General features: G+C 68.9%; 57 protein-coding genes. 26 read left to right on the forward strand and 31 right to left on the reverse strand.

The features are described from left to right. A partial coding sequence (locus WU80_RS09380) for a peroxidase family protein (protein ID WP_304437993.1) occupies positions 1 to 488 on the forward strand: 488 nt, incomplete at its 5' end. A 61-nt stretch (positions 489 to 549) separates the two neighbouring features. Here the strand turns inward: WU80_RS09380 and WU80_RS09385 are convergent. From WU80_RS09385 to WU80_RS09395, 3 genes are all read right to left on the reverse strand, one after another. Beyond that, positions 550 to 1,287, reverse strand: a complete 738-nt coding sequence (locus tag WU80_RS09385; RefSeq protein ID WP_082459814.1) for a glycerophosphodiester phosphodiesterase family protein — start codon at positions 1,285 to 1,287, stop codon at positions 550 to 552. A gap of 69 nt (positions 1,288 to 1,356) precedes the next feature. Further along, positions 1,357 to 2,160 (reverse strand): DUF1906 domain-containing protein, encoded by an 804-nt coding sequence (locus WU80_RS09390; protein WP_055402235.1) that lies wholly within the window; start codon positions 2,158 to 2,160, stop codon positions 1,357 to 1,359. 21 nt (positions 2,161 to 2,181) lie between these two features. Next, positions 2,182 to 3,735 carry a GMC family oxidoreductase gene (locus WU80_RS09395; protein WP_055402237.1) on the reverse strand — a complete coding sequence of 518 codons (1,554 nt, stop codon included), beginning with the start codon at positions 3,733 to 3,735 and terminating at the stop codon, positions 2,182 to 2,184. 290 nt (positions 3,736 to 4,025) lie between these two features. Here WU80_RS09395 and WU80_RS09400 point away from each other — a divergent pair, with 290 nt between their 5' ends. The 4 genes from WU80_RS09400 to WU80_RS09415 are packed head-to-tail and all read left to right on the forward strand — an operon-like array spanning position 4,026 to position 7,474. Continuing rightward, complete coding sequence (locus WU80_RS09400; RefSeq protein WP_055402239.1) at positions 4,026 to 5,279, forward strand: glycosyltransferase family 4 protein; 1,254 nt, start codon at positions 4,026 to 4,028, stop codon at positions 5,277 to 5,279. Beyond that, positions 5,273 to 6,025 carry a class I SAM-dependent methyltransferase gene (locus tag WU80_RS09405; protein ID WP_055402241.1) on the forward strand — a complete coding sequence of 251 codons (753 nt, stop codon included), beginning with the start codon at positions 5,273 to 5,275 and terminating at the stop codon, positions 6,023 to 6,025. Before WU80_RS09400 ends, WU80_RS09405 begins: the two co-directional genes overlap by 7 nt. Then, entirely contained in the window at positions 6,012 to 7,088 is a 1,077-nt protein-coding gene (locus WU80_RS09410) for a prenyltransferase (RefSeq protein WP_055402243.1), read from the forward strand. The genes WU80_RS09405 and WU80_RS09410 overlap by 14 nt, the downstream gene beginning before the upstream one ends. Before the next feature lie 26 nt (positions 7,089 to 7,114). Further along, the gene (locus WU80_RS09415; RefSeq protein ID WP_197285986.1) at positions 7,115 to 7,474 is read left to right on the forward strand and encodes an ester cyclase; all 360 of its coding nucleotides are present in this window, start codon (positions 7,115 to 7,117) and stop codon (positions 7,472 to 7,474) included. Positions 7,475 to 7,509: 35 nt separating this feature from the next. Here the strand turns inward: WU80_RS09415 and WU80_RS09420 are convergent, their stop codons facing one another. Further along, positions 7,510 to 8,175, reverse strand: coding sequence for a class I SAM-dependent methyltransferase (locus WU80_RS09420; RefSeq protein WP_055402246.1), 666 nt, complete (start codon positions 8,173 to 8,175; stop codon positions 7,510 to 7,512). 120 nt (positions 8,176 to 8,295) lie between these two features. Here WU80_RS09420 and WU80_RS09425 point away from each other — a divergent pair, with 120 nt between their 5' ends. After that, positions 8,296 to 8,967, forward strand: a complete 672-nt coding sequence (locus WU80_RS09425; protein ID WP_197281192.1) for a cutinase family protein — start codon at positions 8,296 to 8,298, stop codon at positions 8,965 to 8,967. Positions 8,968 to 9,095: 128 nt separating this feature from the next. On the opposite strand, the gene WU80_RS25795 is transcribed toward WU80_RS09425, so the two are convergent. Beyond that, positions 9,096 to 9,302 carry a hypothetical protein gene (locus WU80_RS25795; protein ID WP_156349501.1) on the reverse strand — a complete coding sequence of 69 codons (207 nt, stop codon included), beginning with the start codon at positions 9,300 to 9,302 and terminating at the stop codon, positions 9,096 to 9,098. Between the two features lie 260 nt (positions 9,303 to 9,562). Here WU80_RS25795 and WU80_RS09430 point away from each other — a divergent pair, with 260 nt between their 5' ends. Then, on the forward strand, positions 9,563 to 10,399 hold the full coding sequence (locus tag WU80_RS09430; protein ID WP_055402249.1) for a family 16 glycosylhydrolase: 837 nt from the start codon (positions 9,563 to 9,565) through the stop codon (positions 10,397 to 10,399). A gap of 6 nt (positions 10,400 to 10,405) precedes the next feature. On the opposite strand, the gene WU80_RS09435 is transcribed toward WU80_RS09430, so the two are convergent. Both WU80_RS09435 and WU80_RS09440 read right to left on the reverse strand, forming a co-directional pair. Continuing rightward, a complete protein-coding gene (locus WU80_RS09435) occupies positions 10,406 to 11,251 on the reverse strand; it encodes an SAM-dependent methyltransferase (RefSeq protein ID WP_055402250.1) in 846 nt (281 codons plus the stop codon). 29 nt (positions 11,252 to 11,280) lie between these two features. Continuing rightward, on the reverse strand, positions 11,281 to 11,937 hold the full coding sequence (locus WU80_RS09440; RefSeq protein ID WP_231633787.1) for a hypothetical protein: 657 nt from the start codon (positions 11,935 to 11,937) through the stop codon (positions 11,281 to 11,283). Positions 11,938 to 11,999: 62 nt separating this feature from the next. Here WU80_RS09440 and WU80_RS09445 point away from each other — a divergent pair, with 62 nt between their 5' ends. After that, on the forward strand, positions 12,000 to 13,010 hold the full coding sequence (locus WU80_RS09445) for an NADP-dependent oxidoreductase (protein ID WP_055402256.1): 1,011 nt from the start codon (positions 12,000 to 12,002) through the stop codon (positions 13,008 to 13,010). Positions 13,011 to 13,012: 2 nt separating this feature from the next. On the opposite strand, the gene WU80_RS09450 is transcribed toward WU80_RS09445, so the two are convergent. Continuing rightward, a complete protein-coding gene (locus tag WU80_RS09450) occupies positions 13,013 to 13,846 on the reverse strand; it encodes a class I SAM-dependent methyltransferase (protein ID WP_055402258.1) in 834 nt (277 codons plus the stop codon). Between the two features lie 54 nt (positions 13,847 to 13,900). Then, positions 13,901 to 14,548 (reverse strand): heme-binding protein, encoded by a 648-nt coding sequence (locus tag WU80_RS09455; RefSeq protein ID WP_055402335.1) that lies wholly within the window; start codon positions 14,546 to 14,548, stop codon positions 13,901 to 13,903. A 225-nt stretch (positions 14,549 to 14,773) separates the two neighbouring features. On the opposite strand from WU80_RS09455, the gene WU80_RS09460 reads away from it, so the two are divergent. Then, the gene (locus WU80_RS09460) at positions 14,774 to 15,028 is read left to right on the forward strand and encodes a hypothetical protein (protein ID WP_055402337.1); all 255 of its coding nucleotides are present in this window, start codon (positions 14,774 to 14,776) and stop codon (positions 15,026 to 15,028) included. A gap of 92 nt (positions 15,029 to 15,120) precedes the next feature. On the opposite strand, the gene WU80_RS09465 is transcribed toward WU80_RS09460, so the two are convergent. Beyond that, the gene (locus WU80_RS09465) at positions 15,121 to 16,575 is read right to left on the reverse strand and encodes an aldehyde dehydrogenase (protein ID WP_055402260.1); all 1,455 of its coding nucleotides are present in this window, start codon (positions 16,573 to 16,575) and stop codon (positions 15,121 to 15,123) included. Positions 16,576 to 16,766: 191 nt separating this feature from the next. Between WU80_RS09465 and WU80_RS09470 the strand changes: the two genes are divergently transcribed. Beyond that, a complete protein-coding gene (locus tag WU80_RS09470) occupies positions 16,767 to 17,588 on the forward strand; it encodes an alpha/beta fold hydrolase (protein ID WP_055402261.1) in 822 nt (273 codons plus the stop codon). Positions 17,589 to 17,591: 3 nt separating this feature from the next. Here the strand turns inward: WU80_RS09470 and WU80_RS09475 are convergent, their stop codons facing one another. Then, positions 17,592 to 18,494, reverse strand: coding sequence for an NAD(P)-dependent oxidoreductase (locus WU80_RS09475; protein ID WP_055402339.1), 903 nt, complete (start codon positions 18,492 to 18,494; stop codon positions 17,592 to 17,594). Positions 18,495 to 18,638: 144 nt separating this feature from the next. On the opposite strand from WU80_RS09475, the gene WU80_RS26580 reads away from it, so the two are divergent. Beyond that, the gene (locus tag WU80_RS26580) at positions 18,639 to 19,313 is read left to right on the forward strand and encodes a PE family protein (protein ID WP_082459813.1); all 675 of its coding nucleotides are present in this window, start codon (positions 18,639 to 18,641) and stop codon (positions 19,311 to 19,313) included. A gap of 18 nt (positions 19,314 to 19,331) precedes the next feature. Here the strand turns inward: WU80_RS26580 and WU80_RS09485 are convergent, their stop codons facing one another. Then, entirely contained in the window at positions 19,332 to 20,516 is a 1,185-nt protein-coding gene (locus WU80_RS09485; protein ID WP_055402262.1) for an acyl-CoA dehydrogenase family protein, read from the reverse strand. Positions 20,517 to 20,634: 118 nt separating this feature from the next. Here WU80_RS09485 and WU80_RS09490 point away from each other — a divergent pair, with 118 nt between their 5' ends. Together WU80_RS09490 and WU80_RS09495 are read left to right on the forward strand one after the other, a co-directional pair. Continuing rightward, positions 20,635 to 21,015: an NYN domain-containing protein gene (locus WU80_RS09490; protein WP_055402263.1), complete on the forward strand. Its 381-nt coding sequence runs from the start codon at positions 20,635 to 20,637 to the stop codon at positions 21,013 to 21,015. Continuing rightward, positions 21,012 to 21,968, forward strand: a complete 957-nt coding sequence (locus WU80_RS09495; RefSeq protein WP_055402265.1) for a nitronate monooxygenase family protein — start codon at positions 21,012 to 21,014, stop codon at positions 21,966 to 21,968. The genes WU80_RS09490 and WU80_RS09495 overlap by 4 nt, the downstream gene beginning before the upstream one ends. Here the strand turns inward: WU80_RS09495 and WU80_RS09500 are convergent. Continuing rightward, positions 21,949 to 22,260: a DUF4333 domain-containing protein gene (locus tag WU80_RS09500; RefSeq protein WP_055402267.1), complete on the reverse strand. Its 312-nt coding sequence runs from the start codon at positions 22,258 to 22,260 to the stop codon at positions 21,949 to 21,951. The genes WU80_RS09495 and WU80_RS09500 overlap by 20 nt on opposite strands. Before the next feature lie 114 nt (positions 22,261 to 22,374). Beyond that, positions 22,375 to 22,869, reverse strand: coding sequence for a thiol peroxidase (gene tpx / locus WU80_RS09505; protein WP_055402269.1), 495 nt, complete (start codon positions 22,867 to 22,869; stop codon positions 22,375 to 22,377). 110 nt (positions 22,870 to 22,979) lie between these two features. Here tpx and WU80_RS09510 point away from each other — a divergent pair, with 110 nt between their 5' ends. After that, entirely contained in the window at positions 22,980 to 23,939 is a 960-nt protein-coding gene (locus WU80_RS09510; RefSeq protein WP_055402271.1) for a GlxA family transcriptional regulator, read from the forward strand. Positions 23,940 to 23,956: 17 nt separating this feature from the next. Then, entirely contained in the window at positions 23,957 to 24,694 is a 738-nt protein-coding gene (locus tag WU80_RS09515; RefSeq protein WP_055402273.1) for a DJ-1/PfpI family protein, read from the forward strand. 10 nt (positions 24,695 to 24,704) lie between these two features. Here the strand turns inward: WU80_RS09515 and WU80_RS09520 are convergent, their stop codons facing one another. Next, a complete protein-coding gene (locus tag WU80_RS09520; RefSeq protein WP_055402275.1) occupies positions 24,705 to 25,181 on the reverse strand; it encodes a nuclear transport factor 2 family protein in 477 nt (158 codons plus the stop codon). Between the two features lie 58 nt (positions 25,182 to 25,239). On the opposite strand from WU80_RS09520, the gene WU80_RS09525 reads away from it, so the two are divergent. Next, a complete protein-coding gene (locus WU80_RS09525; protein ID WP_055405750.1) occupies positions 25,240 to 26,010 on the forward strand; it encodes an SDR family oxidoreductase in 771 nt (256 codons plus the stop codon). Here the strand turns inward: WU80_RS09525 and WU80_RS09530 are convergent. The 5 genes from WU80_RS09530 to WU80_RS09550 form a co-directional block, all read right to left on the reverse strand. Continuing rightward, complete coding sequence (locus tag WU80_RS09530; protein WP_231633786.1) at positions 25,995 to 26,747, reverse strand: YqjF family protein; 753 nt, start codon at positions 26,745 to 26,747, stop codon at positions 25,995 to 25,997. The genes WU80_RS09525 and WU80_RS09530 overlap by 16 nt on opposite strands. Next, complete coding sequence (locus WU80_RS09535; RefSeq protein ID WP_055402280.1) at positions 26,744 to 27,403, reverse strand: hypothetical protein; 660 nt, start codon at positions 27,401 to 27,403, stop codon at positions 26,744 to 26,746. Before WU80_RS09535 ends, WU80_RS09530 begins: the two co-directional genes overlap by 4 nt. A gap of 46 nt (positions 27,404 to 27,449) precedes the next feature. Then, on the reverse strand, positions 27,450 to 28,682 hold the full coding sequence (locus WU80_RS09540) for a serine hydrolase domain-containing protein (protein WP_055402282.1): 1,233 nt from the start codon (positions 28,680 to 28,682) through the stop codon (positions 27,450 to 27,452). A gap of 64 nt (positions 28,683 to 28,746) precedes the next feature. Next, entirely contained in the window at positions 28,747 to 30,570 is a 1,824-nt protein-coding gene (locus WU80_RS09545; protein WP_055402342.1) for a fatty acyl-AMP ligase, read from the reverse strand. Positions 30,571 to 30,670: 100 nt separating this feature from the next. Continuing rightward, positions 30,671 to 31,738 carry a serine hydrolase gene (locus WU80_RS09550; RefSeq protein WP_156349503.1) on the reverse strand — a complete coding sequence of 356 codons (1,068 nt, stop codon included), beginning with the start codon at positions 31,736 to 31,738 and terminating at the stop codon, positions 30,671 to 30,673. Between the two features lie 134 nt (positions 31,739 to 31,872). Here WU80_RS09550 and WU80_RS09555 point away from each other — a divergent pair, with 134 nt between their 5' ends. Continuing rightward, complete coding sequence (locus WU80_RS09555) at positions 31,873 to 32,343, forward strand: SRPBCC family protein (RefSeq protein ID WP_055402287.1); 471 nt, start codon at positions 31,873 to 31,875, stop codon at positions 32,341 to 32,343. Positions 32,344 to 32,381: 38 nt separating this feature from the next. Here the strand turns inward: WU80_RS09555 and WU80_RS09560 are convergent, their stop codons facing one another. From WU80_RS09560 to aceA, 5 genes are all read right to left on the reverse strand, one after another. Next, positions 32,382 to 32,717: a hypothetical protein gene (locus tag WU80_RS09560; protein WP_055402289.1), complete on the reverse strand. Its 336-nt coding sequence runs from the start codon at positions 32,715 to 32,717 to the stop codon at positions 32,382 to 32,384. Positions 32,718 to 32,786: 69 nt separating this feature from the next. Continuing rightward, positions 32,787 to 33,950, reverse strand: coding sequence for an LLM class flavin-dependent oxidoreductase (locus WU80_RS09565; protein WP_055402291.1), 1,164 nt, complete (start codon positions 33,948 to 33,950; stop codon positions 32,787 to 32,789). A 179-nt stretch (positions 33,951 to 34,129) separates the two neighbouring features. Beyond that, positions 34,130 to 34,531: a hypothetical protein gene (locus WU80_RS25800; RefSeq protein WP_055402293.1), complete on the reverse strand. Its 402-nt coding sequence runs from the start codon at positions 34,529 to 34,531 to the stop codon at positions 34,130 to 34,132. A gap of 154 nt (positions 34,532 to 34,685) precedes the next feature. Beyond that, positions 34,686 to 34,895 carry a hypothetical protein gene (locus WU80_RS25805; protein WP_156349504.1) on the reverse strand — a complete coding sequence of 70 codons (210 nt, stop codon included), beginning with the start codon at positions 34,893 to 34,895 and terminating at the stop codon, positions 34,686 to 34,688. Between the two features lie 364 nt (positions 34,896 to 35,259). Beyond that, positions 35,260 to 37,548, reverse strand: coding sequence for an isocitrate lyase ICL2 (gene aceA, locus WU80_RS09580; protein ID WP_055402297.1), 2,289 nt, complete (start codon positions 37,546 to 37,548; stop codon positions 35,260 to 35,262). A 304-nt stretch (positions 37,549 to 37,852) separates the two neighbouring features. On the opposite strand from aceA, the gene WU80_RS09585 reads away from it, so the two are divergent. Further along, positions 37,853 to 38,227: a hypothetical protein gene (locus WU80_RS09585; RefSeq protein ID WP_055402299.1), complete on the forward strand. Its 375-nt coding sequence runs from the start codon at positions 37,853 to 37,855 to the stop codon at positions 38,225 to 38,227. Here the strand turns inward: WU80_RS09585 and WU80_RS09590 are convergent. Next, positions 38,224 to 38,940 (reverse strand): MBL fold metallo-hydrolase, encoded by a 717-nt coding sequence (locus WU80_RS09590; RefSeq protein WP_055402301.1) that lies wholly within the window; start codon positions 38,938 to 38,940, stop codon positions 38,224 to 38,226. The two genes, WU80_RS09585 and WU80_RS09590, sit on opposite strands and share 4 nt — an antisense overlap. A gap of 112 nt (positions 38,941 to 39,052) precedes the next feature. Here WU80_RS09590 and WU80_RS09595 point away from each other — a divergent pair, with 112 nt between their 5' ends. Genes WU80_RS09595 through WU80_RS09605 form a run of 3 tightly spaced genes read left to right on the forward strand, consistent with a single transcriptional unit; the run spans position 39,053 to position 41,188 of the window. Then, positions 39,053 to 40,057 carry a medium chain dehydrogenase/reductase family protein gene (locus WU80_RS09595; RefSeq protein ID WP_055402303.1) on the forward strand — a complete coding sequence of 335 codons (1,005 nt, stop codon included), beginning with the start codon at positions 39,053 to 39,055 and terminating at the stop codon, positions 40,055 to 40,057. Positions 40,058 to 40,102: 45 nt separating this feature from the next. After that, a complete protein-coding gene (locus WU80_RS09600) occupies positions 40,103 to 40,549 on the forward strand; it encodes an SRPBCC family protein (RefSeq protein WP_055402305.1) in 447 nt (148 codons plus the stop codon). A 45-nt stretch (positions 40,550 to 40,594) separates the two neighbouring features. Then, positions 40,595 to 41,188 (forward strand): YbhB/YbcL family Raf kinase inhibitor-like protein, encoded by a 594-nt coding sequence (locus WU80_RS09605; RefSeq protein WP_055402307.1) that lies wholly within the window; start codon positions 40,595 to 40,597, stop codon positions 41,186 to 41,188. Positions 41,189 to 41,193: 5 nt separating this feature from the next. Here WU80_RS09605 and WU80_RS09610 read toward each other — a convergent pair whose 3' ends face one another. Beyond that, complete coding sequence (locus tag WU80_RS09610) at positions 41,194 to 42,756, reverse strand: NAD(P)/FAD-dependent oxidoreductase (protein WP_055402308.1); 1,563 nt, start codon at positions 42,754 to 42,756, stop codon at positions 41,194 to 41,196. Positions 42,757 to 42,857: 101 nt separating this feature from the next. Here WU80_RS09610 and WU80_RS09615 point away from each other — a divergent pair, with 101 nt between their 5' ends. Then, positions 42,858 to 43,457 (forward strand): TetR/AcrR family transcriptional regulator, encoded by a 600-nt coding sequence (locus tag WU80_RS09615; protein WP_055402310.1) that lies wholly within the window; start codon positions 42,858 to 42,860, stop codon positions 43,455 to 43,457. Between the two features lie 31 nt (positions 43,458 to 43,488). Here WU80_RS09615 and WU80_RS09620 read toward each other — a convergent pair whose 3' ends face one another. Then, positions 43,489 to 44,358: a LysR family transcriptional regulator gene (locus WU80_RS09620; RefSeq protein WP_055402312.1), complete on the reverse strand. Its 870-nt coding sequence runs from the start codon at positions 44,356 to 44,358 to the stop codon at positions 43,489 to 43,491. Between the two features lie 93 nt (positions 44,359 to 44,451). On the opposite strand from WU80_RS09620, the gene WU80_RS09625 reads away from it, so the two are divergent. Together WU80_RS09625 and WU80_RS09630 are read left to right on the forward strand one after the other, a co-directional pair. Next, positions 44,452 to 44,844 carry a tautomerase family protein gene (locus WU80_RS09625; RefSeq protein ID WP_055402314.1) on the forward strand — a complete coding sequence of 131 codons (393 nt, stop codon included), beginning with the start codon at positions 44,452 to 44,454 and terminating at the stop codon, positions 44,842 to 44,844. Beyond that, positions 44,841 to 45,818: a nitronate monooxygenase family protein gene (locus WU80_RS09630; protein WP_055402316.1), complete on the forward strand. Its 978-nt coding sequence runs from the start codon at positions 44,841 to 44,843 to the stop codon at positions 45,816 to 45,818. The genes WU80_RS09625 and WU80_RS09630 overlap by 4 nt, the downstream gene beginning before the upstream one ends. Here WU80_RS09630 and WU80_RS09635 read toward each other — a convergent pair. The 3 genes from WU80_RS09635 to WU80_RS09645 are packed head-to-tail and all read right to left on the reverse strand — an operon-like array spanning position 45,804 to position 48,669. Then, positions 45,804 to 46,517, reverse strand: a complete 714-nt coding sequence (locus WU80_RS09635) for a hypothetical protein (RefSeq protein ID WP_055402318.1) — start codon at positions 46,515 to 46,517, stop codon at positions 45,804 to 45,806. The genes WU80_RS09630 and WU80_RS09635 overlap by 15 nt on opposite strands. Before the next feature lie 15 nt (positions 46,518 to 46,532). Then, positions 46,533 to 47,972 (reverse strand): class I adenylate-forming enzyme family protein, encoded by a 1,440-nt coding sequence (locus tag WU80_RS09640; protein ID WP_055402320.1) that lies wholly within the window; start codon positions 47,970 to 47,972, stop codon positions 46,533 to 46,535. 7 nt (positions 47,973 to 47,979) lie between these two features. After that, on the reverse strand, positions 47,980 to 48,669 hold the full coding sequence (locus WU80_RS09645; protein WP_231633789.1) for a hypothetical protein: 690 nt from the start codon (positions 48,667 to 48,669) through the stop codon (positions 47,980 to 47,982). 129 nt (positions 48,670 to 48,798) lie between these two features. On the opposite strand from WU80_RS09645, the gene WU80_RS09650 reads away from it, so the two are divergent. After that, positions 48,799 to 49,281: a carboxymuconolactone decarboxylase family protein gene (locus WU80_RS09650; protein WP_055402325.1), complete on the forward strand. Its 483-nt coding sequence runs from the start codon at positions 48,799 to 48,801 to the stop codon at positions 49,279 to 49,281. A 13-nt stretch (positions 49,282 to 49,294) separates the two neighbouring features. After that, the gene (locus WU80_RS09655; RefSeq protein WP_055402327.1) at positions 49,295 to 49,924 is read left to right on the forward strand and encodes a nitroreductase family protein; all 630 of its coding nucleotides are present in this window, start codon (positions 49,295 to 49,297) and stop codon (positions 49,922 to 49,924) included. Positions 49,925 to 49,938: the final 14 nt, after the last annotated feature.

A 49,938-nucleotide genomic window follows, 5' to 3' on the forward strand; every position in this document is an offset into this window, starting at 1 on the left:
ACGTGGAGTCGTTCGCGGTGCTCGAACCGCGGGCCGACGGCTTCCGCAACTACATCCGGCCGGGCGAGAAGGCGCCGCTGGAACACCTGCTGATGGAGCGGGCGTACCTGCTGGGCGTGACCGCCCCGGAGACGACGGTGTTGATCGGCGGGCTGCGCGCCCTGAACGCCAACCACGGCGGCGCCAAGCACGGCGTGTTCACCGACCGGCCGGGCGCGTTGACCAACGACTTCTTCGTCAACCTGCTCGACATGGGCACGGAGTGGAAGCCGTCGGAAACCGCCGAGAACGTCTACGAGGGCCGCGACCGGGCCTCGGGCGCGATCAAGTGGACCGCGACCGCGAATGACCTTGTGTTCGGCTCGAATTCGGTGCTACGCGGGTTGGCCGAGGTCTACGCCCAGGATGACAACAAGGGCAAGTTCGTCGAGGACTTCGTCGCGGCCTGGGTCAAGGTCATGAACAGCGATCGGTTCGACCTGAAGTAAGACCACGCTGTAGCGCAATCCGGCACCTCCGCGGGCCCCCGGCTCGCGGAGGTGCCGCGCGCTAACGCGGCCGCCATTCGTTTCGCGCGATGAGGACGTCGCGCAGGACGTCCGCGCGATCCGTGATGATGCCGTCGACACCGATATCGCAAAGTGCGTGCATGGTGTTCGGGTCGTCCACGGTCCACGCGTGCACCTGAAGTCCCGCCGCATGCAGGGCCCTGACCAGTCCGGGCGTGATGATCGGTACGCGGCCCAGCCGGGGCGGCAGCTGCAGGCAGTCGCTGTCGCGCAGCATCTGCCAGGCATACGCGCGGGCTACCGGCGTCCTCGCCGCCAGCAGTGCCAGGAACGCGCTCGTGCCGGCCGAACTGGCGACCCGTTTCGACAGCAGACTCAGCGCGCGCCGTCGCCGACGATCGGAAAACGACGTGATCAGCACCCGGTCATGCGCGTTCATCCGTTCGACGACCTCGACGGTGGGCACGATGGCCGACGCCGCTTTGATATCGATGTTGACGCGCATGTCCGGCAGCGCGGAAAGCAGTTCTTCGAGGGTGGGGATCGCCTCCCCCGCACCGAGATTCAACCGGCGGACGTCGCGCCAGTAACACTGGTCGATGGCGCCCGATTCGCCCGATTCCGATCGGAACACGCGGTCGTGCAGGATCACCGCGACGCCGTCGCGGGTTGCCCGGACGTCGGTCTCAATGTATCGAAGCCCGAGCTTCGCCGCCTCGTGAAACGCCCCCATGCTGTTCATCGGCACTCGGAAGGCGGTGAAACCCCTGTGCGCCATGGCGATTCGTCCGGCGTCGCGCAGGTACTGCAGTGTCGGTTCGCGCGGTTGCCTGGCTGCACGCACGGCTCACCGAGCCAGATCCCACTGACCGAAGTCGGGCGCCAAAACGTCGTCGATGTCCACGTTGATCCCGCCGAGGACCGGGCTGGGGTTGGCCGGGCTGTTGACGACGGACTGGTAGAGCACCGCCGCGGGCTCGCGGTCACCATGCGACCACGATCTGGTCTGCCACGCCCACCGGTGCCCGGGGGTTGTCGAGCTGCCGATGACGCCGTCGCGGATCGCCCAGCCGCACGCGGCGGCGTGCCCGTAGATGCCGGTGCGGCCGACGCCCAGTACCGAATTGATGCCCCGGAACCATTGGACCGCAACGCTATTCCAGGTGTTGACGTCGATATCGTCGTCGATGCTGAAGAAGATCGGGGCCGAGGACGGGCCACCGGCCGCGCCGTGCAGCCGCAGGGCGCTCTGCGCATCCGCCACGCCGCCGTCGTAACCGCGTGTGCAGTCCGAGGGATCGGGCCAGCCGGGCTTGCCGTACTGAAAGTTGCTGACGATTTGCAGGCCCGCCGCGCGCAGCGCGTCCGCGTATTCGCGGGTGATGGGCTTCGCCTCGAAGTTCGCGCCCGGCCGCGACAACGACACGTAGTTCACCACACCGCCATAGCCCGCCGATTTGATCTCGTCCGGCGCGATGCGGCGCTCGGCGAAATCGATGAGCCGCATGTCCGCGGCGGACGCCTTGGGCCCCGCCGGGCCAGCGGCCAGCGTTGCGAAGCCGAGGGACGCCGGCGCAGCGGCGAGCCGAAGGACGTCGCGTCGCGACACCGATCGCCCGCCGCATTCGCCTGATGCAGCCGAACCCTGCACCGCGCGATGGTAACAAACAGCTCAGAACCGATGCTCGGCCTTGATGAACTGGGCGGCGCGTTCTCCGATCACCACACACGGGGCCATGGTGTTGCCACTCGTGATCCGCGGCATGACCGATGCGTCGGCGACGCGCAGGTTTCGGGTGCCGTATACCTTGAGGCGTCCGTCGACCACCGACATGGGGTCGCGCCCCATCTTCGCCGTCCCAGACTCGTGCCAATACGTGGTTACGGCATAGCGCAGATATTCGTCGAGCTCGGTGCCCGAGAGGTCGCCCGGCATGACTTCGCGCGCGACGAAGGGCCGCAGTTCGGGCGAATTGCCGATCTCGCGCAGCGTTTCGACGCAGGCGATCGCGGTTTTGAGGTCGTCGCCGTTCGAGAGCGCGTTCGCTTCAATGCGGATCGGGTCGGCCGCGTTCGGGCCCGACAACCGCAGCCGGCCGCGGCTTGTGGGGTGCGTCGGGGAACCGAAGAGGATCCAACTGTTAGCCGGCAGGCCGTATCTCGCGGCGTTCTCCGGCGTCGCCTTCGGGAAGGGCCCCAAGCAGGCGAAGAGGTCGGGGCTCTGGCCGTTGGCCGCCCCCGAGTCCCAGAACATGGTCGCCCCGACCTGGGTGCTGACCTGCTCCCGGTCCGGAAACTCCCACACGCAGTCGAACCCGAAATGATCCTGGAAATTGCGGCCGACCCCGGGCAAGTGCCGGCGGACCGTGATTCCGACACGCCGCAACTCCTCCCCGTCGCCTATGCCCGACTGCATCAGCACCTTGGGGGTGTGGATCGCCCCGAGTGACAACACCACCTCCGCCTCGGCGGCGACGTGACGAATTGCGCCCGCATAGCCGACTTCGACGCCGGCCGCCCGGTCACCCTGCAGGATCACGCGGGTGACCAGGGCGTGCGGCACCACCGTTAAGTTCGGCTGCCCCATCCGCGGGCCGGCGTAGGTGCGGAACACGGACTCGCGCTTGCCGTTGCGGCTGCGCAGGTCGGCGATGGCGGCGCCGCGTGCGTTTTCCATCATGCGGCCGTTCGGACTCTGGTAGGTGGGGATGCCATAAGAGCGCGCCGCGTCGAGTACCGCGGGTGCGAGCGGATGTATCTCGGAAGCCGGCTCGACGAACACCGGCCCGCCCCTGCCCCGATGATCCGGCTCGCCGGTGCCCTGCCAGTCCTCGAGTTGCCGGTACAGCTGCAACACCTGCTCGTATGCCCAGGCCGGCTCGCCGGACTCGGCGGCGAAGTGGTCCCAGTCCCCGCGGTGGCCGCGCGACCAAACCATCAAATTGATGCTCGACCCGCCGCCGAGCACCTTGCCCATCGAAAACGGGATGGAGCGCCCGTGCAGCCGAGGGTCGGGTTCGGCCGCGAAACCCCAGTCGCGGTCACTCCCCAGATTGGACGGCCACTCGCTCGCCTCGGTCACGGCGGGCAGGTCGTCGGAGCCGCCCGCTTCCAGCAGCAGCACATTGACATCGGGGTTTTCCGCCAGCCGGGCGGCGATCACCGATCCCGAGGACCCGGCACCACACACGATGACGTCGTAACGCGATTTCAATACAGCAGCCACGGCTGCCCTCACCTCCAGCTGAGTATGGTTTTATGTACCCAGTACTACGCGAGGGCGGGCCGAACGGTTCAACTCGCACTCTGGACCGAATGGCATGATCCTTAAGTGCCGGATTTCCGTCAGAACTTTTACCCGGTGTCCGGTGACGTCCGAGCTCGTTGCGCTCGATTAGGCGATCGAACTATAGTCTGGACACATGTCCAGTTTGCTGTCACGGAGCTCGGGAGTCCGTTGACCGCGATGGGTTCGGCGCTGTTCCGCGGTCATTCACCAGCAAAGAAGAGTTGAGTATGCGAATTGCCCTGCTGTCCTACCGTAGTAAGACCCATTGCGGCGGACAGGGCGTCTACGTGCGCCATCTCAGCCATGGTTTGGTCGAACTCGGTCACGACGTCGAGGTGTTCTCCGGCCAGCCCTACCCCGACCTGCTCGATCCGCGGGTGCGGTTGACGAAGGTGCCGAGCCTGGATCTCTACCGCGAGCCCGACCCGTTCCGCGTGCCGCGACCCAGCGAGATCCGCGATTCGATCGACCTGTTGGAACTGCTCACCACGTGGACCGCGGGGTTCCCCGAACCGCGGACGTTCACCATGCGCGCGGCCCGGGCGCTGGCCGGCCGGACGGCCGATTTCGACGTTGTCCACGACAATCAGAGCCTGGGCACCGGACTGCTCACCATCGCCGAAGCCGGGCTGCCGGTGGTGGCCACGGTGCACCACCCCATCACCCGTGACCGGGTGCTCGACCTGGCCGCCGCGCGGTGGTGGCGAAAGCCGTTGGTGCAGCGGTGGTATGGATTTCTGGCGATGCAGCAGCAAGTGGCGCGCCAGATCCCGGACCTGCTGACGGTTTCATCGTCGTCGGCCGCGGACATCGTCAGCGACTTCGGCGTCGCGCCGGAGCAACTGCACGTCGTCCCGCTTGGCGTGAACACCGAACTGTTCAAGCCGGGCCCGCAGGCTCGGCAGCGGGGGCGGATCATCGCGATCGCCAGCGCGGATACGCCGCTCAAGGGCGTGCGCACGCTGTTGCAGGCGATCGCCCGGTTGCGCACCAGCAGGGATCTCGAGCTGCGCCTCGTCGCCAAGGTGGAGCCCAACGGCCCCACCCACAAGCTCATCGCCGAGCTCGGCATCTCCGACATCGTGCACATCACCAGTGGGCTCTCCGACGCCGAGCTCGCCGCGCTGTTCGCGTCGGCCGAGGTCGCGTGCATTCCGTCGCTCTACGAAGGGTTTTCGTTGCCCGCGGTGGAGGCCATGGCCAGCGGCACGCCGATCGTGGCGAGCCGGGTCGGCGCGTTGCCGGAGGTCCTCGGCACCGACGGCGCGTGCGCCGAGCTGGTGCCGCCCGCCGACGTCGATGCGCTGACCCGCGCGCTCGGCGACCTGCTGGATTCGCCGGAGAAGCGGCGGAGCCTGGGCAAGGCGGGGCGAACCCGCGCGGTCAACGTCTTCAGTTGGGAGGCCGTGGCGGCGCAGACCGTCCGGGTGTACGAGCGGGCGATCGCACGCAACGCCGCCAAAGGTGCCGCCCAATGCTGACCGTGGATTTCGACCGGCTGGGGATCGGGCCGGCCACCAAGGTCATCGACGTGGGGTGCGGGGCGGGCCGGCATGCGTTCGAGGCGTACCGACGCGGCGCCGACGTGGTGGCATTCGACCAGGATGCGGCCGAATTGCGTTCGGTGGATGCCATTCTGCGCGCGATGGCGGAGACCGGCGAAGCCCCGGCCGGGGCGTCGGCGAAGGTGGTGCTCGGTGACGCGCTGAAGTTGCCGTACGCCGACGAGACGTTCGACTGCGTGATCGCGTCGGAAATCCTGGAGCACATACCGCACGACGACGCCGCCATCGCCGAACTGATCAGGGTGCTCAAGGTCGGCGGCACCCTGGCGGTCAGCGTGCCGCGGTGGCTTCCGGAGCGATTGTGCTGGCTGCTGTCCGACGAATACCACAGCAACGAGGGCGGCCACGTGCGCATCTACCGGGCCAGCGATTTGCGCGCCAAAATCGTTGGCGGCGGCATGGAAATAACGCATGCCCACCACGCGCACGCCTTGCACTCGCCGTTCTGGTGGCTGAAATGCGCTGTGGGGGTGTCGAACACCGATCACCGCGCGGTGTCGGCGTACCACAAACTCTTGGTGTGGGACCTGATGCAGCGGCCGAAAATCACCCAGCTGGCCGAGTCGCTGCTCAATCCGTTGGTCGGCAAGAGCGTCGCGATGTACTTCGTCAAACAAACCGAAAGCCAAGCGACTGTGGGATATTCAGTTGCGTCGGGTTAACCCTCCAGCGGTAGCGGGTGTCCTCACCCCCGAGCAATGCCGTCAGACCGCACAATCGATCGCAGCCACCCAGGAACCCTCGGGGGCCATCCCGTGGTCCGAGGATGGCCACACCGATCCGTGGGATCACGTCGAGTGCGCGATGGCGCTGACCGCCGCCGGGCTGCTGGAACCGGCGCGCGCCGCGTTCGACTGGAGCCGCCGCACCCAGCGCCCCGACGGATCGTGGCCCATCCAGCTCCGCGCCGGCGTCATCGAGGACGCCAACAGCGACAGCAACTTCTGCGCCTACATCGCCACCGGCGTCTGGCACCACGTCCTCGTCACCGGCGACCGGTTCTTCGCCGCAATGATGTGGCCGGTGGTGCGCAAGGCGATCGACTTCGTCATCGACTTGCAGGTTGGCTATGGCGAGATCGGTTGGGCGCGAAGCGAAGCCGGCCCGCTGACGGAAGCGCTGCTGACGGGTTGCGCGAGCGTGTATCACAGCATCCGGTGCGCCCTGGCGTTGGCCGCGCTGGTGGACGACCCCCAGCCCGAGTGGGAGCTCGCGCTCGGGCGGCTCGGGCACGCGATAGCCGCGCACCCGGAGGCGTTCACCGAGAAGGAGCGCTACTCGATGGACTGGTACTACCCGATCCTCGGCAGCGCCCTGCGCGGGCCGGAGGCGGCCGCGCGAATCAGTCAGCGCTGGGACGACTTCGTGGTCGGCGGGTTGGGCATTCGTTGCGTCGCCGACCGCCCCTGGGTGACCGGCGCCGAGACATGCGAGTTGGTGATGGCGCTGGAGGCCATCGGCCAACGGCCGGCCGCCCACCGGCAGTTCGGCGCGATGCAGCATCTCCGTGAGGAGGACGGCTCCTACTGGACCGGGTTGGTGTTCGCCGACGGGAAGCGGTGGCCCGAGGAGCGCACGACGTGGACGGGGGCGGCGATGATTTTGGCCGCGGACGCGCTGTCGAACACCACCGCGGGCGCCGGAATCTTCCGCGGCCACGGATTGCCGATGGGCCTGCAGACCGACTTCGACTGCGAATGCGTCGCCGCCGGGCCCGGCCGGTGAGTCCGGACGCGCTGCGCACGCTTTATATGTCGTATCTCGATGCGTGTAACTCGCACGACTTCGAACGAATGACGACCTTCTATGCACCGACCATCAAGGTCAACGACGCCCCCATGGAGCCGGCTGCCGTCGCGGCGCAGTTCGCGCCGCTCGTGTCGGCCTTTCCCGATTGGCATTGGGAATTACGGCATCTGGCCATCGACGGGAACCTGATCGCGCTGCACTTCTCGGTCACCGGTACCCACCGGGACACCTTTCAGGGCATCCCGGCCACGGGTCGGCGGGTGGCCATCTCCGAGTTCACCATCTATCGGGTGGAAGACGGCAAGTTCGCCGAGGTGTGGGATCTCGCCGACATGGGCGCGGTGCTCAGTCAGATCGGTTGAGGCGAAAGCGCACTGACACCGGGGCGGGATGACTCCTATGGGATGGGTTCCCCCGGCGTACCGCTGACCCGTTCGAGCACGCGGAGCGAGCCGGTGGCCGAGACCTCCCGGAACTGGCCGGAATCGATTGCGCGACAGTAGATGTAGTACGGCGGCCGGCCGCCGTCGTTTGGGTCGGGGAAAACATCGTGGATGGCCAGCCCGCCGCCGACCGTCACCCACTTGGCCCATCCGTCGAAGTCCTGGTTGGCGGCGGCCTCGCTGTGGCCGCCGTCGATGAACAGAAACCTCAGTGGCGACCCCCACCTGGAGGCCACGACCGGGGACTTCCCCACGACGGCGACGACGTGGTCGTCGAGTCCCGCGGCGTCGAGGGTGTGGCGAAACGCCGGCAGCGTATCGAACAGGCCCGTGACCTCGTCGACCAGCGAGGCGTCGTGGTACTCCCAGCCGGCCTGATGTTCCTCGGAGCCGTGGTGGTGGTCGATCGTGTACAGCACGCCGGCGGTCTGTTGGGCCGCCGCGCCGAGCAACAGGGTCGATTTGCCGCAATAGGTGCCGATTTCGACACCGACGCCGCCGTCGAGATACCGCAGCGCGGCGTCGTACAGCGCGCGCCCCTCGTCGGCGGGCAGGAAACCCCGCACCTGCTCGGCCAGCGCGAACAAGCGCTCGGGCGCACTGGCATCGGCGTGACTCATCAGCCGAACCTATCGCCTGCCCCGCCGCAGCCGGCACGGTGGTCGGCCGTGCATCGAGGGGTCTCCATCCGTTGCCCAGCGGCCGGAGCGGGACCGTTTTACCATCGTGCTGTGCGTGCCCTGCCTGTTCGTAGATGTGTCGACGCCGTCCTCGCCGTGGCGGCGCTGACGCTGACCGCCGCGGTCCTCCCGCCCGGCACGCCGGGCGCCGCCGGGCCGGCCGCGGCTGCCGGTTGCCCTCCGGTGCAGGTGGTGTTCGCCCGTGGCCGGATGGAATCGCCCGGAGTGGGAACGCTGGGCAACGCGTTCATCGGCGCGCTGCGATCCAAGGTCAACAAGAACATCGGCGTGTATGCCGTGAACTACCCCGCCGACACCGAGGTAGCCCAGGGCGCCAACGACATGAGCCACCACGTTCAGGACATGGTCACCAACTGCCCCGCCACCCGCCTGGTACTGGGCGGTTACTCGCTCGGCGCGGCGGTCACCGACGTCGTGCTCGCCGCGCCCATCGGCGCGTTCGGTTTCGACAGCCCGCTGCCCCCGGGAACCGATCAGCACATCGCGGCCGTCGCGCTGTTCGGCAACGGCAGCCAGTGGGTGGGCCCGATTACGAACTTCAGCCCGATCTACAACGACCGGACCATCGAGCTGTGCCACGGCGCCGATCCCATCTGCAACCCGGCGGACCCCAACACATGGAAAGCGAATTGGCCTCAACACCTGGCCGGCGCGTACATCGACGCGGGCATGGCCAACCAGGCCGCCGATTTCGTCGCCGGCAAGCTCTAAACGATCCGGCGGTAAGAGTTAAGGTCGGTCGGCAGCAATGAGCTTCCGAGTTATCGGATCGTTTTCGGGGCCCAATACTTCGTTTGCGGACCCAACTGGCCGGTTATTGCGCGGTTTGCGCGCGGAATTCAGGCCGGGGTGTTGGTGCTCGAGTACAGCTTGAAGTCGCGAACAAGCGGAATGACCTCGCCGCCGACCGCCGCGGCATGCTGGCGGGCCAGGAAGGCCGGATGGCGGCGCATCGCCTCGCTGCGTTCGCGTTCGTGCCGCTGGGCCGCGGTCCACACCGGGTGGGACTGGAGGAAAATAACGTTCGCTCCCGTTGTATTAGCCACGATCGTTAACTCCTCTCACTGCCCCCACCGGCAAAAGCTACGACTAGTGGTTATCGGCTCGTGATCTCAAGGATGCCCGGCCGATCCTGAGACCAAACCATCCAACTAGTTGAGAATTAGCCATGAATTTCGGCTAATGCTCGGCCACCGTCGCGCCGCCGTCCGTGCTGGCCCGCCGGCGATCCGAAACTTTATCGGGGGGCACCGACACATTTCCCGTTTCGGCTTCGCACACGCCGTGCTGCTATGGTCCCTTGCCTATGCCGAAGATGGACCGCCGCCGCATGATGTTGACGACCGGGATCGGCGTGCTGGCAGCCGCGCTGCCTGCGCCGGAAGCCGGGGCGCACCCCTCGGGGCGCGGCACCGCACCCCCGCCCGCCGCGCCCAGCGGCCAAACCGGGACCTACATTTTCCAGGACGAATTCGACGGCCCCGCCGGCTCGGCGCCCGATGCCTCGAAATGGGCGATCGCCAAGGCCCGCGAGACGATCAAAGACCCGACGTATTGGGAGCTGCCCGAGCACATCGGGCAGTACCGGGACGACCGGCGCAACGTCTTCCTCGACGGCAACTCCAACCTGGTGTTGCGCGCCGCCAAGGACGGCCCCACCTACTACAGCGGCAAGGTCCAAAGCCTTTGGCGGGGTGGCGTCGGCCATACCTGGGAAGCCCGCATCAAGCTCAACTGCCTGACGGCGGGCGCCTGGCCGGCCTACTGGCTCGGCAACGACGACCAGGGCGAGATCGACGTCATGGAGTGGTACGGCAACGGCAGCTGGCCCTCTGCCACCACCGTCCACGCCAAGGCCAACGGCGGCGAATGGAAGACCCACAACATCGCGATGGACGGTGGCTGGCACACCTGGCGCACCCGATGGGACGCGGCCGGCATCCGGTTCTGGAAGGACTACACCGACGGGGCCCAGCCGTACTTCGACGTGCCGGCCAGCTCGCTGCCGGATTGGCCGTTCAACGGGCCGGGCTACACGGTCTATCCGGTGTTCAATCTAGCGGTGGCGGGCTCCGGTGGCGGCGACCCGGGGCCGGGCAGCTACCCGGCGGACATGCTCGTCGACTGGATCCGCGTCTGGTAAGCGCGCTCAGTGCGTGAGCAGGGCGGTCGCGCTCCAGGCCCTGCCGCCCGGGTGCCGCGGGTCGGGCTGGGGCAGCCAGGCCAGCGGGCGCATCCATAGCGGCAGGCGGTGAAACCGGTAAGCGGCGAGATACAGCGCCTGCACCTCCACGGTGCGCCAGCCCAGGCCTTCGAAGTAGGCCAAACCGTTCTCCGGCGCGAACTTGAAGGGCGCGTTCTGCATCATGCCGGCCATCTTCTTGTTCATCAGCTTCTTCAGCCCCGGGCCGGCGAAGTCGAGCATCCAACACGCGACCTCGGGCCGCTTGATCGCCGCGGAGAGCGCGGCGACGTCGCTTGCCTCCAGGTACATCAGCAGCCCCTCGGTCAGCACCAGCGCCTTGTTGGCCCCGCGCAGGGCCTCGTCGAGGAAGGCGTCGCGGGCCGCGGGTTCGGCCAGGTCGACGGCCATCCGGGTCAGCCGGCACCGCGGCGTCTCATCGGCGAGCAGTTGCGTCTTCTCGGCGAGCAAGTCCGGCAGGTCCGCCTCCACCCAGGTGAATTCGGCCGGAAGGTCGAGCCGATACGGGCGGGTGTCGAGGCCGGCGGCCAGATTGAGCACCCGATCGCAGCCGCCGGCGATCGCGTCGGCGATCGCGTCGTCGATGAGCTTGGTCCGTGCGACGAGCCACCAGCCGTTGCGCGTCGACCGCGGGACGTTGGCGACGATCTCGCGGCCGTGTTCGCCGGCGAGCCGCTCGGCTAGCGGGTCGCTGAACAGCGCGTCCGGGCGGGCCGATTCGGTCGCCCGGTGCAACGCCGTCCAGCGGGCCGTATCCGAAACATGGGTGATTGTGTGCCTGGGGGTGGACATACCTGCGTTATAGCAGCACCCCGGCCGGCCTATTGGCCGGCCTTGCCCCCGGCGAACCACGCCTCGGTCACCGTGCGGGTCTGCGGCGGTGGGAAGACGGCACCGGGTGCGCCGAGCTGGCCAACCTTGACGGTCCACGCCGGCGCGGAGCGGTCGATGCACGTCCCCGGGCCCTGGCTGGGCAGCCACAGCACCTCGGGGTTGCCGGCGCCGCACCAGTAGATGCCCTCATACCCGTCGGCGCGCAGGCCCCAGGCGCCGCCGTTGCGCAGCCGGCACCGCGTGCCGTCGTCGAGGGTCAGCGCGAAGGGGTCCGGGCTCGCGGTCGGCTGCACCGGCGGGAGCGAACCCCCGTATTTCACCCGATGCAGTTGCCTCTCCCACGGATCGTCGACGCACAGCAGTGATCCGGGCGTCGACGGCCAACACGTGCCGGCCCCGGCCGCACTCGGCGAGCAGGAGTACACGTTGTCGTCCACCGCCGACGGCGACGCCGTGTCGCAGGTGACCGTGACGACGTTGCCCTCCGGCGGCGTCTCCCGGTAGCCGTTGATCGGTTGCCCGTCGGGCCCCACGGCCATGACGGTGATCTGCTGGGTGGGCGGCGGGTCCGCGGTGGCCGACCCGGGCGGCGAGAGCGCCACGATCGTCAGCGCGGCGACGGGGACAGCGACCACTCGCGACATAACGTTCACCGCACAAAAACCTTCCGTCCGGCGGGCCCTTTGTTGAAGGGTACGGTGCGCATATGACCGATCGAAACCGTCGTTTCCTGCTTCGCGAACGCCCCACCGGCCGCATCGGCCCCGACACTTTCGAATTGACCGAAGAGGCGATCCCCGAGCTCGGCGACGGCGAGGCGCTGGTGCGCGTCGACTGGATCTCGCTCGACCCGACGAACCGCATGTGGATCAACGACACCCCGACCTACCTGCCCCCGGTTGGGCTCGGCGAGGTCATGCGCGCCGCGGGGATCGGCGAGGTGGTCGCGTCCAAGAGCCCCGCCTACCAGGTCGGACAGCAGGTGCAAGGGCTCCTCGGCTGGCAGGAGTACGCGGTGCTCACGGACACCGCGATGGTCAACCCGGTGGAAGTGGCACCTGGCATGTCGCCGAGCGCCTACCTCGGCGCCCTCGGGATGACCGGGCTTACCGCGTGGATCGGGATCCGCGACATCGGCAAGCCCCGGCCCGGCGAGACCGTCGTCGTCTCCGCGGCGGCCGGCGCGGTGGGCTCCGTCGCCGGGCAGCTCGCCAAGGCGGCCGGCGCCCGCGTCGTCGGGATCGCCGGGGGTCCCGAGAAGTGTGCGCTGCTCACCGATCAGCTGGGCTTCGACGCGGCCGTCGACCACCGCGCCGACGATTGGGCCGCGCAGCTGGCCGCGGCGACACCCAACGGCATCGACGTCGACTTCGAGAACGTCGGCGGCGACCTGATGGACGCAATCTTCGCGCGCCTCAACATCGGCGCCCGCGTCGCGCTGTGCGGCCTGATCTCGGGCTACAACGCCGAGGACCCACCGCCCGGTCCGCGTGCGTTCGGGAACCTGCTCATCCAGCGCGCCACCGTGCAGGGCTTCATCGTCCTCGACCACTTCGGGCGCGCGCCCGAGGCGATCGGCGAGATCGCGGGCCTGATCGGGGCGGGGAAGCTCAAGCCGCTCGAGACCGTCGTCGAGGGATTCGAGCAGCTGCCGACGGCGATCAACATGCTGTTCGACGGCAAGAACGTCGGCAAGCTGGTGGTCAAGCTCGGCTGAGTTCAGCCGAATTCCAGGAGGGCATAGACCCCGCGGTACGGCTTCGCCGGCGGAAACCGCCAGAACGCGGGGTACAGCGTCCCGAAGAACAGGCCCCGCCCCGCGGGCATCGGTACGTCGTGCACCGCGCGGATTCCGGGCATGGTGCGGGGCAGCCGCGCCAGTTGACGCACCGAAAGGCTGAACGGCATCGGCGGCACGCGGTAGCGCTTGGAGGAACGCAGCCCCTTTCGTGCGACCTTCTTGACCACGGTCGGCGGTAGGTCGAAGAACATCTGGCCGCCGGGAAAGCTCCTGGCGCACTGGGCAATGAGCCCCAGCGCCTCGTCGGGCCGCAGGTACATCAACAGGCCCTCGGCGGTGATGAACACGCCGTTGCGGGCATCGACCGCATCGATCCAGCTGTAGTCGAGGGCGGATTGGGCGAGATAGGTGATTCGCGGCGAATGCGGCAGCAGCCGCCGCCGTAGGTCCACGACCGCGGGCAAATCCACCGAGACCCATTTGAATTGTGGGTCGGGCAGTGCGCGGTCCAAGCGCCAGAAGGACGTCTGGAAGCCCTCGGCAAGCGCGACGACGGTCGCCCGGGGGTGGGTGGTGAGGTAGTCGGTGGCGCACCGGTCGACGGCGAGCGAGCGCAGCGCCATCTCCTGGCCGCGGCGGCCGAACTTCTCGAAGTCGAAGTCGATGGAATCGACGAGCTTGACGGCCATCGGGTCGTCGATGATCGCGTCGGGGAGCGCCGCTTGGTGTGCCCTTCCGTAGAGCGTCAGCAGCGCCGTCTCCGAAATTCCGGTGAGCTGCCGCGCGTCCACCCTCTTGTTGTCGTCAGTCATTACGCGAAACAGTAGCCGCTGGGCAGGTGCGCAAGACCGGGAGCGGCAGCCGGGCTAGCGTGGCGCCGACGCCGGGTCGATGGGAATTGCGACCTCATTGCGGCGCCGCATCGGCAGCGTCCAGGGCGGGTCGTAGAACCAGGCCTCCGCATCTCCGGTGGCCTCGATTCCCCTGTCCTGCAATACCTTCGAGAGCTCCCCGGTTCGGGAGGCGACTGCCTTGGGGCTGCGGTCGCCGCTGAATCGCAACACCGCCACGGTCGCGGACGGCACCGCGACGAGCCGGACCTGAGCGTCGTTGGGAGTGGGCAGAGTCTCCATCGTCCACTTCGCGGGCATGAAAAAGCGGATCATCCAGCCGGCCTCCGGGCCGGCGGACTGGACGACCGGTGCGGTCATCGCGATCTGCTGACCGCCCCGGCTCGGCTGCTGGCTGACGGGCGCGGTCATCGCGATCGATGAATTGTCCCGATTGCCGCCGAATATGTATCCCGCCAGCCGTCGGAACCCGACGTCGCGAGCGCGGTGCTGGTCCGCGTCGACGATTGTCTCGGCGGCAATGCGCGGACCGTAGTGGCGTATCTCGACGTTGTCGGTGATCCGTTGGTGCGTGTACGTCGGCTCCTCGAGCCCGACCCGCACGCCACCCACCGCCAGGAGCGATTCGGCCACCTGAGTGGCGATCTTGATCGGGTTCACCATCTGGGCGTTCTCCTTCCAGTGCCGCGAAAGCACCGTCTTCGATGACGGGAACGCGGGGCGGTGCGCCTCGGCGGCATCGACCCACCTTCGCCATGGTGCCGCAAGCGCGGCCTGGCCGACGCCTTCGTCGTCGCGACAACGTTGGGATCGGTAGCCCGCGCCGCGGTTTGTACTTGGCGCAACGACGACGCCAATCCGGCGGCGCCCCACGAAAGGAAGTCAGAAATGAAGATCGTCCCGGCCAGCATCGAAGAGCAGATCAATCGGGTCGACCGGCAGCGCAGCCTCTACATCGGAATCAGCGCGGGCGCGATCGCGCTGTGGAGCGCATTCCGGCTGATCTGGGCCCTCTACATCGGGATGACGTTCGGCTGGTTCCTGGGGTCGATGGTCTTCCAGCTGGTGCTGTGGGGCGTCATCGGTACCGTCGCGGCCGTCGCTGCCGTCGGCTTCCTGACCCGCTACAGCAAGGGGTCTTGAACGCGGGCGTGCCGGCGGAGAGTCCCGAACCTGGTGCGGTTCGGGACTTTTCGCTGTCGGCCGCGGCGACACGCCCAGAACACCGCACCGGGTTAGAGCTGGGCCCAGACCGATTTCGTCTTCATGTAGGCCTCGATCCCCTCGCGCCCGAACTCGTGGCCCCAACCGGATTGCTTGTAACCGCCGAACGGCACATCGTGGTCGAACACCAACTGGCAGTTGACCTGCACGCTGCCAGCCTGCAGCCGCTTGACGATGCGGTGGGCACGGCCAAGGTTTTCCGTCCAGGCCGTGGCGGCCAGGCCGTAGGTGGTGTCGTTGGCCATGGCGACGGCCTCGTCTTCGTCGTCGAACGGCAGGATGCAGACCACGGGCCCGAAGATCTCCTGCTGGTAGAGCCGCATGCCGGGATCGACGTTGGTGAGCACGGTCGGGTGAACGAAGTAGCCCTTGCGATCCAGGCGGTGGCCGCCGGTGACCACTTCGACGCCGTCGCCGCGGCCCTCGTCGATGAAGCCCATGACGCGCGTCAGCTGCTTCTGGCTGATCAGCGGGCCGCTGACGCAGCCCTCCTCGCTGGGAGCGCCCAGCTTGAACGTATTCGCCATCAGCGCAATACCTTCCACCACCCGGTCATACACGCCGCGCTGCACGAAAATCCTTGAGCCACAAACGCATCCCTGCCCGGAGTGCACGAAGATGCCCAACGACGCCATCATGATCGCCTTGTCCAGGTCGGCGTCGTCGAAGATCAGCACCGGCGACTTGCCGCCGAGTTCGAGCATGACCTTCTTCAGGTTGCCGGCCGAGGCGCGCACGATCTCCTTGCCGACCTCGGTCGACCCGGTGAAGGCGACCTTCTCGACGTCGGGATGGGCGGTGATTGCGGCGCCGGCGGTGTGGCCGTACCCGGTCAGCAGGTTGACCACGCCCTCCGGGACGCCGGCCTGGTGGATCAGCCTGTCCAGCAGCAGCGCCGACAGCGGGGTTTCCTCGGCGGGTTTGACCAGCATGCTGCAGCCGGCGGCCAGCGCCGGTGCGAGCTTCGCGCTGGCGTTGAAGATCGGGCCATTCCACGGGAAGATCAGCCCCACCACGCCGAAGGGTTCCTTGAGGGTGTAGGCGTGCATGTTGACGAAGGCGTCCGTCGCGATCCCGTCGGTCTTCACGTCGTAGGCGACGCCGTTGAGTTTGGAACACCAACCGGCGTAATAGCGGAAGAACTCCGAGCAGGTGGACATCTGCAGCTGCGCCTGCATCAACGGCATGCCGGTGTTGAGCGAGTCGAGTCGGGCGAAGTCCTCGGCATGTTCGTCGATCAAATCCGCGATGCGCCACATGATCTTCGCCCGCGCGCGTCCCGGGAGCTGGGACCAGACCCCCGATTCGAAGGAATCCCTGGCCCGCGCGGCGGCGTCGTTGACGGCCGCTTCGCCGCAGTCGGTGAACTCGGTGATCGTCTCCTCGGTGGCGGGGTCGATGACGGCGATGACCTCTCCCGTGCCCGGGCGCTTGCGGATGTCCTCCAATACGGCCTGCAGCTTCATCTCGTCCCTTCCGTGTCCCGGACTCACGCGCCCTTAATGCACCGAAAGTGCTGAGCACTTGCTTAGCATTGGCCCTGCGGTGCGGTCAAGCGCCGCGGTCAGGGACGAGATCCGCCCGGGTAACTCGCGAAAGCGGTCCCGTTCCGCACGCCCCTGCCGGGTCATACTCCGGAGGCGTAGCGTCCTCAGCCATGGCCGACGACATCCGCTTCGTCGAGGCGAACGGGCTGAGATTCGCCTACCTCGAACAGGGCTCGGGGCCGCTCGTGCTGATGCTGCACGGGTTCCCCGACACCGCGCACACCTGGGATCACCTGCGCCCGCGCATCGCCGACAAGGGTTACCGCGCCGTCAGCCCCTTCATGCGCGGCTACCACCCGAGCGGGATTCCCGCTCGCGACCCCGACCAGGAAACCTTGGCCCGCGATCCGCTGGCGCTGATCGAAGCACTCGGCGCGAGCGACGCCGTCGTCATCGGGCACGACTGGGGAGCGTCGGCGGCCTACGGCGCGGCCGCGATCGGCCCCGATCGTGTCCGCAAACTCGTTGTCATCGCCATTCCCCACCCGGCGGCCCTCAGGCCTTCGCTGAAGAAGCTCTGGGGCGCACGCCATTTCGCGGCGTACAAGCTGCCGGGAGCGGCGAATCGCTTCGCGCGCAACGATTTCGCGGCGCTGCCCGCGATCTACCGGCGATGGTCACCGCTGTGGCGGCCGGACCCCCGGGAGTTCGACGCGGTTCGGGCGAGCTTTTCCGATCCGGCGAGCCTGAACGCGGCATTCGGCTACTACCGCAAGCTCTCCCCCATACCCAGCGCGTCGCTGAAGGCGCGGATCACGGTGCCGGTCGTCGCCTTCGCGGGCCTGGACGACCCGATCGTCGAACCAGCGGACTATCGGCACGCCGCCCGGATGTTCAAGAACGAGTACACCGTCGAGGAGGTGCGGGGCGGACACTTCATGCATCGCGAGCACCCCGACGCGTTCGCGGGGCGGCTCCTGGCGCACCTGTAACGCCTAGGCGCCGACCAACTCCGGATGGAACTTGGCCGCCATGCGGCGCAGCCCGTCGCGCCAGTCCACGGTGGTGCCGCCGACGAGCTCGTGCATCCGGCCGCTGTCGGTCGGATTCCCTCGCAGCGCCTGCGCGCTCACCTCGAATACCGGCTCCTTGCCGACCAGTCCGCCGAGGTAGGCGCACCATTCCTGGATGCTGACCGTCTGGTCGCCGCACCAGTTGACGGTCGTCGCCGGGACCGACGCCACCTCGAGCAACTTCGGGATGGTCGCGATGATGTCGTCCTCGTGAATCGGGTTGTAGCGCGCGGCCTCGCCCGGCGGGACCGGGATCGGGATGCCCGCCAGCATCATCTCCATGTGGTAGAACGGCCATCCCCCGTTGTCGCCGTAGGGCACGTTGAGCCGGGCGATGGTGGTGGGCACCCCGAGGGCCCGCGCCATCGAGCGGGCGACGACCTCCCCGGCGATCTTGGAGATGGAATACGTGGGAAACAGGCATTTGTGGTTGTCGCCCAGCGCGGCGCGTTCGGTGCGGGGATCGTCGTCGGGCGGGTCGTACACGGCCGCCGAGGAGCAATGCAGAAACGCCTTCGCGGCGCGGCAGTGCGCCATCAGCAGGCCCACCGACTCGGCGTTGGCCGCGAGATCCTTGTCCCAGTTGCCGCTCTTGGCCACCGCGAGGTTGAGGACGTACTCGAAATCGGTTGGCAGATCGGAGAAGTCGCCGGCCGCGAGGTTGACCGTCTGGCAGCGGACGCCGGCCTTCTCCAGGCCCTCCCGCGCGGCGGGGTCGGTGAACCGGGCGATGCCCCACACCTCGTTGTCGGCCGCCAGCGCCCGCGCGATGGGGGTCGCGATTTGACCGGTCGGACCGGTGATCAGGATCTTTGAGCCGCGCATGGGCTGATAGTAGGCGACGACCGGGCGGGCCGGATGAAAGTGTGCGCACCACACCACCGGCCCCCTTAGACTTGATGTCATCGCCCAGCACAGCTGGTCCTTCGACGTACCGGCGCTCAAGGCTCGCACAGGAGCAGTACGCACATGGAATCGATGTCACATGACCCGGCGGCCGGTGCCATCGGGTTGCACGTGGTCGACATCGCGACCCGCGGTCTGGCTTCCGGCGCCGCGGCGTCGGCGCCGGTGACCGCGCTGGTCCCGGCCGGGGCCGACGAAGTCTCGATCATGGCGGCCGCGGCGTTCGCCGTGGAGGGCACCGCCATGCTGGCGTTGAACACCGCCGCCCAGGAGGAGGTCGCGCGCACCGGGGTGGCGCTGACCGACATCGCCCGGATGTACTCCCAAGTCGACGGCGAGGCGGCCGGCGCCCTGGACTCCTCCGGCGCCCGAATCGCCAGCCATACCTTCGTCGGCCCGACGGGCGGTGGGCTGACGGGCGCGAAGCCGCCCGTTGCGGCGGGCGGCTCGGTCCCCCGCACGCCGCCGCTGACCAACCTGGTCCCGGGCGGCCCGGTCGCGGCCCCGGCGCCGGTTACCGCGCCGACGGTGCCAAGCCCCGGCGCGGCCATGCCCGGTGCGGTCAACGCCGCATCGACATTGCTGGGCGCCGGCGCCGCCCCGCTGAGCTCGCTTGGCTCGCTCGCGCAGGGTGCGTCGGCCGGCGGCGCCTCCGGGCCGGGGCTGGCCTCGTCGCTCACCGAGCGGAACGACGACGAAAGCGCCGGCAGCCAGCAGCCGGGCCAAAGTCTGGTGTAGCCGCCCGCCGTCTGAGATTCACAGGCCGGGCTGATCCTCGATGATGCCGAGCCATATCTGCGCGACGTCGATCGCGACTTTCTCGCTGATGAAGGCGTGCTGCGTCCCGGTGTAGATGTCCCGGAAGGCGCGCTCGAGGCGGCTGCCCTCGCGGATCGAGCTGGTGCCCGCGACCAGGTGGGCCCATTCGGCGCAGCCCCGCGCCGTGTCGGTCGCGAAGACCGCCGCCACCCGCATGTCGGCGCGCAGGGCCGGTGTGAGCTCCTCGCCCGATGCCACCGCGGCCTCGGCGGTGGTAAACGCGTCGAGGACCAGCAGGCGAGCGGCCCGCCAGGCCGCGCGGTGGTGGGCCAGCCCCTTCTGGAACGTCGGGCGGCTGGCCAGCGAAGCCATGTCACTCATCCGGAACTTCGTCGCGGCCAGCTCCTGGACATCGTCGAGCATGCTCTTGGCGACGCCGAGCGCCCAGGACGCATGGCCGGCGGCGGTGACCGGCATCAGCCCCATCCGGGTGGCCGGCGACGTTCCGCGATAGGGCTGACGCACGAACAGCTCGAACGTGCGGCTCGCCGGCACGAACACCTCCTGGGCGCTGTAGTCGTAGGAGCCGGTCCCCTTGAGCCCTTGCACGAACCAGCCGTCGTCGAAGCTGACCTGGTCGCGGGGAATCACCGCGACCCGCATCTCCGGGAAGCCCTCACTGATCCAGCGCATTTCGCCGTTGTCCATGGGCAGGAACCCCGCCGCGACGTACTGGGAATGACCAATGCCCGAGCCGAAGTTCCATGCCCCGCTCACCAGGTAGCCGCCGTCGACGGCGGAGCCCTGCCCGTTCGGGAAGAATTGGCCGCCCATCGTGACGCGGTTGTCGTGTGCCGTGAACACTTCCGCGAAACCCTCGTCGGGCAGGTACGCCGCCGCGGCGAACGAGGACGGCAGGTTGGCGATGCCGACCCAGCCGAAAGAGCCGTCCTGCCAAGCCATTTCGATCCAGGTCTCGATCATCTCGGTGAACGACGGCTCGACACCGCCGGCCTCGACCGGGTTGAACGCGGACATCAATCCGCTCGCCCACATTTCGTCGACGATCGCCGGGGTGAGGGTGCGCGCCCGTTCGGACTCGGCGGCCTCGGCGCGCACCAGATCGCGCATTCCGCGGGCCAGCGAGACAACCCGGTCATCGGTGTCGGCTATCAACGTCATTCACCTGTCCCATCGACGGCAGCAGCGGAATCGGATATCGGTGACCGTACCAACCGCTCAGCGTCGAAAAGCACGAAATTCGCGGGTGGGCGTGCGCGCTCGCCTTACCGTAGGGATCGTGCGGTGGATTGTGGACGGCATGAACGTGATCGGAAGCCGCCCCGACGGTTGGTGGAAGGACCGCGGCCGCGCCATGGTCGCGCTGGCCGACCGCCTTGACCGATGGGCCGCCACCCACGGGGACCGCGTGACCGTTGTGTTCGAGCGGCCACCGTCGACCGCCATTCCCGCGTCGGTGATCGAGATCGCCTATGCACCCAGGGCGGCCGCGAACTCGGCCGACGACGAGATCGTCCGCCGCGTGCGGGCCGATCCCCGTCCGCAGGACATCCGGGTGGTCACCTCGGACAGGGCGCTGAGCGACCGCGTCACCGGCCTGGGCGCGTCGGTCCATCCCGCCGCCGGCTTCCGCGACCTCATCGACCCGAGGAAATCATGACCACCACCAACCGGGTCTGCGACCTGGCGCGCATCGACATCCCGATCATCGGGGCGCCGATGACCTACATCGCCGGTGCGCGGCTGGCCGCGGCCGTGTCCAACGCGGGCGGGCTGGGCATCATCGAGACGACGTCCGAGCAGGGCCGCGCGGATCTGCGGCGCGTGCGCGACCTCACCGACCGGCCGGTGGGCGCGAACATCGCGCTGATCATGAACCGCGACCCGGCCACCGTGGATCTGCTGGTGGACAACGACATTCGTTTCGTCACCACCTCCGCGGGCGATCCGGGACTGTTCACCGGCCGGCTGCACGATGCCGGCATCACCGTGTTCCACGTGGTGGGCACGCTCGCCGCGGCCCGCAAGGCCGTCGACGCCGGGGTCGACGGCCTCGTCGTCGAGGGCGTCGAGGGCGGCGGCTTCAAGAACCGATTCGGGGCGTCGACCATGGTGGTGCTGCCTCTGGTCGCCGCCCACGTCGACGTGCCGATCGTGGCCGCGGGTGGGATCTGCGACGCGCGGTCGATGGCGGCCGCCTTCGTCCTCGGCGCCGAGGGCGTGCAGATGGGCACGCGCCTGCTGGCCTCGGCGGATTCCCCGGTGCACGGCAACCTCAAGCGGGCGGTCGTGGCGGCCGACGAAACCGCCACCGTGCTGCTGCCCCTCGACGGCAAACGCATGATGCGCGTCATCCGGACGGCGGCCGCCGAGAGGCTCGACGCCGCAACGTCTTCCGGCGAGGGTGCCGCGGCGCTGCAACGCGTCCAGCGGCTCTACTTCAACGGGGACATGGACGCCAGCGTCGCCAACACCGGTCAGGTGGCCGGACGGATTTCGGATCTCCCCCCGGCCGCCGACATCATCGAGGCGATGTGGGCCGGGTGCCGCGAAGTGCTGACGGCCACCGCGGATCGCCTCGGACCGCCGGGGCCTAACTCGGCCGGCTCCTGACGTCGAAGACGACCTGCTCGCCCTCGACTTTGGTGATGCGCATGTGCGCGGTGTAGGGCTTGCCCTCCGGGCCGGTGAAGTGGCAGTCGAACTCCTGGCCCACTTTCGCTTCGACGCCGGATGGACAGTTCACGTCGGCCGGGTGGAAGCCCGTTTGGCTCGAGACGACGTCGACGACCGATTGCGCCGCGCCCTCGGGCTTGACCGTCGACTTCGCGTGGCATCCCGCGACCTGCAGGGCCAGCACACTCACCAGCACGCCCGCGGCAACCCGAACCTTGCCGTCATCCATCGCAGGCACTCCTTTGCGGCCGACCACCCTGTGGATGGGTCAGGCTAACACGGGTGCACCGCGACGGGACAGCTCAGCGCGACGGACGCGGGCGGCTCGCAAACAAGCGAGGCGTCAGCCCGCCGCCGCCAGCGCCGCGTCGTAGTTGGGCTCCTGGGCGATCTCCGGGACCAGCTCGGTGTAGGTGACCTTGCCGTCGGCGCCGACCACCACGATGGCCCGGGCGAGCAGACCGGCCATCGGGCCGTCGGTGATGGTGACGCCGTAGTCCTCGCCGAAGCTGCTGCGGAAGGCCGACCCCGTCTTGACGTTGTCGATGCCCTCGGCACCGCAGAACCGGGCGAACGCGAACGGCAGGTCCTTCGACACGCACACCACCGTGGCGCCGCTGGCGGCGGCGCGCTCGTTGAAGGTCCGGACGCTGGTCGCGCACACCGGAGTGTCGACCGAGGGGAAGATGTTGAGCACCAAGGCTTTACCACCGAGCTGGTTACTGTCGACCGGCCCCAGGTCGCCGCCAGTAAGGCTGAAGGCCGGCGCCGGAGACCCGACGCTGGGCAGCTCGCCGACGGTGTTGATCGGGTTTCCACGCAACGTTATCTGTGCCATGCGGACAGTCTGCCAAGCCCGCTGCGGCCGCCCCGGGCCAGGTCCCATGTCCTAATTGGTGGGCTGCACGGCGTAGACGACATGCCGGTCGGTGCCCAACACTTGAGTTCATGGCTCGCAGGGTCGTGATCGCCGGGTTCCCCGGTGTGCAGGCGCTAGACGTGGTGGGACCGCACGACGTCTTCACCGGCGCGGCGCTGCTCACCGGGGGTGGCTACGACGTCGCTGTGGCGTCCGTCGACGGTCGGGCGATCACCACCCCGACCGGTCTGGGCTTCGTCGCGGCGCCGCTGCCGGACCCGGGCGACCCCGCCGCACCGATCGACACCGTCGTGCTGCCCGGCGGCGCCGGTGTCGACGCCGCCCGATCGGACGCCGAGCTGATCGGCTGGATCAAGGCCGCCGCCGCAACCGCCCGCCGCGTGGTGACGGTCTGCACCGGCGCGTTCCTGGCGGCCGAGGCGGGCCTGCTGGACGGGCAGCGGGTGACCACGCACTGGGCCTTCGCCGGGAAGTTGGCCCGCGAGTTTCCCGGAATCGACGTCGACGTGGACCCGATCTTCGTCCGCAGCTCGGACTCGGTGTGGACGGCCGCGGGTGTCACCGCGGGCATCGACTTGGCGCTCTCGCTGGTCGAGGACGACCACGGCACGGAGGTCGCGCAGACGGTCGCTCGCTGGCTGGTGCTGTATCTGCGCCGCCCCGGCGGGCAGACGCAGTTCGCGGCGCCGGTGTGGATGCCGCGCGCCAAGCGCAACTCGATCCGCGCGGTGCAGGAGGCGATCGAGGCGGAGCCGGGCGGCGAGCACAGCATCGACGAGCTGGCGCGCCGCGCCGCGATGAGCCCGCGGCACTTCACCCGCGTCTTCACCGCCGAGGTCGGCGAGGCGCCCGGCCAGTACGTCGAACGGATCCGGACCGAAGCCGCGCGCCGCCAGTTGGAGGAGACCGATGACACCGTCGTCGCGATCGCTACCCGATGCGGCTTCGGCACCGCGGAAACCATGCGGCGCAACTTCGTTCGACGGGTCGGCATCCCGCCCGACCAATACCGCAAGGCGTTCGCCTGAAAAGGAAGGATCACACCATGACCCAGATCGCGATCGTGGCCTATCCGGGATTCACCGCGCTCGACATGATCGGCCCGTACGAGGTCCTGCGCAACCTGCCCGACACCGAGGTTCGGTTCGTCTGGCACCAGGCGGGGCCGATCACCGCCGACTCCGGCGTGCTGGTGATCGGGGCGACCCATTCGCTGGCCGAAACCCCTTCGCCCGACGTGATTCTCGTGCCGGGCGGCCCGTCCACCCCGGTGCATGCCCGTGATGACGCGCTGCTGGACTGGCTGCGGCAGGCGCATCGCACCGCCCGGTGGACGACGTCGGTGTGCTCCGGGTCGGTGATCCTGGCGGCGGCCGGCCTGCTGGCCGGGCGGCGCGCCACGTCGCACTGGCTGACCATTCCGGCGCTCAAGGCGTTCGGCGCCGTCCCGGTGGGCGACGAGCGAATCGTGCACCAGGACAACGTCGTAACCTGCGCGGGGGTGTCGGCGGGCCTCGACCTCGCGCTGTGGCTGGCCGGCGAGATGGGCGGGGAAGGCCGCGCCAAGGCGATCCAGCTGGCGATCGAATACGACCCCCAGCCGCCGTTTGACTCCGGCCACCTGTCGAAGGCGTCGGCGACCACCAAGGCCGCGGCCACCGCGCTGCTGTCCAGGGACAGCATGAAGCCGGCCAACATGAAGGCCGCCACGATGCTGGCGTGGGAGCAGGCGCTGGCGGCCGTGCGGTCGCGGCGACGCGGACGCCAGCCGGCGTCCGTCTAGTCCCGGGGGTTCAGGCGCCCGGCTGCAGGATCTCGTCGGACTCCAACCGACCGCCGGCCTGCAGCCAGGCGGCCACCACACCCGGCGCGTCGCGGTTGGGGTTGTAGATGTCCTCCTCGCTGGAGAACAAGCCGTCGCCGGCGTAGACCAGCCGGGTCCAGTTCGGGAACCAGAACGGTTCGCCGTTCGGATCCGTCGGGTGGTCGAGCAGGTTCTTGATCATCACGACGACGGCGTCGTTGTCCTCGTCGTAGGCGGTCCAGTCGGACGGAAATCGCATGTGCGGGAACGGCGCCATCACGGCGACGATCCAGTCCCGCACGGCCTCGCGGCCGTGGAACACTCCGTAGTGATGTTCGGTGTAGACGACATCCTCGGTGAAGAGATCGGCGAACGGCCGCCAATCGCCCGATGCGCTGCAGCCCTCCACGACCCGCGTGTAGTTCTCGACGGCTTGCTCGATTTCTGCCCTGGTGTATTTGCCCATGGCGGACACACTAGAACGTGTTCCGGTTGACGGAGGCTCGTCTGAAAAGGGATATCGCATGAACGTCTTGGAATTGTTCGATCTGCGCGGCAAGCGGGCGCTGGTAACTGGCGCATCCAGCGGCATCGGCAAGGTGGTGGCGCGGGCCTACCTGCAGGCGGGCGCCGACGTGGCCATTGCGGCGCGGCGCACCGACGACTTGGAACGGGTGGCCCGCGAGATCGCGCCGGACGGTGCGGGCCGGGTGGTGCCGATCGGCTGCGACGTGACCCAGCCCGACCAGGTGACCGCGATGCTGGACTGGGTGACCGCGGAGTTGGGCGGCGTGGACATCGCGGTCTGCAACGCCGGCATCATCCCCGTGAACGGGATGCTGGACATGCCGCTGGAAGAGTTCGAGCGGATCCAAAAGACCAACGTCACAGGCGTTTTCCTGAGCGCGCAAGCGGCGGCCAGGGCGATGGTCCGGCAGGGGCAGGGCGGCGCCATCATCACCACCGCCTCGATGTCGGGCCACATCATCAACATCCCGCAGCAAGTGGGCCACTACTGCGCGTCGAAAGCGGCGGTGATCCACCTGACGAGGGCCATGGCCGTGGAGTTCGCGCCGCACAACATCAGGGTCAACAGCGTCAGCCCGGGTTACATTCGCACCGAACTGGTGGAGCCGCTCACCGAATACCACCGCCTGTGGGAGCCGAAGGTACCGCTCGGGCGGATGGGCCGGCCCGAGGAGCTCGCCGGTCTCTACCTCTACCTGGCCAGCGCGGCCTCCAGCTACATGACCGGTTCGGACGTCGTGATCGACGGCGGCTACGCCTGCCCGTAGCGCACGACGCTGGGGCGGCCGAACCGGGTTCGCACGCCGGGCGAGAAAAGCGCCCGCAACCGCTGGCCGGCGGGCCGCACCATGCTGGCGGCCACCAGCTCGTCGTCCAGCTCGACGATGTCGGCCGCGTGCAACGGCCACGTCGCGTGCTCGTTCGGTATCCACCAGGTCCGGCCGGCCTTGCGGGTGTGCGCGCCCCATCGGGCGGTGAGCCACACCTCCAGCGGTGTCGGTTCCACCCGGGCGCCGACGGCGACCTCGATCCGGCTGCGCAGGCCGCGGTGGGGCCAGCGGCGCACGCTGCGGTAGGTGACGCGGTCGCCGTACCGGTTGGTCCGCATCCGCGCCCAGTTGTACGGCACGCCCAGCGCGCCCCGGATCACCGGCACGACGGCCAGCCGGGCCGTTTCCAGCGACCGGAACAACACGCCGTGGCGGCCGGAGTCGTCGACCGAATACAGCCGCACGTTGGTCTCCGGAAAGCTACCGAAGTACGGAAGTCGCAGCGCCGAGCCGACTTTCGTGTGGCCCATCGCAAACGGGATCAGCCCGACATAGGTCATGCCGTCGAACACGTCGGGGCGGGTGCCGGGTGGGTACAGCGGTTCGACGGTGTCGGGCCGCACCGGCCAGTGGATGAAGGTGAGGTCGCGCCAGTACTGGTCGAAGGTCACCGGGCCGCGCAGGGGTGGTGGAGTGATCGGAAACCCGGCGAGGCCGTCGCCCGCCGCGCTCAACCCTCCAGCTCCCCGGAGATCCCCCGTTCGATCGCCGCTTGCATCGTTGCCGGCAAGACCACGAGGCCCTCGAGTTCCTGACGCGCCAAGTCATAGGCGTGCCGGCGCTCCTGCGGCGCGGCGGCCGGGTCCGACGCGACCCGCAACAGGCTCTGGGCCCGCGCGATTCGCTGCTGATCGGCGTGGGAGAAGTCGCTGCGGCGCTTGCGCGTCGCCTCGGTCTCGGCGGCGTTGAAGGCGGTCACGTAATCCTCGACGGCGGACAGGTATTGCGCGGCGGCTTCCCTGTCGTCGAGCAGGTCCTCGGCCTTGACCGGGCGCAGCAGGTCGGCCCGGAGCTTGGCCTTGTGGAAGGCGACCGTCAGCGGGTCGCGCATGTCGGTCATGAGCGGAAAGTCGAGGAGCTTGGCGACGTCGAGTTCGTACTCGAGCCAGCGCGCGTCGGTGCGGCGGTGCTCCTCGAGGATCCGGCGCAGCGACCGCCACTGGGCGACGTGGTTGTCGCCGGTGTCCGGTCGGGGTTCCGCGCGGTCGGTCTCTGGCGGTTGCTCCGCCCGTCGCCGGTTGGCGCCGAACGCGCGCACCGCGGCGACGGTCGCGCCCACCAGGGGCAGGACGACGATCAACAGCTCCGCCAACCGGATGAGCAAACCCACACGGCCAGGATGCCACCAGCGCAGGCCGTCGAGCGTCGGCGCGCGGTCATGTCTGCGGTCGCACCCCGAGCACATCGCGGAACAGCGCCTGCCGCACCGCGAGTTCGCGCGGGTCGCTCCACAGGTGAAACCCGAGCCGGTTCATGACGTAGGCGAACCCGACGCCGGTGTCGGGGTCGGCACAGCCGAACGATCCGCCGAAGCCGGGTGTTCCGAAGGCGGCGCCAGAGGAGCCGAATGCGAAGTGCGGCACGGGCTTACAGAGGCCGAGCGAATACGCCACGTCCACGTTCATCACCTTGTCGCGAACGCCGCGGCTCGGTGAGGGCGCCGGCGCCGCCAGCGCGCCGACCGTCTCGGCGGTGAGGCCGAGCTCCGCTCCCCCGGTGGCCGCGCTGCCGTACATGCGCGCCACCGACCGGGCCGTGCCGATGCCGTTGGCCGACGGGATCTCCACGGCCCGCACGTCGTCGCGGTTGTAGTCGCCGTTGAACGCGTTGACGCCGCGCGGGACGGCGATAGCGCGCGCCGTCAGGCCGACCGGGTTGAGCGAGGCGCCCACGAATCCCGGCGGCATCACGTTGAGGTGCAGTAGCGTTTCCGCGCGCACCCAGTTGTGGACGTGCGCGACCCGCTGCCGGTCCACCGAATCCGGCAGCCCGATGTGCAGGTCGAGCCCCAGCGGGCGGACGATCTCGTCGGCCATAAAGCGGCCCAGCGTGCGGCCGGCCGGGTCGGTCCGCCGGATCAGTTCCGATTCGTACCAGCCGAGCGTGATCGCGTGGTAACCGTGCCGGGCGCCCGGTGGCCACGCCGGCGCTTGGGCCGCCAGGATCGGCGACAGCTTCTCGGGGTCGGCGACGTCGGCCAGCGTCGGCTTCGGTTTGAGCGCGCACAGCCCGGCCTGGTGCCCCAGGAGCTGGCGGACGGTGACCTCACCCTTGCCCGCCTGCGCGAATTCCGGCCAGTAGTCGGCCACCCTGGCGTCGTAGGAGAGCAGTCCGCGGGACACGGCGACGGCGATGACCAGGGCGGCGACCCCTTTGGTCGTGGAGAACATGTTGACCATCGTGTCGGGCCGCCACGGTTGCTTGGCCACGCCGTTGCGGTAGCCGCCCCACAGGTCGACGACCTTGACACCGTCGCGGTAGACCGCCAGGGCCGCACCCACTTCCGCGCCGTCGCGGAAATTGGCGCGAAAGGCGTCCGCGACCTTCCCGTACCCGGCGTCCACATCGCCGCCGATCAGGTCGGCCGCCACCGCAACCTTGAGCACCATCGTCGCCTCCGAATGGAGACTAAGCCAGGCGCGGCGACGCGCAACGCTTTTCGGGCCGTCCGGGTCAGTGCGCCAGGTCGCGGCTCAGGTACTCGGCGCGGCAGGCCCGGCGCGCCAGCTTGCCGCTGGTGGTGCGGGGAATGGCGCCGGCCGGCAGCAAGCGCACGTCCGCGACCGGCACGCCGTGGCGGCGCAGGACCGCGGCACGGATGGCCTCGATGGCCGGCCCGGGGTCGACGCGGCTGGTGCCCGCCGCCCGCTCGGCGACAATCACCAGTTGCCGACCGGTGTTCCCGGCCGGCACGGCGAAGGCGGTCACATACCCGCGGCGGACAATCCCCGAGGCTTCGGCGACGGTGGCCTCGATGTCCTGTGGGTAGTGGTTGCGGCCGTCGACGCTGACCATGTCGGCGATCCGGCCCGTGACGTACAGCTCGCCGTCCAGATAGGTGCCCAGGTCCCCCGTCCGCAGCCACGCGCCCTCGAGGGTCGAACCCCCGGCGTGGCTGCCCTCGGCCAGGTGGGACCGCAGCCGGGCGCCGAACGCCCGCCGGGTGTCGTCGGGCAGCCCCCAGTAGCCGCGGCCGACGTTGTTGCCCTGCAGCCAGATCTCGCCGACGCGGCCGTCGGGAAGTTCGGCCCCGGTGTCCGGGTCGACGATGACGGCCCATTCGCTGCGGGCCACCTGACCGCAGGACACCTGCGGCACCGCCCCGGGCGCGTCCGCCGCGACCCGCACCGCGCGACCGGCGCCCAGCTCGTCGCGATCGAAGTAGGCGGGGGTCGCCTCGGCCGCGGGCGCGATGGTCGCGACGAACAGGGTCGCCTCCGCGATGCCGTAGGACGGCTTGAACGCCGTCGGCGGTAACCCGTAGGGGGCGAACGCGTCGTTGAAGGTGTTGATCGCCCCGATGCTGACCGGTTCGGAGCCGATGATCAGCACCACGTTGCTCAGGTCGACGTCGTCGCCGGGCGCGGGCAGGCCCCGCTGGGCCGTCCATTCGTAGGCGAAGTTGGGCGCGGCGGTGACGGCGCGGCCCGCCTCGGCCGACAGCGCCTTGATCCAGCGTTGCGGCCTGCGGACGAACGCGGCGGGCGACATCAGCGTGGAGTGTCCCCCGTAGACCGCCGGGAAGCCGATCATCGACAGGCCCATGTCGTGGTAGAGCGGCAACCAGCTCACACCGTGGGTGTTGCGGTCGAGCAGGTCGATCGAAAGGATCATCTGCACGAGGTTGGTGCCCACCGCCCGGTGCGTGATCTCAACGCCGACCGGTGGTCGCGTCGAGCCCGAGGTGTATTGCAGGTGGGAAACGTCGTCGTGGCATAACTCGGTGGGCGCGAACGATTTTCGTGCCGAGTCGGGTATCTCGTCGATGACGATGACCCGCGGCCGTTGCAAGTGCGGCAGCGTGCCCAGAAAGTCCTCGACGGCGCCCCGTGCCGCCGTCGTCGTCAAGACCGCCGTCGGTTGCGAATCACGCAGCGCCGTGTTCAGACGTTCCGCGTGCCCGGGCAACTCCGGCGCGAACAGCGGCACCGCGACGGTTCCCGCCTTGATCGCCGCGTAGAAACCCATCACGTAGTCGAGGCTCGGCGGCGCCAGGACCGCGACCCGCTCGCCGCGGCCGGCGACGCGTTGGACACCCGCGCCGATGGCCTCCAGCCGGACACCGAACTGGTTCCACGTCACCTCCTGGACACGCCCCTCCTCCCCGCGGCTGTAGTCCAGAAAGCGGTACGCCACCGCGTCGCCGACGTTCGCGATGTTGCGGTCGACGAGCGAGATCAGCGTGACGTCCGGCGGCGGCATGACGTTGCCCTCGGCATCCAGGCAGTCCTCGATGTCAAGCAAGCCGGGGGTCTGCTGTCGGGGGCCGATCTCCATGGACCCACTGTAGGAAACCGGCCCGGCAACCGGCGCGGACGCGAAGGTGATCATCGGCACGTTGCGCCCGAAGGCGTTGATCCGGAATCGAATTCGCGGGCTACGCCCAGAGCTTTTGCAACGCGTCGGCGAGGGCCTCCGGGTCTTGCTTGTCGGTGTTGCAGCTGACGGCCACCGAGGTGGACCGGTCCTTGCTGACCCGGAATGCGCTGACGAAGCCGCCCCAATCACCGTCGTGGTCCAGCGTGCCGTCGGCCAGCAGGTAGATTCCCGCCCCGTAGCGGTCACCGCCGCCCTTTTGGGTCGGTACCGCTCCAGCCAGTTGGGCGTTCAGCAGCGCGGGTCCACCGACTCGGCCGGTCCGATAATTGTCCGCCCAGACCACGAGTTGGCTCGGAGTTGTCTGAATTCCGCCGTCGCCGACCTGCTCCCAGCCAGACGCGATCGCCTCGCCGCCCTTCTCGTAGCCGACGGCCTTGCCGCGAATCGGCCCGGTCGGATCGACGACCATGCCCACGCCCAGGGGCCGGAAGAATTTTTCGGTGAGGACTTGCGATAGCGGTTGCCGCGCTACCCGGTGGACGATCTCGCCGAGCAGCAGGTAGTTGGAGTTGGAGTATTCGAATCGCGAGCCCGGGTCGAATTCCAGTGCGGTCACCGCGGCGAGTGCCTGCAGCGCCTGCTCCTCGGTGGTTCGGTCGCCGGCCTGGAACCCCTGCGCCTCCAGCAGCCCGACGTAATCGGGGATCCCGCTGGTCTGGTGCATCAACTGTCCGAGGCTGACCGACCGCGCCCACGCAGGCAACTCCGGCGCGTGCCGCGAGAGTGGATCATCGAGCGCCAGGCTGCCGGCGTCCACCAGCAGCAGGACGGCGCCCGCGGTGAATTGCTTTGACACCGAGGCGATGTCGAACACGGTGTCCGGGGTGATGGCCGCCTCCGTCGACGTGTCCGCAACACCGCGCACACCCGTCCAGACGACCTTTCCCCGAATGCCCACGGCTGCCGAGCATCCCGGCACGCTTGCGCCGACAGCGTCGTCGAGCACGCGTTGACTTCTGACCTTGGCGGCGGTGCGATCCGTGGTGGGGCTTGCGCCGGTGGCACCGTGGCCGCCACAGCCGCTGAGCGACAACAGGACGGCAAATAGCGAGATCGGCCGTCGCATGCGCTGATTGTAGGCATTCCCCGCGGTCCAGTCGGCGCTTCGGGTGAACCCCCGCCGGGTGGGTTGGGCGGTGAGCTGTAGCCTACGCGCGAGCGGCATGCAGGGTCGCCGATGAATTTTCCGGGGAGTTGGTCATGTCAGGAAGAACGTTCTCATTCGAGGTCAACCGCACCAGCACGGCGCCCGCCGCGACGCTGTTCCGGCTCGTGACCGACGGCGCCAACTGGTCGAAGTGGGCCAAACCCATCGTCGTTCACTCGAGTTGGGCGCGGCAGGGCGATCCGGCGCCCGGCGGGATCGGGGCGGTTCGCAAACTGGGCATGTGGCCGGTGCTCGTGCAGGAGGAAACCGTCGAGTACGAACAGGACCGCCGGCACGTGTACAAACTCATCGCGCCGTCGAATCCCGTGAAGGACTACGTCAGTGAGGTGGTCCTCACGCCGAACCCCGCGGGCGGCACCGACCTGCACTGGACCGGCTCGTTCACCGAGGGAGTGCGCGGGACCGGTCCGCTGATGCGAGCCGCCATGGGCGGTGCGGTGCGGTACTTCGCCGACCGGTTGGTCAAGACGGCCGAGCGCGAATCGAGCCGGGCAGGCGCATGATGGCCGCACCGCGCGGCCGCCACGCCCGCCGGCAGGGTCTAGGGGTTGTTGGCCTGCTGCTCGGTTAGCTGAGCCTGCTGCATGCTCTGCTCGAACTGCTGCTGGGCCTGTTCGTTCTGTTGTTCGGCCTGCTGCATCGACTGTTGCAGCTGTTGCTGATTGAGTTGCTGCTGCAGCTGGGCCTGGTCGTCGTCGTCATCGGCGGCAAAGCCGTTGCCGCCGAGAAGGTTTGGCGGTGTCTGGGGCGACACCGCCACGTCCGTCGGGCGCACTGATTCGTGCCCCGCGCCGAACAAGGCGAGAGTTCCGACGATGGCGGCGCCCGCGAAAGCGAGTTGCACCATTCGGAGCCGGTGGTCAGCGGTGCTGGTCATCCCTCAGTTGTGCGCCGAGAATCTAGCTAACAGCTGGGAAGCGGCTATCGCTCGACTATGAAGCGGTCGCTACTTGGACTCGACCTCGTCCTGATATTTCTTGGTCATGTGCGCGACGGCGTCCAACTGCGATTGCGCCAGGCTGTCCCGGGCCTGCCCCGCACGCGCGGCGGCATCCAGGGTTGGCTGCGCCTGGCCCTGGAAATGCGGCATCACCTCGGCGGCAAACAATTCGGCCGACCGCCGGGTGGCGGCCGGGTTGGCCCACTCGTGGCCCATCTGCAGCATGCAGCCGAACCCGCCGGATTGATCCCACAGCCGCTGCACCTGCTCCCGCGCGCGTTCGGGCGTGCCGATCACACCGGCCCCGTTTTCGTTGATGACGTCGATCATCTCGTCGAGCTGCTCGCCCGGCATCGTCATCTGTGGGAAGGCGGCCACCTTCTGGAAGTACCGGAACCACGGCTCGATGCCGAACTTCACCTCTTCGCGGGCCTGCTTTTCGGTTTCGGCGAGGTGGAACAAACCCACCAGGCTCCAGTTGGAACGGTCGACCCGGGTGCCGAAGGCCGCCGCGCGCTCCTCGACGATGCCCCAGTGGTACGAGAGGGCGTTGAAGCCCTCGACGGTCAGCGTCGCGCCGATGGACAGCAGGCCGATGCCGTGCTTGCCGGCCAGCCGCGCGCCGGTCGGCGACGCGACCGCGGCGACCGACAGCGGGATCCCGCCATCCGAGTAGGGCGCCAGCTGCAACTTGGCGTCGAACAGTTGGTGCGTGGCCGTCTTCGCGCTCACCGTCTCCCCGGCCAGTAGCCGCACGACGATGTCGAGATTCGTTTCCAGCAGCTCGCGCGTGTCCGTGGGGGTGAGCCCAATCATGGCGGAGTCGCTGGGAAGCGAACCCGGCCCCACGCCACCGATGATGCGGCCATGGGTGAGGTGATCCAGCAGCATCAGCCGGTCGGCAACCCAGAGCGGGTTGTGGTACGAGAGCGAAATGACCCCGGTGCCAAAGCGAATCCGCTTGGCGCGTTCGGCCGCGGCGGCGATGAACACCTCCGGCGAACTGATGATCTCGCTGCCGGCCGAATGGTGCTCGCCCATCCAAACCTCGTCGAAACCGAGGGCGTCGAGGTGCTCGATGAAAGCGAGGTCGCGCTGCAATGCGAGCGTCGGATTGGTGCCGGCCCGGTGGAACGGCGCGATGAAGTATCCAAACCTGAGCTTCGACATCGAGTTTCCCCTTGCATCGGAGTTGGCCAGAACCATAACCCGAATGCGGTGCCCGGCCTAGGCCGTCACGTGAGAACGCTCGATGGGCGAGAGGCTTTCAGCCGGCGGGGCCAGGTGCTCCCGGCCCCGCCGACTTGGGTAGCAAGCCTTGGTTTGTTGTGGTGCGCTAGCGCGGGATGTCAGTAGCCGCCGCACACGTTGCCGACGCACCCGCCGCCACCCCCCGGGCCGCCGCCGCCACCCCCGACGCCGGGGATGGTGCCGCCCCCGCCGCCCGGGCCGCCGCCGCCCGTGGGGCCGCCGGGGATGGTGCCGCCCCCGCCGCCCGGGCCGCCACCGCCGGTCGGGCCGCCGGGGACATCGCCGCCGCCACCGCCGGGCCCGCCGCCACCCGTGGGGCCGCCGGGGGTGCCGCCGCCACCACCGGGTGTGGACGGAGCCACGCTCGACGTGGGCGTGGTCGTCGGGGTGGTGGTCGTGCTGCTGTTCGGTCCCTTGCTGCCGCCGCCGCAACCGACGGCGAACACGAGCATGGCCGCGCCGCCGAACAGCGCGAACGAGGTCCTGGCTGCCGATCTCATCGCAATCCCCAATCCCCGCTTGCGCCTGTGCAAGTGGTTCACTTCTCCTTACCCGGGCGCACGCCCGGGCAAACGGGGATTGCGGAGTGGGGATTTCCGCCGATACAAACGCCGATGGCCCATCACCGGGATGGGCCATCGGAAAGCGATTCGACTAGCAGTCGAGCCCGGACACGCAGCCGGCAAGGGTGGCCTGGTGGACGCCGGCCGCGGCGTGCGCCGGCGCGATTCCGGACGACGAGTGCGTCGCCGGTGCCGCCGCGCCGCCCGTCGGGCCAACCGGCACCCCGCCGAAGCCGAGCGCCAAGGTCACCGCTGCCATCCCGCCGAGCGCGGCAACCGCCGTAGTGATTCGAGTTTTCATCAGCCGCTCCTTTTCCTCGAGCGCGTCGGACGAAGTGGCGCGCGTGTAACACAATGCTACACCTGTGCAACTATTGCTACAAGCAAGAGTTTTCCGACTACGGTCGAGCGGCGTGGGTGGTCATTCGAAGGTAGGAGAAAGAGCGGCGGACCGCGGCGCGTTGAGGGCCGATGGCCCATCTCGGGCTAATGGACCATCGGCGAGCCAAATCGTATCCTCGGACAACTGTTGCTATGCGGGATTCCGCCGAAATCGCCTGGTAAGAAATTTTCTTATTCGTAAATTGGACAGCGCACCCCGATGCCGGGCCGGGACGCGCGGACGCGTGCCGCTCTTATCCCGAAAGCGAACGGGCCGCCGCGCCCTAGGCCTCCTTGGTGATCAACTTCCGCAGCGCCACCCTGTCCGGTGTCAGCAGTTCGGCGATGCGGGGCTTGTTCACTTCGGCGACGATGATCTCGCCGACCTCCTGATAGACCTCGCTGAAGATGCCGTGCGACTTCATCTTCTCGGTCTGATACAGGTTGTCCTCGGTAGGCGTGACGTAGTAGACCGCGTCGGCCTTGAACCGGTGCACCAGCCAGAGGTGGATGAGCGTCATCAGCCGCTTCTGGCGTAGCTTCTCGGCGAAGGTGTTCTGGTCACGCACCTGCAGGATGCTGCGGCCGTGGCGGTCCTTGATCGGATCGACCACCACGTTGGCCAGCTGCTCGTCGCCGTTGCCATAGATCCCGAGCTCGAGAACGTCCGAACCGGCGCGGCGGGGCCGCAGGGTCACGCGCAGCTTCTCGCCCAGGTGGTAGTTGTCGCTCCACAGCGCCAGCCACTCCTCCAGCAGCTTCTTGGGCACCTCGGTCTGCGCGAGGTGCTGGTGCTGGGTCGAGCCCTTGCCCATCGCCTTGGTGGTCGCGGTGCGGCCCGACGAAGCGGCCAGCGCGGCGTCGCTGCGCGGCCCGCCGACCAGGGTCTGCGGGGTCCGGTACGGCGACTCGACCAGGCGCATCTTGCGCTGCAGCCGAGCGAGCGCCAGCATGCCGTCCTGCTGCAGCGACGTGGCGAACTCCTCGGCGGCGACGCCGTCGATCTGGTGACCGCCATAGGTGATGAAGTTGAAGACGAAGCCCATCTTGCCGAGCTCCTCGGGGAAGCGCTTCATCTCCTCGTCCGTCATCCCGGTGGTGTCCCAGTTGAACGACGGCGAAAGGTTGTAGGCGAGCATCTGGTCGGGGAATTCGGCGTGGATCGCCTCGGCGAACTGGCGCGCGTCGGCGAGGTCGGCGGTCTTCGTCTCCATCCAGAGGATGTCGGCGAACGGCGCGACCGCAAGCGATTTGGCGATCGCGTAGGGAATCCCGCCGCGGATCTGGTAGTAGCCCTCCGGGGTCTTGGACAGCTCCGGGTCCCACGGCGGGTCGACGCCCAGCTCCTTGGCCTTCTCCCGCGCGGCGTACAGCGACGCGTGCGCCGCGAACTGCGTCCACTCGTCGGGAGTCATGCTCGGCGGCTCGTCGTCCCGGTCGTCGAACGAGAGCACCTCGGCCACGGCCTCGCCGTAGGTCATCAGGCCCGCGTCGTCCTCCCAGGCCGCGACGAACCGCGACTCCACCTGGTCGAAAAGGTCGTCGATGGAATTCTGGCCGTCGTCACGCCACTGGGTGACGGCCTCGGTGACCAGGGCCATGATGCCCTGGCGCTCGAGCCACGCGTTGGCCAGGCTGTACTCGCTTTCGGCCAGGGCGTAGAGCAGGTGGCCGTTCAGTTCCTTGACGCCCAACTCGTAGAAGCGCCGCACCAGGGCCAGGAAGCAGCCCTTGTAGGACGGGATGTTGAGGTTCGTGGCGCCCAACAGGAACGGTTGGTCGCGCTCATCGGCGCGACTGTCGATGAGGTTGGCCGCCTCGGCGTCGGTGCGCGCGACGATGATGCCGGGAACCTTCATCACGTCGAGCTGGAATCGGGCCGCGTTGAGGCGCTTGATCTGTTCGTCGGAAGGCACCAGCACCTTGCCGCCCTGGTGGCCGCACTTCTTGGTGCCGGGCCGCTGGTCCTCGATGTGGTAGCCGGCCACGCCGACCTCGACGAAGCGGCGAATCAGGTTGCGCACGTGCGGGTCACCGCCGTGGCCGGTGTCCGCGTCGGCGATGATGAACGGCCGGTAGTCGTACTGGGGGGTGGTCGCGCGCTGGCGGTCGTTCATCTGCAGCCGCAGGTACTGCTGATTGCGGTCGGCGGTCAGCAGGGCGCGCACCAGGACCGCGGCGTCGTCGGGCACCTGGCTCAACGGGTAGCTGGCGAGGTCGGGGCCGGGGTCCTCGGTGGTGGAGCCCTTGGCCGACGTCGCCCAGCCGCCCAGATAGATGCCCTCGATGCCCATCCGTTTCATGGCGACCGCCTGGCCCGGCGAATAGGGGCCGAAGGTGGTGATGCTCTTCTTGGCGGCGAACAGCTCGCGCAGCCGGTCGTAGAAGGCCACCGCCGCGTTGCGCGCAACGGCGTAGTCGGTGGGGATCGTGCCGCGCTGCTCCACTACCTGGCGGGCCGTGTACAGGCGGGTGATGCCGGCGAAGCGCGGGCCGTCGATGTACCGCTGCGTGGCGGCGAGCTCGTCTTCGAACGATGTCCGGACTTCGGTGTCCGTGTCAATGATGGCCATGGCCTTACGCTCCTGTTCGGCACGATTTCCCTGACCGAGAGTCTATCCCCGGGGATGACCGTTCAATCAGGGGTCGAAAGACCCGTGCCGAAACCGTGATCGCCGGGGCCCCGGCCCGCTGCGGCACACATAACCCTCCGCGCGCGGCCAGGCCGAGCGTGGGGGCCGATGGCCCGGGCTTTGGCGTCGATGTGCCTGGTGCCCAAAGGGTTTCGAAACCAACGCGGTCGTCGCTCCGGGTCGGCCGTCGCGGGAATGCAAAGAAAACCCAGCGCGCCCAGCAAACTCGGTGTAGGGTATCGCCGTGCCCACAGAATTGCGGTATGAGCGGTGGTACCTTCCCCTGTCGGTTCCCGTCGGGCTGGGCCCGAAGCGCAGCGAGCTACGGGTGGAGGCGGGAACCCTGCACGTGAAAATGGGCTGGGCCTTCGACGCCCACATTCCCCTGGCGTCTATCACCAGCGCCGCGCCGGCGCAGGACAAAGTGCTGACCATGGGCGTGCACTACGCGAAGGGCCGCTGGCTGGTCAACGGGTCCGGTAAAGGCTTGGTGACCCTGACGATTGAGCCTCCGGTGGAGGCGAAGGCCGTGGGCCGAACGGTGTCGCTGCGCGCGTTGTGCGTCAGTGTCACCGACCCGGACGCGCTGGTTGCCGCCTGCACGGGGACCCGCACTTAGCCCGGTTCGGCGGCCGCCCGGTGGGCCAGCCAATCCCGCTGGCGCCGGACGAATCCCGCGTCGACGACGTTGCCGTGCCCCGGCACGTAGCGGGCATCGGGTCCGCCGATCGCGAGCAGCCGATCGAGGGTGGCCGGCCAGGCCGTCAGATCCGAGTCCGCGTCGATGAAGGGGTCGGCGGACTCCTCGATCAGGTCGCCGGTGAACACCACGTCCGGGTCGGCGTCCCCGCCCGGAGCGATCACCACCAGGTCCGAGGTGGTGTGGCCGCGGCCAGGGTGGGCGACCGTCACGGTGCGGTCGCCGAGGTCGATCGCCGCGTCATAAACCCCGTGGCGTGGGGGCCGCAGGGCCGCGATCGTGCGGTCGAGTGCCGCGGCGTCGGCGCCGTATTGCAACGCGTGCTCGCGCATCCGGTCGGTACCCGACGTTAGGTATTCGACCACCTCGGGCGCGCAATAGACGTCGGCGTCGGTGAACAGCGCGGAGCCCAGCACGTGGTCAAAGTGCTTGTGCGTCAGGACGATATGGCTGACCGGGCGGCCGGTGAGCCGCCGCACGTCGGCGTCGATCGCGGCGGCCTCGGCGAGGGTGGTGCCGCTGTCGATCAGCATCACCCCGGTGCGCCCCCACACCAGGCCGACGGTGACATCGCAGAACCGCAGCCGGCACCGATGCACGGTGGCCGTCAACCGCTCCCAGGCGATATGCACATCCTGAAACCTAGCCGCTCGGCGGTGACGCCGGGCGGAACGGTTGACACGCCCCGAATGGCCGACATAGTGGACGACACCAGGATGGTCTGAGCGGCGAGAGGAGCTGGCGGTGCGCGCAGTCGTCATCACCAAACGCGGTGATCCGTCGGTGCTGCAAGTCCGGCAGCGGCCGGATCCCCCGCCGCCGGGCCCGGGACAGCTGCGGGTCGCGGTGCGCGCCGCGGGGGTGAACTTCGCCGATCACCTCGCCCGCGTCGGGATGTACCCCGACGCGCCGAAGCTGCCGGCCGTGGTCGGCTATGAGGTAGCCGGGACGGTGGAGGCCGTCGGCGACGGTGTGGATGCCGGCCGCGTGGGCGAGCGGGTGCTGGCGGGCACCCGATTCGGCGGTTACGCCGAGGTTGTCAACGTGGCCGCGAGCGACTCGGTGCCGCTGCCCACGGCGATGAGCTTCGAACAGGGCGCCGCCGTGCCGGTCAACTACGCGACCGCGTGGGCGGCCCTGCACGGTTACGGGTCGCTGCGCGCGGGTGAGCGCGTGCTGGTGCATGCCGCCGCCGGCGGCGTGGGCATCGCGGCCGTCCAGTTCGCGAAGGCCGCCGGCGCCGAGGTGCACGGCACCGCGTCGCCCGCCAAGCATCGCAAGCTCGCCGAGCTCGGGGTGGACCGCGCGATCGACTACCGCCGCGACGGTTGGTGGCGGGGCCTCGAGCCCTACGACCTGGTGCTCGACGCGCTGGGCGGCACGTCGCTGCGGCGGTCCTACGATCTGCTGCGCCCCGGCGGAAGGCTGGTGGGATACGGGGTGTCCAACCTGCAGCATGGCGAAAGGCGCTCCCTGCGGGCGGCCGCGCCGCACGCGCTGGCGATGCTGCGCGGGTTCAACCTGATCGACCAACTCTCGGACTCCAAGGCCGTCATCGGCCTCAACATGCTGCGGCTGTGGGACGACCGCGGCACGCTCGAGCCCTGGATCACGCCGCTGACCGAGGCGCTCGACGACGGGACCATCGCGCCCGTCGTGCATGCGGCGGTGCCGTTCGAAGACGCGCCGGAGGCGCATCGCATCCTGGCCGCGCGGGAGAACGTCGGCAAGGTGGTCCTGGTGCCGTGACTTCGCGCGAGTTTTCATCGGCCCCGTAGCGGTTATCTTTCCCCCATGGCTATCACCGACTCCCGCGACGTCGTCATCGAGGCGACGCCCGACGAGATCATGGACGTGCTCTTCGACATCGAGTCGCTGCCCGAGTGGTCGTCCTTTCACAAGAAGGTCGAAATCCTCGAGCGGGACGATCAGGGGCATCCCAGCAAATCGCGGCAGGTCGTCAAGATCGTCGGGGTCAGCGACGAGCAGGTGCTCGACTACTCCGTCGAGGACGACGGCGTGGGCTGGACGCTGGTGAGCTCCAAACAGCAACGCGCACAAGAGGGTCGCTACACGCTGAAGCCCGATGGCGACACAACCCGGGTCCACTTCGAGCTGACCGTGGATCTCACCGTGCCGGTGCCCGGGTTCCTCGTCAAGCGAGGGTCCAAGGGGCTGATGGACACGGCGACCGACGGGCTGCGCAAAAGGGTGCTCGAAGTCAAGAAGCGCGGCAGTTAGCGGCGGCGCTTCCCGACCGCCGCCGCGCGGGCCACACTGTTCGGTATGAACAGGTTTCAACAAGTCGCGTCGGCGGTCGGCGGGCTGGTGGTGCTCGGCGCGGTGGCCGCCTGCGGCGGCCACGGTGACAGCCGGGTGACGGCGCCCTCGACGCCGAAGGTGACGACCCTTGGGCGGACCGTCCCGGCCGCGCCCGCCGGCGGCCCGCTGACCATCAGCAGTCCGGCATTCGCCGACGGCGCACCGATTCCCGTGCAGTACACGTGCAAAGGGGCGAACACGGCGCCGCCGCTGACATGGTCGGCGCCGTTGGGGGCGGCGCTCGTGGTCGACGACCCGGATGCCGTCAACGGGTTGTACGTGCACTGGGTGGTGACCGGGATCGCTCCCGGTGCGGGCAGCACCGCCGAGGGTCAGACGCCGGCCGGGACCACCACGCTGCCGAACACGGCCGGCCAGCCCGCCTACAAGGGGCCCTGCCCGCCGGCGGGAACCGGCACGCACCACTACCGGTTCACCCTCTACCAGCTTCCCAACGACTACCAGTTGCCCGACGGCCTGGCCGGCGTGCAGGCGGAGCAGACGATCGCGGGCGCGGCGACCGCGCAGGCGCGACTCACCGGAACCTTTGGAGGCTGAAGGTTCTAGGCCATGTCCTCGAGCGCCTGATAGCCGGCGTTGTAGCCGGGGGTAAACGTGATACCCGGACCGCCATGACATCCCGCGCCGCCGAGGTAGAGGCCCTCGATGGGAATCGGGAAGTCGAGAAATCCCTTGGGCCCCGGCCTGTTCGGGCCCATCAGGTCCGGATGCAGCAGGCCGTGGCAGAAGTCGCCGGCGGGCGCGCCGAACATCGTGTTCATGTGGTAGGGCGCAAACGTGATGTGCCGGATGACGATGTCCTTGAAGTTCGGGGCCAGCCGGGTGATCTTGTCGATAACGCGCCCCGCCATCTCGTTCTTGAGCCGGCCGTGCTCCTGGCGGTCGACTTCGACCGGGAAGGCGTAGGCGTACGCGCTGGCCGCGTGCTTGCCGGGCGGAGCCATGCCCGGGTCGTGCACGGACGGGATCTGCATGCCCATCGACGGGTTGTCCGGCACGATGCCCCGGCGGCAATTCTCCCAGTGCAGCTGTTGCTCTTCCGGATCGCCGAAGATGCCGACCGACTGCTGCATGCCTTCCTCGTTCAAGAACTCATACGGCGGGGCGAATTCGGGCAGCCCGTCAAGGGCGAAGTGGATCTGGACGAAGGAAGCCCGGTGGTCGCGTCCGGATAGCCGCGAGACCAGCTCCGCCGGAACATGTTCCGACGCGATCAGTTCGGTCAGCGTCAGATCGGGCGCGAGGTTGGAGATCACGATCGGGGCGGTGATGCTCGATCCGTCGCGTAGCCGCACGCCGGTCACCGCGCCGTGGTCGACGAGGATCTGCTCCACCTTCGCGCGGTAGCGGATCTCACCGCCGTGGGAGACGAACAGCTCGCGCAGGTGCTCGGTGAGCGCGCCGATGCCGCCTTTGAGCTTGGTCATCATGGCCGTGCTGTCGTCGGGCACGGCCAGGGCGAAGGCCAGGCAGGTGGCGCTGCCCGGCGTGTAGGGCCCCCGGTAGGTCGAGTTGATGGCCAGGAACGCGAGCATTCCGCGCATCACCGCGTGCTTGTCCTTGTCGGGCAGGTAGCGGTCGATGACGTCCATCGCCGATCCGAACAGCATTTCGTGAATGGCCCGCCGCTCGGCGTCGTTGGCCGCGCAGGCATACATCTCGTCGATGGTCTTGGGCGGCGTGCGGACATCGAAGCGGCCCAACGCCTTTGCGGGCCCCTGGCTCCACCCGATCAATTCGGCCATGCCGGTGACGGCTTCCATGCCGTGCTTGGAGCCCAGGTGCGTCATCAGCTGCATCGGGTCGCGGTAGAAGATCATCGGCTCCTCGCCGTGGTCGCCGATGTTGGTGGACATCACCTCCGGCTCAACCGTGGGCAGGGTGTCCAGCCCCAGATCCTTGGTGATCTGGCTGGCGGTCGGGAACTGGACGGAGCCGGCGATTTCGTAGCGGAAGCCGTCGATGAGCTCGACGGTCGCCGCCATGCCGCCCGCATAGGTGTTGGCTTCCAGGCACAGGGTCCGCAGGCCCGCGCGCTGCAGGATCGCGGCGGCGGTCAATCCGTTGTGGCCCGCTCCCACGACGATCGCGTCATAGTCCGGCATGGCTTCCTCCCTCGGGTCGGCGCGTGACAAGAATATGTCAGTACTGACATAATTGGAAGATGTCGGTCCTGACTGTTGGCCTGGGATACCATTCCGGTGGGATGACCGCGCCGACGAACCGCCATGAGCTACGCCGCCGATCGACGCACGAGGCGCTGCGCCGGGCGGCATTGAAAAGCTTTGCGCGCAAGGGCTTTACCAATGTCACCGTGACCGAGCTGGCCCGGGAGGCCGGCGTCACCGAGCGGACCTTCTTCCGCCACTTCCCCACCAAGGAAGCGGTGCTGTTCCAGGACTACGAGACGCAGCTGGAATGGCTGGCCGAGGCGCTCGCCGGCCGCCCCGCCTCCGAGTCACTCTTCGACGCAGTGCTGGCGAGCGTGGCGGCCTTCCCGCACGACCTCGAAGTGGTCCGCCAGGCCGCGACCGCCCGTGCGGAGTTGATCAGTGCCGACCGGATCGAGGGCCATCTGCGGGTGGTGCAGGCGTCGTTCGCCCGAGTGCTGACCGACTTCGTCCGGGCCCGCAACCCGGACGTGGCGAACGTCGACCTGCTCGCCGAAGTCGCGGGCTCGGCCCTGGCGGCCGGCCTCGTTGTGGCGGTGGAGAATTGGGGCCGCAACGGCTGCGCCGGCGACCTCGGCGAACTCGTGGCATCCAGCCTGCAGGTGCTGCGCTCGGGTTTGGCGCCGCTCGCCTGACCCGTCGAATGCGCAAACCTTGAGCACACGGTCAAGCGTTCTGCGCGCTCGCGACGGCCGCTTCGACGAAGCGGCGCAGCACGGCGTTGTGAGCGCGCGGCAGAAACGCCAGGGCCACCGGGCTCACGGGCGCTCCGCGCAAAGCGACGAACCGGACGCCGGGGTGAATGTTGCGGCGAACGGCGACGTCGGGGATCACACCGATGCCGCGATCCGCCGCGACGGATTCGAGCCACTCGTCGAAATTGGTTGTCTCCACGATGGTTTCCGGCCCCTCGCCGGGGGGCCACGACCAGGGCCCGGTGGTGCCGCTGGCGGTGTTGACGACCAGCGGCCAGCGCGGGACCTGGGCCCAGTCCAACTCCGATCGGCCGGCCAGCGGTGAGTGCACCGAACACACGGCCACCCGGGACTCGTCGAAGAGGTGCACCACCCGCACGGCGGTCGACGTCACGTGCCCGCGGACGACGGCGACGTCGACCTTGCCCTGTTGCACGGCGCTCAGCGCATCGTCGGTGCGGACCAACCTGACCCGCGCCCCGGTGGTTCGTTCGAAACGGGCGACGGTGTCCTGCGCCCACGGGTCGGGCAGCAACCAGCTGAATCCGAGGCCGATGCTCGCCTGCCGGCGCACGGCGCCGACCGCAAGTTCCAGCTCCGCGAGGATCCGCTCGATGTCATGGAGGAACGCCCGGCCGGCCCGGGTGGTCTCGACGTGCCGCGAACTGCGATCCACGAGCGTCGCGCCGAGCGCGTCCTCCAGTTGGCGGATGGTGCGGCTGAGCGCCGGTTGGGTGATGCGGAGTTCGTCGGCGGCCTGGGTGAACGACTTGAGCCGCGCCACCGCCTCGAACGCCCGAAGGTGGCGCAGCTCGACTCGGCCACCGTCCAACGCGCCCATGCCCGAGAAGCATAGATCGATGACAGCGGGCATTTCACAGCCGACCTGGGCGGACCTACCGTCGAAGCCAGGAGATAGATCAGAGGAGACAAGATGCCACTGCTGTACATCGACCTCGTCGAGGGCCGCACGCCGTCGGAGGTGCGGGCGTTGCTCGACGCCGTTCACGAGTCCGTCGTCGACGCGTTCGGCGTGCCGCCGCGCGACCGCTACCAGGTGGTGCGCACCCACCCCGCCCACGAAATCGTCGCGCTGGACACCGGATTGGGCATGACCCGTTCGGCGCGCCAGGTGATCGTGCACATGGTGAGCCGGCGCCGCACACGGGTGATGAAGGAGAAGTTCTTCGAGCTGCTGGCGACCAATCTGGCGGAACGATGCCAGCTCGACCCGGCCGATCTCATCGTCTCGATCACCGAAAACACCGACGAGGATTGGTCTTTCGGCCACGGCCGGGCGCAGTTCCTCACCGGGGAGCTGACATGACCCTGGACACTCGGCTGACCAAATTTTTCGGTGTCCGGTACCCGGTGGTGCTCGCCCCGATGGCGGGCATCTCCGGAGGGCGCCTGGCGGCGGCGGTGACGTCGGCCGGCGGCCTGGGCCTCATCGGCGGCGGTTACGGCGATTCCGATTGGTTGGGACGCGAATTCGACCGGGCCGCGGGGGCGGCGGTCGGATGCGGGTTCATCACCTGGAGCCTGGCCCGCCAACCCGAGCTGCTCGAGGCGGCTCTGCAACGGCGGCCCGCCGCGATCATGCTGTCATTCGGCGAGCTGCAGCCGTTCGCCGACCGCATTCGCGCCGACGGCACCCCCCTCATCGCGCAGGCGCAGACGCTCGACCATGCGCGCCAGGCCCTGGACGCCGGCGCGGACGTCATCGTGGCCCAGGGCGGCGAGGCCGGTGGGCACGGCATGACCGCGCGCTCCACCTTCACGCTGGTGCCCGACGTCGCCGACCTCGTCGCCGCACGCTCACCGTGCACGCTCGTGCTGGCGGCGGGCGGGGTCACCGACGGCCGGGGGCTGGCGGCGGCGCTGGCGCTCGGCGCCGACGGCGCCCTGGTGGGCACCAGGTTCTGGGCCTCCCCGGAGGCGTTGGTGTCGTCCCGCGCCCACGAGCGGGCGCTGGCGGCCAGCGGCGACGACACCTTCCGCACCCGCGCCTTTGACCTGGTCCGGCGGCTCGATTGGCCCGCCGGCTACAACGCGCGGGCGCTGGGCAACACCTTCCTCGGCACCTGGCACGGCAACGAGGACCGGCTTTCTTCCGCGCTGCCCGAAGCGGTGGCCGCCTACGAAAAGGCAGTCGCCGCAGAGGATTTCGATACCGCCGCCATTCTCGTCAGCGAAGGGGTGGGGCTGCTGCGGCAGGTCCGGCCGGCGGCCGACATCATGGCCGACATGGTCGAGCAGGCCGCCCGGATCCTCAACCGACCGGCCTCAGTACAGCGGTGACCAGTCCGACGTTCGCAGCAGGCGGCTTTCCCACTGATCGCGGTATTTCAGCGCCTCGACCATGTAGCTGCCGGGCCGCCGGTGCTCGGGCGCCGTCTCGGTGGTCAGCAGGTGGACCAGCGCGGCGTAGTTGTTGAAGTCCTCGATCTTCTGCCACAGCATCGCTTCTCGTCGGCGGTGACTGCCGTGCGCGACCTGAAAGCACGCCTGGATATCGAGGATCCGCCGCTCTTTCGGGGCTTTGGACAGCAGCCGGTAATAGATCTCGTCCCACATCCGGATGTAGTCATCGAGCGCGGCGTCGGGCCAGCCGGTGTCTTCCATGAACAGGCTCAGCTGGTGGGTCGCACCGTCGGTGGGCACCGTGGCCAGGTCCACCGTTTGCAGCGGTGACCAGTCGACGGGAAGCAGGAGCTTGCCCGTCACCTCGTGGCGCAGGTTGTCCAGCTCACGCATCCAGGGCCGCAGGTCGCCGCCTTGTGTCCGGCGCGCGAGCCTTTCCCAGGCCGCGCCGTCCACGACGCCGGTGATGGTGACCACGTTGTAGGACAGCCCGGACCCGTGGGCGTGATTGGTGTACCAGAGCAGTCGGGCGTCGTCCCCCTCGGCCAGCGTCGGCATCCAGCCCTCGCGGTAGGCGGCCTCGAATTCGTCCTGCCGGGCGCCGACCACCTTGTGCGTCTCGTGAAGGAAAAGCATCGAAACTCCTTGCGGTCAAGCCTGTTCGGCGATCAGCGCGGCCAGCCGGCGACGGTTGACCTTGCCGGTCGAGCTGTAGGGGATGTCGTCGACGATCGCCAGCCGCTCGGGCAGCTTGAAGTAGGCGATCGACTCACGACAGTGCGTTCGCAGCTGTTCGAGGGTCACCGGGCCGCTGGTGACCACCGCCGCCCCCACCCGCTGCCCGAGTTCGTCGTCGGCGATTCCGGCGACCGCGGCGTCACGCACCGACGGGTGTGAACGAAGCGCTTCCTCGACTTCGATCGGCCCGAACTTCTCGCCCCCACGATTGATGGTGTCGCTGAGCCGCCCGCTGGGGAAGATGTAGCCGTCGGAATCCCGGCGGGCGAGGTCACCGGTGCGCAGCCAGCCCTCGGTGACGTTCTGGGTGGTATTCACCCACAACTCGCCGACCGCTCCGGTGTCGACGTCTTCCCCGGTCTCCGGGTCCACGACGCGCACGTCGACCCCGGGCAGGGGCCTGCCCACGGATCCGGCCCGGGCGGGATCGCGGTGATCGGCCGGTAGCAGCGTCGTGTACGCGCCGAGGGTCTCGGTCTGGCCGAACACGTTCGCGAAAGCCACGTGCGGGAGGGCGGCCATCGCCCGGCGCACCAGCTCGACCGGCGCGGCCGCCGCCCCGTACGCGACGGCGATCAGTGAGGACAAATCGGCGTCGGCGAAGCCGGGATGGTCGAGGATGCGCTGCAACATCGTGGGGACCAGGAACGTGGTGGTCACCCGATGTTCTGACACCAGGCGCAACCAGTCGCCGGCGTCAAATCGCTGCTGTATCACCGACGTGTTGCCCGAGTAGAGGCTGCCCAATATTCCCAGCGAGCCGCCGACATGGAAGAACGGAACGCACATCATGCCCACCGAGGGTTTGGCGTCGGCCCGGAACGGCGCCGCCATCCCCTCGATCCGCCTGGCCAGCTGCCGGTCGCTGATCGCGACGGCCTTCGGCAATCCCGTTGTGCCGCTGGTGAACAGGACCACGGCATCGCCCTCGACGTCGAGCGCGGGCGGCGCCGAGGGGCCGACGCCGCCCAGCAGCTCGGCGCCCGTCACCACCGTCGGCGCACCGGCGTCGCGGACCCGGTCGGCGTACGGCTCCCCCGCGACGGCCACCTCGCCACACCCCGCACCCGTCAAAAGCCCGTGCAACTCAATCGGTGTCAGCGCCGGGTTCATCAGCGCGGCCGCCGCGCCGATGCGGGCCGCCCCCAGCACCGTCGCGATCGAGAGCACGCTCCCGCCGTCGACCACCGCGACGCGCTGGCCGGGCGTCACGCCGCGGTCGGCCAGGCCGGCGGCGCACCGGCGCACGGTCGCCGCCAGCTCGCCGTAACCGATCGACCGCCCGTCGACGATGAGCGCGACGCGGGCGGGATCGCCCGTCGCGGCCGCCTCGAGCATCGTTGAAATATTCATCGCCGGCTCAGTACAGGGGTGACCACGCGGAGGTGCGCAGCAGCCGGCTGGTCCACTGGTCCCGCAGGTGCAGCGCGTCGTGCATCCAGGTGCCCGGGGCGCGGTATTCAGGCGGAATCGGGGTCTTCAGCAGTTCGAGCAATTGCTCGGGCCGCTGAATGCGCTGCATCAGGACGACCTCGCGGTGCAGGTGGCTGCCGAGCGCGGGCTGAAAAGCCGCCTGGATCAACAGCATTGACGACGGCCGCTGCAGGCTTTGGGCGTACACGTCGCCGCTGCGTTCGATGTACTCCTCGAACTTGTCCGGGTACGGCCACATGGTGTCTTCCATGTACAGGCTGAGTTCGTGCTCCCGCCCGTCGACCGGCACGTCCGCCCACGGCATGTCCTGCAGCGGCGACCACGGCAGCGGTGCGAGCAGCTTCGCCTCGACGTCGTAGCGCAGCTCGTCCAGCTCACGCATCCACGACTGCAGGTCGCCGCGTTGCACCCGGAGCGCCAGGCGTTCCCACGCCGTTCCGTCCCTGACGGCGGTGACGGTCACGACCGTGTAGGACGGACCGCTGCCCTGGGCATGGTCGGCATACCAGAGCAGCCGCGCGTCGTCACCGGCGGCGAGCATGGGCAGCCAGCCCCGCCGGAACGCGGACTCGAAGTCGTCTTCGCAGCGGCCGCGCACCTTGTGCACCTCGTGCATGAACAGCACGTCGAGACGGTAACTCCGAACGCGTGGCCGGGTCTACGGCGGCGCCACTGCGCCCTGGACAGTCGGGTGGCGAAATGGTTTGCTCGACTCAGTAATTACCTCACCGGGCAGGAGTCGCCGATGGCCCGTCTCAACGTGCCGGATGGCCCGGGCGGCGAAGCCGCCATGATCTGGACGCTGCGGCCGCAACTGGGCGACATGGTGGAGCGGATGATCCGCGGCGCATACCAGCAGAGCGTTCTGCCGGCCGACGAGCGCGAGCTCGCCAGGATGCGCATCGCGCAGATCAACGACTGCGCGGCGTGCTCCGGGTTCCGGGCCCAGTCCGTGCTGGACGCCGGCGTCGCGCCGGAGCTGTACGACAACGTCGCCGCGTACGCCACCTACCCCGGCTACACGCCGCGTCAGCGGCTCGCGATCGAATTCGCCGAGCGGTTCGCGACCGACCATGCGTCGCTGGACGACGCCTTCTTCGGGCGGCTCCGCGAGTCGTTCTCCGACCCCGAGATCCTCGACCTCACGCTGTGCGTGGCGGTGTTTTTGGGCCTGGGGCGCTCGTTGAGCGTCCTGGGTGTCGATCAGTCGTGCGCAATCGATCTCTAGTGAGGAACGCCGGATGGACCTAGCCACGGTCGACGAACTGCTGAGCACCACCCGCTCGGTGCGCAAGCGCCTCGACTTGGACCGGCCGGTCGGCCGCGACGTGATCCTCGAATGCATCCGGCTCGCGATGCAGGCGCCCACCGCCAGCAACACCCAGGACTGGCGCTGGTTGGTGATCACCGACGCCGACAAGCGCGCCGCCATCGCCGAGATCTACCGCAGCGTCGGCGCCGAGTACCTGGCCTACGCCGCCAAGGAGGCGTCCGACCCGCAAACGCAGCGGGTGTACGCGAGTGCCCTGAGCCTCACCGACACGCTGGGCAAGGTTCCCGTCCACGTCATCCCGTGCCTGGCGAACCGCATCGACAACTCCAACCTGTTGATCGCCGCGTCGGCCTGGGCGTCGATCATCCCGGCCGGCTGGAGCTTCCTGCTGGCCCTGCGGTCCCGTGGCCTGGGATCGGTGTGGACGACGATGCACCTGGCCAAGGAGCGGGAAGTGGCCGAGCTGCTTGGCATTCCGGACACGGTCACGCAGGCCGCGCTGTTCCCGGTCGCCTACACCGTCGGCACCGACTTCCGGCCGGCCGCGCGGCCGCCCGCGGAGACGGTCACGTTCTGGGACAGCTGGGGAGACGGCTGATGCAGTCCTACACC

It is taken from the genome of Mycobacterium sp. UM_11 (assembly GCF_001414075.1).
Taxonomy (GTDB): Bacteria; Actinomycetota; Actinomycetes; order Mycobacteriales; family Mycobacteriaceae; genus Mycobacterium.

What these genes read in the sequence shown, in the direction of transcription:
- WU80_RS09385 (WP_082459814.1), bottom strand. Translation starts at nt 1,287, where the DNA reads ATGGCGCACAGGGGTTTCACCGCCTTCCGAGTGCCGATGAACAGCATG.
- WU80_RS09400 (WP_055402239.1), top strand. Translation starts at nt 4,026, where the DNA reads ATGCGAATTGCCCTGCTGTCCTACCGTAGTAAGACCCATTGCGGCGGA.
- WU80_RS09405 (WP_055402241.1), top strand. Translation starts at nt 5,273, where the DNA reads ATGCTGACCGTGGATTTCGACCGGCTGGGGATCGGGCCGGCCACCAAG.
- WU80_RS09415 (WP_197285986.1), top strand. Translation starts at nt 7,115, where the DNA reads ATGTCGTATCTCGATGCGTGTAACTCGCACGACTTCGAACGAATGACG.
- WU80_RS09420 (WP_055402246.1), bottom strand. Translation starts at nt 8,175, where the DNA reads ATGAGTCACGCCGATGCCAGTGCGCCCGAGCGCTTGTTCGCGCTGGCC.
- WU80_RS09430 (WP_055402249.1), top strand. Translation starts at nt 9,563, where the DNA reads ATGCCGAAGATGGACCGCCGCCGCATGATGTTGACGACCGGGATCGGC.
- WU80_RS09435 (WP_055402250.1), bottom strand. Translation starts at nt 11,251, where the DNA reads ATGTCCACCCCCAGGCACACAATCACCCATGTTTCGGATACGGCCCGC.
- WU80_RS09440 (WP_231633787.1), bottom strand. Translation starts at nt 11,937, where the DNA reads ATGTCGCGAGTGGTCGCTGTCCCCGTCGCCGCGCTGACGATCGTGGCG.
- WU80_RS09445 (WP_055402256.1), top strand. Translation starts at nt 12,000, where the DNA reads ATGACCGATCGAAACCGTCGTTTCCTGCTTCGCGAACGCCCCACCGGC.
- WU80_RS09450 (WP_055402258.1), bottom strand. Translation starts at nt 13,846, where the DNA reads ATGACTGACGACAACAAGAGGGTGGACGCGCGGCAGCTCACCGGAATT.
- WU80_RS09455 (WP_055402335.1), bottom strand. Translation starts at nt 14,548, where the DNA reads ATGGTGAACCCGATCAAGATCGCCACTCAGGTGGCCGAATCGCTCCTG.
- WU80_RS09460 (WP_055402337.1), top strand. Translation starts at nt 14,774, where the DNA reads ATGAAGATCGTCCCGGCCAGCATCGAAGAGCAGATCAATCGGGTCGAC.
- WU80_RS09465 (WP_055402260.1), bottom strand. Translation starts at nt 16,575, where the DNA reads ATGAAGCTGCAGGCCGTATTGGAGGACATCCGCAAGCGCCCGGGCACG.
- WU80_RS09470 (WP_055402261.1), top strand. Translation starts at nt 16,767, where the DNA reads ATGGCCGACGACATCCGCTTCGTCGAGGCGAACGGGCTGAGATTCGCC.
- WU80_RS09475 (WP_055402339.1), bottom strand. Translation starts at nt 18,494, where the DNA reads ATGCGCGGCTCAAAGATCCTGATCACCGGTCCGACCGGTCAAATCGCG.
- WU80_RS26580 (WP_082459813.1), top strand. Translation starts at nt 18,639, where the DNA reads ATGGAATCGATGTCACATGACCCGGCGGCCGGTGCCATCGGGTTGCAC.
- WU80_RS09485 (WP_055402262.1), bottom strand. Translation starts at nt 20,516, where the DNA reads ATGACGTTGATAGCCGACACCGATGACCGGGTTGTCTCGCTGGCCCGC.
- WU80_RS09495 (WP_055402265.1), top strand. Translation starts at nt 21,012, where the DNA reads ATGACCACCACCAACCGGGTCTGCGACCTGGCGCGCATCGACATCCCG.
- WU80_RS09500 (WP_055402267.1), bottom strand. Translation starts at nt 22,260, where the DNA reads ATGGATGACGGCAAGGTTCGGGTTGCCGCGGGCGTGCTGGTGAGTGTG.
- tpx (WP_055402269.1), bottom strand. Translation starts at nt 22,869, where the DNA reads ATGGCACAGATAACGTTGCGTGGAAACCCGATCAACACCGTCGGCGAG.
- WU80_RS09510 (WP_055402271.1), top strand. Translation starts at nt 22,980, where the DNA reads ATGGCTCGCAGGGTCGTGATCGCCGGGTTCCCCGGTGTGCAGGCGCTA.
- WU80_RS09515 (WP_055402273.1), top strand. Translation starts at nt 23,957, where the DNA reads ATGACCCAGATCGCGATCGTGGCCTATCCGGGATTCACCGCGCTCGAC.
- WU80_RS09520 (WP_055402275.1), bottom strand. Translation starts at nt 25,181, where the DNA reads ATGGGCAAATACACCAGGGCAGAAATCGAGCAAGCCGTCGAGAACTAC.
- WU80_RS09525 (WP_055405750.1), top strand. Translation starts at nt 25,240, where the DNA reads ATGAACGTCTTGGAATTGTTCGATCTGCGCGGCAAGCGGGCGCTGGTA.
- WU80_RS09540 (WP_055402282.1), bottom strand. Translation starts at nt 28,682, where the DNA reads ATGGTGCTCAAGGTTGCGGTGGCGGCCGACCTGATCGGCGGCGATGTG.
- WU80_RS09545 (WP_055402342.1), bottom strand. Translation starts at nt 30,570, where the DNA reads ATGGAGATCGGCCCCCGACAGCAGACCCCCGGCTTGCTTGACATCGAG.
- WU80_RS09550 (WP_156349503.1), bottom strand. Translation starts at nt 31,738, where the DNA reads ATGCGACGGCCGATCTCGCTATTTGCCGTCCTGTTGTCGCTCAGCGGC.
- WU80_RS09555 (WP_055402287.1), top strand. Translation starts at nt 31,873, where the DNA reads ATGTCAGGAAGAACGTTCTCATTCGAGGTCAACCGCACCAGCACGGCG.
- WU80_RS09560 (WP_055402289.1), bottom strand. Translation starts at nt 32,717, where the DNA reads ATGACCAGCACCGCTGACCACCGGCTCCGAATGGTGCAACTCGCTTTC.
- WU80_RS09565 (WP_055402291.1), bottom strand. Translation starts at nt 33,950, where the DNA reads ATGTCGAAGCTCAGGTTTGGATACTTCATCGCGCCGTTCCACCGGGCC.
- WU80_RS25800 (WP_055402293.1), bottom strand. Translation starts at nt 34,531, where the DNA reads ATGAGATCGGCAGCCAGGACCTCGTTCGCGCTGTTCGGCGGCGCGGCC.
- WU80_RS25805 (WP_156349504.1), bottom strand. Translation starts at nt 34,895, where the DNA reads ATGAAAACTCGAATCACTACGGCGGTTGCCGCGCTCGGCGGGATGGCA.
- aceA (WP_055402297.1), bottom strand. Translation starts at nt 37,548, where the DNA reads ATGGCCATCATTGACACGGACACCGAAGTCCGGACATCGTTCGAAGAC.
- WU80_RS09600 (WP_055402305.1), top strand. Translation starts at nt 40,103, where the DNA reads ATGGCTATCACCGACTCCCGCGACGTCGTCATCGAGGCGACGCCCGAC.
- WU80_RS09605 (WP_055402307.1), top strand. Translation starts at nt 40,595, where the DNA reads ATGAACAGGTTTCAACAAGTCGCGTCGGCGGTCGGCGGGCTGGTGGTG.
- WU80_RS09610 (WP_055402308.1), bottom strand. Translation starts at nt 42,756, where the DNA reads ATGCCGGACTATGACGCGATCGTCGTGGGAGCGGGCCACAACGGATTG.
- WU80_RS09615 (WP_055402310.1), top strand. Translation starts at nt 42,858, where the DNA reads ATGACCGCGCCGACGAACCGCCATGAGCTACGCCGCCGATCGACGCAC.
- WU80_RS09620 (WP_055402312.1), bottom strand. Translation starts at nt 44,358, where the DNA reads ATGGGCGCGTTGGACGGTGGCCGAGTCGAGCTGCGCCACCTTCGGGCG.
- WU80_RS09625 (WP_055402314.1), top strand. Translation starts at nt 44,452, where the DNA reads ATGCCACTGCTGTACATCGACCTCGTCGAGGGCCGCACGCCGTCGGAG.
- WU80_RS09630 (WP_055402316.1), top strand. Translation starts at nt 44,841, where the DNA reads ATGACCCTGGACACTCGGCTGACCAAATTTTTCGGTGTCCGGTACCCG.
- WU80_RS09635 (WP_055402318.1), bottom strand. Translation starts at nt 46,517, where the DNA reads ATGCTTTTCCTTCACGAGACGCACAAGGTGGTCGGCGCCCGGCAGGAC.
- WU80_RS09640 (WP_055402320.1), bottom strand. Translation starts at nt 47,972, where the DNA reads ATGAATATTTCAACGATGCTCGAGGCGGCCGCGACGGGCGATCCCGCC.
- WU80_RS09645 (WP_231633789.1), bottom strand. Translation starts at nt 48,669, where the DNA reads ATGCACGAGGTGCACAAGGTGCGCGGCCGCTGCGAAGACGACTTCGAG.
- WU80_RS09650 (WP_055402325.1), top strand. Translation starts at nt 48,799, where the DNA reads ATGGCCCGTCTCAACGTGCCGGATGGCCCGGGCGGCGAAGCCGCCATG.
- WU80_RS09655 (WP_055402327.1), top strand. Translation starts at nt 49,295, where the DNA reads ATGGACCTAGCCACGGTCGACGAACTGCTGAGCACCACCCGCTCGGTG.